The following is a 56,461-nucleotide window of genomic DNA, read 5'->3' on the forward strand; positions in this document are numbered from 1 at the left end:
GGCGTATCAGATGACGTTGATGGTCGATCGCGCCGGTCAGGTGCTGACTCCGGCTGTGCGTGCCGAGCTGCGCGCCAGTCAGTCAAGGTGATGTAGGTGAGCAATTCGTGGAACAGCGGCGGCTGGGAGCCCCCACCACCGCCCCCAAGATCCGAACCGCCATCGCCGGTGCGCCCCTACGCCGTCACGGGCGGGCGGACCGCGCCCAAGCTCAAGCTGGCGATGGAGGCCCTGGTGTCGTCGGCGACCGCCGAGCACCGGGAGTTCTCCCACATCACGCCGGAGTACAAGGCGATCAGCCAGCTCTGCCTGCAGGTCAGGTCGGTGGCCGAGGTGTCGGCGCTGCTGCGGATCCCGCTCGGCGTCGCGCGTGTTCTGATCGCGGACATGGCGGCGGAGGGCCTCGTACGAGTGCACCAGCCGCAGCTCGAGGCGGGTCGACCGGACGTCAACCTGCTGGAAAGGGTGCTCAGTGGACTTCGCAGGCTCTAGCCCCGGTCTGACCTCGACGAAGATCGTCGTGGCCGGTGGCTTCGGGGTGGGCAAGACGACGTTCGTCGGCGCGGTGTCGGAGATCATGCCGCTCACCACGGAGGCCGTCATGACCGACGCCTCCGCCGGGATCGACGACCTCGGCATGACGCCGCTGAAGTCGACCACGACCGTCGCCATGGACTTCGGCCGCGTGTCCCTCGACCGCGACCTGATCCTCTATCTGTTCGGCACGCCCGGACAGCACCGGTTCTGGTTCATGTGGGACGACCTCGTGCGCGGCGCCATCGGGGCCGTCGTGCTCGTGGACACGCGGCGGCTCGCCGACAGCTTCCCCGCCATCGACTACTTCGAGGAGGCGCAGCTTCCGTTCGTGGTCGGCATCAACGGCTGGGACGGCCAGTACCCGCACAGCGACGCCGAGGTGCGCGACGCCCTGACCCTGGCGCCGCACATCCCCATGGTGCGGCTCGACGCCCGCTCCAAGGAGTCGGTCAAGAACACGCTGATCCAGCTCGTCGAACACGCATTGACGGTCAGGATGGCCGTGCCAGGTTGGAGCGGCTAGCGGAGCGGCTAGGCTGGAGTCTTAGACGTACATTCGCTTCGAGGACTGGCCAACCACGTGTTCGAGACGCTATCCGACCGGCTGACATCGGTCTTCTCCTCCCTCCGATCCAAAGGGCGGCTGTCCGATGCCGACATCGACGCCACCACCCGCGAGATCCGCATCGCCCTGCTCGAGGCCGATGTCGCGCTGCCGGTGGTCAAGGCGTTCGTCGCCCAGGTCAAGGAGCGTGCCCGCGGTTCCGAGGTCTCCCAGGCGCTGAACCCGGCGCAGCAGGTCGTCAAGATCGTCAATGACGAGCTGATCGAGATCCTCGGTGGCGAGACCCGCAGGCTGCGCTTCGCCAAGACGCCTCCGACCGTCATCATGCTGGCGGGTCTGCAGGGTGCAGGTAAGACGACGCTGGCGGGCAAGCTGGCCAGGTGGCTGCGCGAGCAGGGCCACGCGCCCATGCTCGTCGCCGCCGACCTGCAGCGGCCCAACGCCGTCCAGCAGCTGCAGGTCGTGGGCGAGCGCGCGCAGGTCGCGGTCTACGCGCCGGAGCCCGGCAACGGCGTGGGCGACCCGATCGAGGTGGCCCGCAGGTCGGTCGACGAGGCCAGGCGGCTCAACCACGACATCGTCATCATCGACACCGCCGGCCGCCTGGGCATCGACCAGGAGATGATGAAGCAGGCCGCCGACATCCGCGACGCGGTTTCGCCCGACGAGGTCCTGTTCGTGGTCGACGCCATGATCGGCCAGGACGCCGTGGTCACGGCGCAGGCGTTCATGGAGGGCGTCGGCTTCGACGGCGTGGTGCTGACCAAGCTCGACGGCGACGCGCGCGGCGGCGCGGCCCTGTCGGTGCGCCACATCACCGGCAAGCCGATCATGTTCGCCTCGACGGGTGAGAAGCTCGAGGACTTCGACGCCTTCCACCCCGACCGGATGGCCTCGCGCATCCTCGACATGGGTGACATCCTCACCCTGATCGAGCAGGCCCAGAAGACGTTCGACGAGGAGCAGGCCGCCAAGATGGCGGGCAAGCTCACCTCGGGCGAGAACTTCACCCTCGACGACTTCCTCGAGCAGATGCAGATGGTCCAGAAGATGGGGCCCATCAAGAACCTGCTCGGGATGATGCCCGGCATGGGGCAGATGCGCGATCAGATCAACTCCATCGACGATCGCGACCTCGACCGCATCGCGGCGATCATCCGCTCCATGACGCCGGCCGAGCGCCAGGACCCGAAGATCATCAACGGGTCGCGCCGGGCTCGCATCGCCGCCGGTTCCGGCGTCAGCGTCAGCGCCGTGAGCAACCTCGTCACCCGCTTCTTCGAGGCACAGAAGATGATGAAGCGGATGGCGGGCGGCATGGGCATCCCCGGCATGCCGGGCGGCCGGAGCAAGGCGGCCAAGTCGCAGAAGAAGAACAAGAAGGGGCGGCGCGTCAGCGGCGACCCGCGCAAGGCGGCGCTCGGCAAGGCCGGGTCGTCGTCCGGCGACGGCGCCAAGAAGAGCGGCGGCGTGCTGGGCAACCTCGGCGGGAAGCTGCCGCCCGGGGTCGAGCTGCCGCCGGGCTTCGACCCCTCCAAGCTCCGCCTTCCCGGCCAGAAGTAGGCTGCTTCGGGTTCGCGCCGCCCCGAGGTTCGGGGCGGCGCCGCCGTGTCTTGGCGAGCTTCGCGACGACCGTCGGCTTTCCGGGTGAGCCTGCGACGACACGCCCGGCTGCTCGATGGGCTTCACGGCGACGCGCCCGGGGTTGCCTGGCGGCCGGCCGGTGTGCGGCGGGGGCTCTGGCCTGGTGGCGGGGTGGGAGCCGCCACGCCCGGCCGGAGCTCTCGCCAGGCCGTGCCCGGCGCTCCTCGCGGCGGGCACGGCGATTCCCCGGGGATTGTCGGATCTTTGCGCCGAGCTGTGGTGACAGGTCGTGAGCAGTGCCGGGGATCTGGCAGAATGACATGTTGGAACACCGTGACCAGGCGGGTGCCCTCTCATCTCCCGCCGGACGCGTTTGTCCCTGGAGCGTCGTCGCGTCGTGCCCCACTCGGCGAGGCGCCGTTCACCCACGTGCGAATGCAGGAGAGACCACACCCGTGGCAGTCAAGATCAAGCTCAAGCGGCTCGGCATGATCCGCAACGCTCAGTACCGCATCGTCGTCGCCGACAGCCGCACCAAGCGTGACGGCCGGGCGATCGAGGAGATCGGTCTGTACCACCCGAAGGAGAACCCTTCGCGCATCGAGGTCAACGCCGAGCGTGCGGCCTACTGGCTGGGTGTCGGCGCGCAGCCGACCGAGCCGGTGCTCAAGCTGCTCAAGCTCACCGGTGACTGGCAGAAGTTCAAGGGCGAGCCCGCTCCGCCGCCGCTGAAGGTCGCGGAGCCCGCGCCTGACCGTCACGCCATCTACGAGGCCGCGGCCAAGGAGGCGCTGTCCGGTGGCGACACCGGCACGGCCGCCACCACGCCGAAGAAGTCCAAGAAGAAGGACGAGGCCGAGGCCCCCGCCGAGACCAAGACCGAGGGCGAGGCCTGACGTGCTCGAGGAGGCTCTCGAGCACCTCGTGAAGGGCATCGTCGAACATCCAGACGATGTCCGGGTCCGCGCACGCCGCATTCGCAGCGGGCGCGTCCTGGAGGTCCGGGTGCATCCCGAGGACCTGGGCAAGGTCATCGGACGCGGCGGGCGCACCGCCAAGGCGCTGCGCACGGTCGTGAACGCCCTGGCCGACGGGAAGTACGTACGGGTCGATCTGCTCGATCTGCACGAAGCAGTCCGTTAGCGTCAGGTTTCTGCGCCCTCATCGGCTTCGTACCGATGGGGGCGCTTGCGTTGATAAGAGAAGGCAGGTTCACGTGCAGCTGGTCGTCGGCCGGATAGGCCGCCCGCACGGGGTGCGCGGTGAGGTGACCGTGGAGGTGCGCACCGACGATCCCGAGCTGCGCTTCGCCCCCGGCACCGCCATCGCCACCGACCCCGCCGACCGGGGGCCGCTCGTCGTCGCCGGCCGCCGGTGGCACAAGGGCGTGCTGCTGGTGGCGTTCGAGGAGGTCCCCGACCGCAACGCCGCCGAGGAGCTGCGGGGCACCATGCTGGTCATCGACTCGGCCGACGTGGAGCCCTCCGACGACCCCGACGAGTTCCACGACCACCAGCTCATCGGCCTGACCGTGGTGACCGTCGCGGGCGAGCACGTGGGCGAGGTGGAGGACGTGCTCCATCACGGCCAGGACCTCCTCGTCGTCAAGAGGAAGGGCCAGGACGAGGCTCTCATCCCGTTCGTCAAGGCGCTGGTGCCCGAGGTCGATCTGGAGGCGGGGCGGCTGGTCGTCGATCCCCCGGAGGGCCTGCTGTGATGCGCCTCGACATCATCTCCATCTTTCCCGAGTACTTCGCGCCGCTCGACGTCTCGCTGATCGGCAAGGCGCGCGAGCGCGGCATCCTCGACATCCGGGTCCACCAGCTCCGCGACTGGACCCACGACGTCCACAAGACCGTGGACGACACGCCGTACGGCGGCGGCCCCGGCATGGTGATGAAGCCCGAGGTGTGGGGCGAGGCCATCGACGACGTGATCGGCGACGGCTCGCCGCGCATGATCGTGCCGACGCCGAGCGGGCGGCCGTTCACCCAGGAGCTGGCGCAGGAGCTGGCGGGGGAGTCGTGGCTGCTGTTCGCCTGCGGGCGCTACGAGGGCATCGACGCGCGCGTCATGGAGGAGTACTCCACGCGGCTGCGCGTCGACGAGGTCAGCATCGGCGACTACGTGCTGGCCGGCGGCGAGGTGGCGGTGCTGGTCATGATCGAGGCCGTCGGCAGGCTGCTGCCCGGCGTGCTGGGCAACGCCCAGTCGGCCGTGGACGACTCGTTCGCGCCGGGGGCGATGCGCAACCTGGTCGAGGGGCCGGTCTACACCAAGCCGCCGGTGTGGCGGGGACACGAGGTGCCCCCGGTGCTGCTGTCCGGACACCACGGAAAAGTCGCCAGATGGCGGCGTGACGAGGCGATCCGGCGTACCGTACGGAACAGGCCGGAACTGGCGGCGGCGCTCGACCCGGCGACGCTCGACAAGCATGATCGCAAACTGCTCGAAGAGCTGTCGTTTCGCCTCCAGCCGGAAGATATGGCAAACTGAATCGCTGCCGACCAACAGCGGTCGGTGCTGCGTGCCCGGGAAGAGCGACCCCGGACCCCAAGAGACAGCAAGCGCGTCCACTTCGCCGCCGTGCTCATGCCGAGTTCGGACGGGTGGACCTCCGCGTGCCCGCGAACTTTGAGGAATAGACTCTCATGCACACGAAGATCCAGGAGCTCGAGAAGGCGACCCTGCGCGATGACGTGCCGGACTTCCGCCCCGGTGACACGCTCGAGGTTCACGTCCGAGTCGTCGAAGGCAACCGTTCCCGAATCCAGGTCTTCAAGGGCTTCGTCCTGCGCAGGCAGGGCAGCGGCGCCCGCGAGACCTTCACGGTCCGCAAGGTGAGCTACGGTGTCGGCGTCGAGCGCACCTTCCCGGTGCACAGCCCGGTCATCGAGAAGATCGTCCTCGTGACCCGTGGTGACGTCCGCCGCGCCAAGCTCTACTACATGCGCGACCTTCGCGGTAAGGCCGCCCGCATCCGCGAGAAGCGCGAGACGACGGCCGCCAAGTAAAGCCTCGTTTTCCGATGGCCCGCGTGTAAGCGCGGGCCTTTCGGCTTTACAGCGGCGTTTCCTTTATGTGGAGCGACTCGTGCGTGGGTGTAACGTCGGTCGAGGGTTGTCGGGCCTAGTCATCATCTAGGCTCGTCAGCGATGACTAGCGAAAGCCAGGAGCACGGCGCTGCGCGCCGCCCTGTCGAGGACGAGGTGGACGTGGTCGCCGAAGAGACTCACAAGCCGGCCAAGGGCGAGAAAAAGGAGAAGAAGGGGTCATTCTGGAAAGAGCTCCCCGTTCTCATCGTGGTCGCCCTGGTACTGGCCCTGATCATCAAGACGTTTGTGGTCCAGGCCTTCTACATTCCGTCGGAGTCGATGGAGAACACCCTGCTCAAGAACGACAGGGTCCTGGTCAACAAGCTCGTTTACCACGTCAGGGACATCGAGCGTGGTGACGTGGTGGTCTTCTCCGGTGTCGACTCCTGGGACGGCGAGTTCCAGATGGAGGAGCCGTCCAACGCGGTCGCGGCGTTCTTCCGGTGGGTGGGCACCGCCTTCGGCGTGGTGCCCGGCGAGAAGGACTACATCAAGCGCGTCATCGGCGTCGGCGGCGATCACGTGAAGTGCTGCGACTCCCAAGGCCGCATCACGGTCAACGGCACACCGATCAACGAGGAGAGCTACCTCTATCCGGGCAACGTGCCCTCCGACACCTTCTTCGACATCACCGTGCCGGAGGGGCGGCTGTGGGTGATGGGCGACCATCGCTCGGTCTCGCTCGACTCGCGCTCCCACACCGGTGATCCGGGCGGCGGCTCGATCCCCGTCAGCCAGGTCATCGGACGGGCCTTCGTGATCGTGTGGCCGTTCGACCGGTTCGGCTCCATCGACATACCCGAGACCTTCGCTCAACCCGCGCTGCAGGCGCTCGGCGGGTCGGTCCCGCTGGTGGCCGGGTTCGGGCTGGCCGTACCCTTGGTCCTGGTTCGTCGGCGTCTGAGGAGGCGCTGATGGCCTTCTTCAAGAAGGCGGAGGGTGTGGCAAAAGAGAAGAAGAAGGGCGGTTTCCGGGAGACCGTCCTGCTGATCGTCATAGGGGTCGGCATAGCGCTGCTGCTCCAGGCGTTCGTGGTCGGGTCGTTCTACATCCCGTCGGAGTCCATGGAGAACACCCTGCTGGTCAACGACCGGGTGTTCGTCAACAAGCTCGCGGGCAAGCCGGAGCGCGGCGACATCGTGGTGTTCAAGGGCTGGAACGGCGAGGACACGATCAAGCGGGTCATCGGCGTCGGCGGCGACCATGTGAAGTGCTGCGACAAGCAGCGGCGCATCACGGTCAACGGCACCCCGCTCGACGAGGAGTCGTACCTCTATCCCGACGACTACCCTTCCGGCGACGAGTTCGACGTCACGGTGCCGGAGGGGAAGCTGTGGCTGATGGGCGACCACCGCAGCGCCTCGGCCGACTCCCGGGCCCACATGGAGGAGCCCGGAGGCGGTTTCATCTCGGAAGAGGACGTCATCGGCAAGGCCGTGGTGCGCTACTGGCCGCTGTCGCGGGGCTACCTGTTCTCCCGTCCCGAGACCTTCGACAAGGTCAAGTAGGCGTCCGCTTCAGGTCGCGGTTTGCGGCGAATGGGGCGTACGCTGCCTGTGTCATGACAGTAGCGTTCCGCCCTCGACCGAGCGTCGTCCGGCGCGATTCCGGACTCTACGCCTATGAGCGGGCGCTCGCCCGCCGCGGCCTCGCCCCCATCGCGGGCGTCGACGAGGCCGGCCGCGGCGCGTGCGCGGGCCCGCTGGTGGTGGCGGCCGTCATCCTGCGCAAGCAGGTCCCCGGGCTCGGCGACTCCAAGCTGCTGAGCCCGGTGGTGCGCGAACGCCTCTACGAGCAGATCATGCGCGTCTCCCACGTCGGCATAGTGGTCATCCCGCCTGGGGAGATCGACGCAAAAGGTCTGCACAAATGCAACGTCGCAGGAATGCGGCGAGCCGTCGCACAGTTGCCATGTGACCCGGAGTACATCCTGACGGACGGTTTCCCGGTTCCGGGGCTGCCGGCACCGTCACTGGCCGTGTGGAAGGGGGACCAGGTGGCCGCGTGCGTGGCGGCCGCGTCGATCGTGGCCAAGGTGACCCGAGACCGCATCATGGTCGCGCTCGACGAGCGCTACCCGCACTACGGCTTCGCCGAGCACAAGGGGTACGTCACACCGGGACATCGGCTGGCGCTGGAGACGCACGGCCCGTGTCCCGATCACCGTTACTCCTTCGTCACGGTGGCGAGGGGGATGGGTGAGAATGAATTGGGGGCCGGGGTTGCCTGAGCAGGCACACCGGGGGACCGGTACGACAGGAGGACCGCGATGAGCGCAGAGGATCTCGAAAAGTACGAAACCGAGATGGAGCTGCAGCTTTACCGCGAATACCGGGATGTCGTCGGTTTGTTCACATACGTGGTGGAGACTGAGCGGCGGTTCTATCTGACCAACTCGGTCGATCTCGACGTCCGTACCGCGGAGAACGGCGACGTCTTCTTCGATGTGAAGATGCAGGACGCCTGGGTGTGGGACATGTACCGGCCTGCGCGGTTCGTCAAGAACGTGCGCGTGGTGACGTTCAAGGACGTCAACGTGGAAGAGCTCGCCAAGGCGGACCTCGAGATGCCCAAGGAGGGGTTCGCGGGATAGCGCTCGCTCGCCGGGAGGAGCGCCTCTGCCGCTACGTGAGCCCCGCGCCGTGTTCTACGTGAGGCCCACGTCCTGGTCTACGTGGAGCACGCGCCGTTCTGCGTGGGCCCCGCGTCTCCACGTGAGCCCCGCGTCGTGGGCCAGGAGCGCGATCTGGGTGCGGTTGTCCAGGTCGAGCTTGGCCAGGATGCTGGAGACGTGGGCCTTCACGGTCGTGACGCCCATCGAGAGGTCTTCGGCGATGTCGGCGTTCGTACGTCCCCGCGCGATGGCCAGCGCCACCTCGTGCTCGCGCGGCGTCAGCACCGCCAGCGCGGCCCTGGCCCGCTCGTAGGCGCCCGCCTGGGCGATCGTCGGCTCCATCAGGCGCCTGGTGACGCGTGGCGACAGGATGGGATCGCCCGCCGCCACCCTCGTGACCGCCTCCACGATCTGCGGACCTCGACCGGCTGGCCGGGGGCGTGTTTGCGGGCGTAGGTGAGGCCCTCCTGGATCACCCGGAGGCGGTCTTGTCCACCGGGGTGGTGGGGTGCCGGTCACCTCGTCGCGCAGCCGTACCGGCTGTCCTGCCTCCCGCGCCTCCCCGATCAGGCCGGGCAGGTCGGCCAGGCCGGGAGGCGGCTCGAACTCGTCCCGCTCGTCGTCCTGCTCGCGCAGCAGGCTGATCACCTGCCGCAGCTCCTCCAGCGCCTGCCGCACCCCCGTACGGACCACCCCCGCCGCTCGTGCGAGCTGCTCGGGGGAGGCCTCGGGACGGTACTCCAGCGCGCCCGCGTGCGTGGCCACCAGGGACAGGCGGTGGGCCAGAACGTCGTGCATCTCCCTGGCCAGCAGACGACGCTCGGCCGCACGGGCCTCCGCCACCCGGCGGCCCTGCTCGGCCTCGGCCCGGCGGGCGCGTTCGTGCAGCGAGGCGAGCAGGGCGCGGCGCGAGCGGGCCAGCGCGCCCCAGCCGAGGAGGGCACCGTACGCGGCGCAGATCAGCAGCAGCCACCACGGCAGCGAGATGCCGGAGCTGGGCCGCCACAGGCCCTGCACCAGGTGGGCCGCCATGCCCGCGGCCGCCACCCCCGCCGCCACCGGGAACCGCCTGCGCTGCGCCACCTGCAACGCGCCCAACGTCGCCGCCGGCGTCGCCACCGGGGACAGCGTGGCCAGGAGCGTCGCGGCCAGCGCGCCGCGTACCGGCCACCATAGCTGGGCCAGGGCCGCCGCCAGGCTCGCCACCGCGACCGCCACGTCCAGCGCCCAGCTCGCCTGGTCGGCCACGGCCCACAACGTGACGCCGGTGAGCGTGCCCGTCGCCAGGATGATGATGGCGATGGCGAGAGGGTACGAGGGGCGGAACGGGTACATCGGGCCAGGCTGGCCCGCGCGCCGGACAGGGCATCACCTACCAAAGTCGGAGACGTCCCCCACCGGGGGAGGGGGCGTCGCGACCTCGCGCCCGATGCGGTGGGTAGGGGCGCTCGGTCATGGTTGGCGGCATGAACGCTCCTACTCCAAGCTCACATGCCTCCGTCCGAACGTCCACACGAGGGCCGCTCGGCTCCGTCAGAAGACCCTCGCCGTGCTCGTCGCCGCCGCGATCGCCCTGGCCGTCTGGGCTCTGGCGGTGCCCCTCGCCGGGATCGTGCTGTCCGTGCGGATGGGGGCCTCTCGGCGGTGCCGTGGGCGGTGCGGCGATGTCGGTGCTGGTCGTGATGCATCTCGTCGTGGGTGCCGTCCTCGTGGGCGGGCTGGTACGGCGGTGAGCCCGGTCGCTTCCCGGTCGCGTACAGACAGGAGAACCCCATGACGGTCCTCGCCCGAGCGATCGACGTCACGCGCCGCTACGGCGAGGTGCGCGCGCTCGACGGCGTCTCGCTCGACATCCGGGCGGGCGAGCTGGTCGGGCTGCTCGGCCCGAACGGCGCCGGCAAATCCACCCTCATCAACCTCTTCACCGGTCTGCGCAGGCCGACGTCGGGCACGGTCGAGCTGCTCGGCGGTGCGCCGGGCGACCCCGTGCTGCGGCGCGGTATCGGCGTGACTCCGCAGGAGACCGGGCTGCCGGAATCGCAGCGGGTGGGCGAGATCGTCTCGTTCGTCGCCGCGCACTTCCCCGATCACGCTGACACGGCTGAGCTGCTCGCCCGCTTCGGCCTGGATGGCCTCGCCGGGCGGCAGGTCGGCGGGCTGTCCGGCGGGCAGCGGCGGCGGCTGGGGGTGGCGCCGGCGTTCGTGGGGAGACCGTGGAAGGTGTTCCTGGACGAGCCCACGACCGGGCTGGACGTCGAGGGCCGGCGGGCGCTCTGGGACGGCATCAGGGCGTTCCATGAGGAAGGCGGCACCGTCCTGCTCACCAGCCACTACCTGGAGGAGGTCGAGGCGCTGGCCCAGCGGGTCGTGGTCGTCGGGCATGGCCGTGTGCTGGCCGACGGCACCATGCGGGCCGTGCGGGGCATGGTCGGCACCCGGCGGGTCTCGTTCGCCTGTGATCGGCTGCCCGAGCTGCCCGGTGTCCTCGCTGCCGAACGCGTGGACGGTCGTGCCGACCTGGTCGTCAGCGATCCCGACCGGTTGGTGGTGGAGCTGGTGCGGAGTGGAGTGGCGTTCTCCGGGCTGGAGATCAGGCCGGCCACGCTCGAAGAAGCCTTCCTCGCGCTCACCGCCTCCAAGGAGACTGTTGATGCCTAGTCTCGTGCTCGCGCACACCCGTTTCCTGCTCATCGAGCAGATCAGGACCCCGATCGGGCTGCTGGCCGCCGCGTTCTTTCCGGCCGTGGCGATGGTGGCGTTCGTGGTGCCGTACGCGGGCCAGGACGCCGCGGCGGCGACCACGGCGACAAGCTCGCTGATGCTGTTCGGGGCCATGTCGTCCGCGCTGATCGGGCTCGGCACCGCCGTCGCGCAGGACCGGGAGCAGCCGTGGAGCCCGTACCTGCGCACCCTGCCGGCGGGGCCGCTGCCGCGCTTCGCCGGGCGCATCCTGTCCACGCTGGCCGTCATGCTGCTCTCGGTGATCCCTGTGCTGGTGATGGGGGCGCTGTTCACGGAGGCGGCGGTCACACCGGGCAGACTGCTGCTTGGGGTGGGGGCGCTGGTGGTGGCCGTGGTGCCGTTCATGCTGATGGGGCTGGTCGTCGGGTACGTGCTGGCGTTCAAGGCCGCCATGGCGGTGGCGCAGCTGCTGTTCTTCCCCATGGCGGTGCTCGGCGGGTTGCTGCTGCCGCCGCAGGTTCTGCCCGGGTTCGTGCAGGTCGTCTCGCCGTACGTGCCGGCCAGGGGTGCGGCCGAGCTGATCTGGTGGGCCGTGGCCGGGACCCTGCCTGAGGTCGTGCCGCTTGTCATGCTCGCGGTGTGGACGGTGGGGATGGCGGTCGCGGCGGTGTGGGCGTACCGGCGGGACGAGGGCAGACGCTTCTCCTGAACGCGCCCGCAACGACGTACACGAAGGGGTGCCCCACCGCTACGAGGGGCCCGCCGATACGAGGGGTCCCACCGCTACGAGGGGGCCCGCCGATACGAGGGGCCCCGCCGATACGGGGGCCTACCGCTACGAGGGGGCCCGCCGATACGAGAGGGCCCGCCGATACGAGGGGGTGCCTCCACCGACAGCGCCGGCCACCGTCACTACCCGCCCCGATATTCCGCTACTGTCACCGCCCGACACGGGCAACCCAGTGCTTCCCAGGGCCTGTCCGCGGGAGGGCATGCCACCGTCGCCACCCAACAGCACCCCGACACCGCAACCGGCACCGCCCTGCCACCATCGCAGTGATCGTCACCGCTCCACCACAGTGACCGTCACCGTCACGGGCGGAGCGTTCATGCACCGCCGTCACCACTCCCAGGGCGCTCGTCCACCGCCGTCACCACTCCCAGGTTCCTCATCCACAGCCGTCACCACTCCCGGGGACACACGGACACACATCCACAGGCGTCGCCACTCTTGGACCCCTCGTCCACAGAATCCCGTTCGGCCCCTTCTCGCTGGGCCCGCATCCGCGATGGTCGTGCCACACCCCGCACCCACCGACAGGACGGAGTTCGGCAATGGCCACGGAGAGCAAACAAGAGCTGGGCAAACGCGGCGAGCACCTGGCGGCCGCCTACCTCAAGTCGCAGGGCATGCGCGTGCTCGAACGCAACTGGCGCTGCCGCCACGGCGAGATCGACATCATCGCCGAAGAGGGCCGCACCCTGGTCGTGGCCGAGGTCAAGACCAGATCGAGCAGGTCACACGGCTCGGCGCTGGAGTCGGTGAGCCGGGTCAAGCTGGCCAGGCTGCGGATGCTGGCCGCCATGTGGCTGGCCGGCCAGTCACGTTCGTACGAGTCGGTGCGGGTGGACGTGATCGCCGTCGAGCGCTTCGCGGGCGACTTCTCGCTGCGTCACGTACGCGGGGCGATCTAGATGGCCGTCGCCCGTACGCGAAGTGTGGCGCTGGTGGGGGTCGCGGGCCGCACGGTCGAGGTGGAGGCCGACGTGGGCAACGGCCTGGCCGGCATCCACCTCATCGGCCTGCCCGACACGGCGTTGAGCGAGGCCCGCGACCGAGTCAGGTCGGCCATGGTCAACAGCCACTACCCGTGGCCCGACGCGCGCATCATCGTCAGCCTCTTCCCGGCCAGCCTGCCCAAGCGCGGTTCGCAATTCGATCTTGCCATCGCCGTGGCGATACTCGGGGCGGCGGGCGTGGTCCCCGCCGAGCGCATCGCGGAGCCGTTCTTCCTCGGTGAGCTCGGGCTAGACGGCCGCATCAGAGGCGTGCGCGGCGTGCTCCCCTCCGTCTTGGGGGCGGCCGGCCACGGCGACGTCACGGTCGTGGTCCCGGCGGCGAACACGGCGGAGGCCGTGCTCGTGCCCGACGTAAAGGTGGTCCCCGTCAGCGATCTGCGCCAGCTCGTGGAGTGGCTGCGCAAGGGCGACGACGCGCCGAGCCCCGTCATCGAGGAGCGCGAAGAGCCCGCCACAGAACACGTCGAGCCGCTGCAGACCACCGCCGCACCCGACGTGGACCTGGCCGACGTCGTGGGCCAGCCGGTCGCCCGCAGAGCCCTTGAGGTGTGCGCGGCGGGCGGCCACAACCTGTGGATGCTCGGCCCGCCCGGCACCGGCAAGACCATGCTCGCCGAGCGCCTTCCCACGCTCCTGCCCGACCTGAAGCTCGACCACGCCCTCGAGGTCACGGCCATCCACTCCGTAGCCGGCACCCTGCCGTCCGACTCTCCGATGATGTCGCGCCCGCCCTTCGTCAGCCCGCATCACACGGCCACGGCGGCGGCGATCATCGGTGGCGGCAGCACGACCGTACGCCCTGGGGCCGTCTCGCTGGCGCACCGGGGCGTGCTGTTCCTGGACGAGGCGCCCGAGTTTCAGCGCAGCGTGCTCGACGCCCTGCGGCAGCCCCTGGAGTCCGGGCAGGTGACGGTGTCGCGATCGGTAGGGTCGGTGACGTTCCCCGCCAGGTTCATGCTCGTCCTGGCCGCGAACCCGTGCCCCTGCGCCCAGGCGGACGACCAGAAGGACACCTGCCGGTGTACGCCGACGGTCAAGCGCCGCTACATCGGCAGGCTCTCCGGGCCGCTGCTCGACCGGATCGACATGAAGGTCATGGTCGCCCGGTCGTCACGGCGGGAACTGCTGGCCGATCGCCAGTTCGTGGAGAGCAGCAAGGTCGTGGCGGAGCGCGTACTCGCCGCCCGCGAACGCGCCGCCGCCCGCCTGGCCGGCACCCCGTGGCGCTCCAACGCCGAGATCCCGTCCTCTGTCCTGCACGCGAAGTTCCGCCCTTCCGCCGACGCCATGCGTCCCATGACGGCCTGCCTTGACGCCGGCACCCTCACCGCGCGCGGCCTCGACCGCGTGGTCCGCGTGGCCTGGACCCTCGCCGACCTGGCCGACAAGGACGCCCCCGGTCAAGACGAGACCAACACCGCCCTGGGCTTCTGGCTCGGCACCCACTCCTGACCCGACAGATTCGCTGCCTCAAGGAGCACCCATGCCCATCACCCCCACCCCACCCGCGCCCCGCCAACCCCTACGCGGCACCTCACGCACGGCACGGACCCTGCTGCCCACGCCGCCCGCGCCGTACCCGCAGGTGACCGAGACGCCAAGCCTCGAACGCCTCGGCACCCCTTTCCCGACGCCATACCCGAACGGCCTGCCGCCTTTCCCATCAGGCGCGGGCGTTGCGGCGAACATCCCACCCGGCATGGGCGTTCCAAGCGTCCCACCCGAGAGCAACGTTCCGGCGAACACCGCTACAGACGGCAGGGCAACGTTCACGCCTGGGGATGCCGGTCCGGGGCGCGTACCCGAAGCAGGCGGTGCAGCCTTCGCACAAGAGACCGACGTCTCGACGCTTACGTCGCCCGTCGGCGAGGCTACCTACTGCCCACCCCAGCACTCCACGACCCCCTTCGAGACGTCGCACCGAACTTGCCGAGACAGCTTCTCCGCTGCCGGGGATGCCGACTCCCTAGCCCCGCCACTCCACGTGACACCCCTTGCCGCTCGCCACGAGGCACCGCTGACGCCCACGCCAACCGGGTCGACCTCCGGATACCCAGGCGATCACTGGACCACCGACCACTTGAGGAACACGGAGACACCGGCCGCCCAAGCCGGCACGACCGAGTCGCGGACCGGAGCCCGTACATACGAGAAGTCGAGCGCCACACCACTTCCGAGCGTCGAGGCTCGTGCGACCGGCCACCCGAGCGCCGTAAAACCACAAAGCGCCGAGGCGCGCACCGAAGTCGCGACCAGCACACACGCCAGCGCAGAACCCCACCCCGTGGCCGAGACCGATGGTTTCACCGCCGCCAAGACCAACACGTCCACCGCAACAGCCCCGAGGAGCGGCATCACCCCCGGCACCCGAACCCCAGCCATGGGCGGGGCCGAGGGCGGGCCGGGAACCGAAGTCGGACCCTGGTCCGAAGCTGCGCCGGACACGTCCCCCGGGATGAGCGCTGGCACCCAGCCTGGTTTGGAAGCCGGCGTATGCACGGACGGCGGGACGGCCACCGGCTTCAAGCCGGAGCCCGTCACCGAGGCGCAGACCGATATCGGACCGGAGACCGAAGCTGCGCCGGGGAAAGTCGAACCGCGGACCGAAGTCGGACCGCGGACCGATGGTGGGCCGCGGACCGATGGTGGGCCGCTAACCGAAGTCGCGCCAGCGAACATGCGAACGCGGACGGAAGCCAGACCGGAGACCGAGCCTGGATCGGGCACCGAAGCCGCGCCGGACACCAACCCCGGCACCACCAGCACTGGTAGCGGGCCGGAGACCGCAGCAGGTGCTGGGCACCAAACCGGCACAAAAACTGGCATGGAGGCGGCGAGGACCGAAACCCCAGCAGAAGCCCGAGTCCGAACCAGAGCCAGAGCCAGAACCAGAACCTGGACAGGGCGCGAAACTTCCGGACCCGGCAGTCAGGGGATGAGCAGCGAGGCGGAGGCCAGGGCTGCGCTCATGCGCGCCTGCGACGTAGGCGACGTCATCATGGGCCGCCTCGTCGCCCGGTACGGTGCCCGCCAAGCCGTCGAGGCGATCCGTTCCCGAGCCTTGCCGCCGGAGTTCGTGGCGGAGGAAGCCCAGCAGGAGCGCCCGCCGGACCTGACGGCTCGCCTGCACACCTGGTACGTCCGTCTCGCCGCCGCCAACCCGGCGGCCGACCTCGAGGCAGGCACGAAGTCCGGAGCCCGCCTGATCTTGCCCGGCGACCCGGAGTGGCCCACCCAACTGGACCAGCTCGGCCCAAGCCGGCCCCTGGCCCTCTGGGCGCACGGCGACGCGGACCTTCGCTTCTCCTGCCTGAAGTCCGTGGCCGTGGTCGGAGCGAGAGCCGCCACCCCATACGGTTCGCAGGCGGCGGCCGAGTTCGGGGTGGGCCTCGGTGAGTCGGGGTGGACGGTGGTGTCGGGCGGAGCGTACGGCGTGGACGCGGCCGCGCATAAGGGCGCCCTGGCGTCCGGCTCACCGACGGTCGCGGTCCTGGCCTGCGGCGTGGACGTCTGCTACCCCAGCAGCCACGAGACGTTGTTCGCCGCCATCAGGGAACAGGGAGTCGTGATCAGCGAGTGCCCGCCCTGCGTCCACCCGACCCGCGCGCGCTTCCTCATCAGAAACCGTCTCATAGCGGCCCTGTCGCGAGGAACGGTGGTGGTGGAGGCCGCCATTCGCAGCGGCGCCCTCAACACCGCCGCCCACGCCCTGTCCCTCAACCGGCACCTGGGAGCGGTCCCAGGCCCGATCACCTCGTCCATGTCCGCCGGGTGTCACAGGCTCTTGCGCGAACGCAAGGCCGTCTGCATCACTTCGCCCGAGGACATGATCGACCTGGTCGGCCTGATGGGCGACGACGCGGCCCCGCAGGTGCGTGCACCCGTCGTCCCCAGAGACCGGCTCAACGAACCCACGAAGAAGGTGCTCGACGCCGTCCCCACGCGCGGCGGCGCCGGCCCGGCCTCGATAGCTGTGGCGGCAGGCGTGACGCTGGACGTGGCCCTGAGCGCCCTGGGCGGCCTGGCCGCCGCCGGGTACATCGAACGCACCCCTCGCGGCTGGCGCCTCCGCAAGCAGACCACCTCCTACCGCAAAGCCCCCGACTCCGCCGCCCTCCAACCCCCGCTGTCCCCGGAGCCCGACCCAGCCGACATCCCACCCCCACCAGACGACCACTTCGATTGACGAAGTGTGCGGCGGCGCGCCGGCTCAGGCCGGTCGCGCAGCGTACGAGGAGCACGAAGGGCGACACATCGCCGCCATCGATGGTCGAGATCAGTGGCCAGAGGCGTGCGGCTCATGCTCGCGTCCCTGCCATGGCCGCCACGTCGCGCGCCGAGACCGGCGAGGGTGGATCACGCTCGACGTGGGCGGGGCCAGCCCCCGCTGACCTTCGACGTGGCCGACGCGGTCGCTTTGTGCGTCACCCGTCCTGCCATGGTGGGCGTTGGTGAACGCACCGGTGAGGGTGGAGGCATGCTCCTGGCCGGGCGCGATAGCTGCACGTTGATGGCGCCTGGGCGGCCGCCATGCTGCTGGAAGGGCGAGGCGCTGCGGGGAGAGGGGACCGTGGCGGCGGGTGCGCGAGGCGATGCTGGAAGAGGACCTTGTCGGCGGGGCGAGGATGTCGGCGGAGGGGACTGTGGTGGCGGGTGGGTGTGGCGATGCTGGAAGAGGACCTGGTTGTGGGGGCGAGGCGATGCTGGCGGAGAGGATTGGTGGCGGGAAAGCCCGTTGCACGCCGCAGGGGCTGGTGCACACTCCCGAGTGTTCACTGGGTTCAGTGAGCGATGAACCGAGGTCGGGGATGCCGACTCACCAGCTCCGCCAGTGCACGTGATGCTCCTTGCCATTCGCCACGAGGTGCCACTGGCTCGGCGGATGAGCGAGGGGAGCTGAGCGAGGCGTATGGCTCTGACGGCTCCCAGACTGATGTGTGCACGATTCCCGGACGGGCCCTGTGCGTAGTCCCCGGATAGTCCTGTGCGCGATCTCCGGACGAGCTTGTGCGTGGCTCCTGGGTTCGTCCACAGGGGTGGTGTACGAGTGGCCTGGTCACAGGCGTGGCGTCGTGAAATGAAGACGGCCATCACGTGATCCCCGGCGACTCGGGCCCGCCGGGGATGACTGACTGGGGGGCCTCGCACACCCACCCAGAACCCGCTCCCACAGACACTTACCGCTTAACCCGCAGAAACAGGATCACGCCAAGATCGAGTCATACACCACGTCCGTGGACGTGAACCTCCTGGATGGACTGTCCGTGGTTCCCCCGGATGTGTGGCGTGCGAGGCCGTCTTCGGCCCTCGCTCCAGTTCCTCCCTAGCGCGTTCAGGTGGCCTTCGCCCGGGTGTCTGTGTGTTGGGGTTGGTGCGGGCTAGGGCTTGGGGCAGATTTGGGGGATGTGGAGGGAGATGGGTGTGGATCGGGATGAGGTTGTGGCGGAGTTCGGGCGGTATTTGCGGCTGGAGCGGGATCTTTCGCCTCATACCGTTCGGGCGTACCTGGGGGATGTGAACTCGCTGCTCGATCACCTGGGTGGGCGGCTGGAGGCGCTTGATATCGGGACTCTGAGAGAGTGGCTGGCTGAGCAGCATGCGGCGGGGAAGGCTCGGGCCACGCTGGCTCGGCGCACGGCCTGCGCCCGTACGTTCACCGCCTACTGCCATCGGCGGGGGTGGCTGGAGAACGATCCGGGGTTGTTGCTGGGGAGTGCCAAGGCAGGGCGTGAGCTGCCTGCGGTGCTTGATCAGCGGCAGGCGGAGGCCGTGTTGAATGTGGCCTCCACCGCTGACCCGAAGGAGCTGCGGGACCAGGCGATGCTCGAGTTGCTGTACGCGACCGGGGTGCGGGTGAGCGAGCTGTGTGCGCTCGATGTCGATGACGTGGATCGGGAGCGGAACGTCATCAAGGTACTGGGCAAGGGGCGTAAAGAGCGGGTGGTGCCGTTCGGGGCGCCGGCGTTGCGGGCGTTGGATCGGTGGTGCATCCACGGGCGGCCTAGGTGGGTACGGGCCGGGTCGGGGCCGGCGCTGTTCTTGGGCGTACGTGGTGGTCGTATCGACGCGGGGACCGTGCGGCGGGTCGTGCATGCGAGGTTGGCGCAGGTGGAGGGGGCGCCCGACATGGGGCCGCATGGGTTGCGGCACAGTGCGGCCACGCACCTGCTCGAAGGGGGTGCGGATCTGCGTAGCGTTCAGGAACTGCTGGGGCATGCGTCGCTGAACTCCACGCAGATCTATACGCATGTGTCGATTGAGCGGTTGCGGGCGGCCTATCGGCAGGCGCATCCAAGGGCTTGATCCTCCATCCTTCGAGTGCTCAGCACTTAGCGATTAGCGTTCAGCGCTCAGGGCTCAGGGCGCGGGTTTCAGGGTCAGGGCTGGGCTGATCAGGGCGGTTCTGTGATTGAGGGCTGCTCGGTGGTCAAGGCGGCTTGAGTTAGTGGGCGGTCCCGAGGGTTTAGTTCGGAGGCTCGAGCGGGCTCGGGTGTTGGGGCCAGTGATCGGGCGGGTGGGCTCGGGTGTTTGGGGTTGGTGATCGGGCGGGTGGGCTCGGGTGTTTGAGGTTGATGATCGGGGGGTGGGTTTGAGTGTTTGGGATCAGTGATCGAGCAGGTCGGCTCGGGTATTTAGGGTCGGTGATCAGGCGGGCGGGCTTGATGCTTGGGGTCATTGATTTGGGCGGGCTAATTGCTGGGTTGGGTGCTGATTGAGTGGCTTGGGCGACTTGTGCTTGCTGGGTGAGGGCGGGGGCCGGCGGGGGGCTAGAGTCTCGGGTCTTGCGGCAGCGGCCAGTGTTTGCGGTGGGTGGTCTGGTTTGGGGGCAACCGTGCTCCCGGCTAGCGGGCGCGATTAGGGCCGTTGGGGTGTGGCTTCTGTCCCGTCCCCGCCCCGTCGTGGTTGCGTCGTGTCGTCATCGTGGGGGGTCGGCGGGGGTTAGGGCTGGTGTGGGTACGGGGAAGGCAGGCGGGGCGCGGGTGGGGCGTGGGTCAAGAATGATGGTGGTTTCTCGGTCTTGATCTTTGGCGGCGGGGGCGGTGAGGGCGGCGCTTGCGGTGTTGGCCTTTGGTAGCAGTTCGGCGGCGGGGTGTGGTTCGGTGGCCTCGGTGTTTGTGGCATCGGAGCGCTATGAGGAGCAGTGATGCCAAGAGGGCTGTTACGGCCAGGGCCGTAGTGAGTGGGTAGGACGCGGCTCGTATGAGGGTGGGGATCGGGTCCGGGCTGTCCGTGGTGGTTCGTGGGTGGCGGCGCGTGCTTTTCGAGGCTTTCGTTGTGAGTTCCTGAGGCTCGGTGGCGGCCCGCGTCTCTGCCGTGCCATTGGTGGGTGCGTCAAGTGCTGTTTCGGTCCCCTGGATGTCTCCGGCGGTGGTCTGTGTGTTGGGACTGCTTCTGACGCTCCTGACGTCTGCCAAGGGGGCGGATGCCGTGTCGCCTGCGCTGTCGGCCAATCTGATGACCTCAGCTTCCGGCCATCTTTCTCCCGTGGTGGCCAGGGTGTTGGCTGGGGGTTGGGTTGTGGCTGTCGCTGATGCGTTGGGTGCGGTGGCGGGTGGTGTGATCGCGATCATTTGCTTGGTGGTGCTTGTGGACGGGGTTGGGAGTGCACGGGGATCCAGGGCTGGGAGTGCGCCGGCGACCGGTGAGTGGTGTGCGAGTGCGGTGAACGAGGGGTGGCTGTCGGCGGGCTTGGTGGCTCGGTGCAGGTCTGCGTCGGAGGGTTCGGTGATCTGGCGCGGGACTGCGTCGAAGGGTTCGGTGATCTGGCGTGGGATTGCGTCGAAGGGCCGAGTGTTGCCGATCGGTGCGTGTTGAGGCACAGCGGAAGGCATTGCGGTGGGGTGTGGGGTGACGGTGGTGCTGCGGTCGTGCGTGAAGCGGTTGCCAGCCTGGGGCCAGAAGGGGAGGAGGCGGGTGGGGGCGTGGCCGAGCAGGTGGAGGGGGTTGAGGTAGTGGGCGTCTCGGATGAGGCCCCAGTGCAGGCAGGACTCCGGGCAGTGCGGTTTTGAGCCGTCGATGACACCTATCTCGGTGCCTGGGGTCACCTGGTGGCCTCGGGACACGGAGGGCTTCACGGGGAGGTACGTGGTGCGCAGGCCGTTCGGGTGATCGATGGTCACCACGCCCTTCCCCGCTACCGGGCCTGCGAAGCGGATGGTGCCGGGGCCTGCTGCCAGGACCGGGGTGGCTACCGGGGCGGCCAGGTCGATGCCGCGGTGGCCGGCCAGCCAGGGCTTGGGCGGCGGAGCGAAGCGGCGCAGGATCCTGGGCTGTCCGTGCAGGGGCCAGCGCCAGGTGAGGGCTTCGGTCGGGGGCGAGGCCCTTGCTGGGATCGCTGGGAGGGGGAGGAGCGTGAATGCGGTTATGAGGGTTGTGAAGAGGGCGATCTTGATGCGGGCAGGCTGGGTGCAGGGTCTGGTCAGTGTGTACTGGGCAGGTTGAGTGCGGGCTCTCTTCGGTGAGTACTGGGCAGGTTGGGTGCGGGCTCTCTTCGGTGTGTATCGGGCTGGTTGGGTGCGGGCCTGGCTCAGTGGATAACGGGTGCGGGCCTCGCTCAGTGGATGGAGGGTGCGGGCTCTGGTCGGACAGCAAGACTGGCCTTGAGTGGCGCTGGGGTGGCCTGGAGGCAGGGGTGTGGGGTGTCTGCTGGCAGGTGTCGCTTCGAGGGGTTCGAGGGCGTTGAGGGTCGGTGGTTGGTGAGGGGGTGCGACGTTCATGCGCGGGAGTCTGGCCGGTGCGGTGGGTTCGGCGGGGCGGTGAACGTCGTTCTGTGGGTGGGAGGAGATCAGCGGGGTTGGGCTGTGGAGGAGTTGCTGAGGCGGGGCGGCAATGGCAACTGATCGTGACGGTGGTTCAGGGCGACGCTGTGGTGGTGGGGCGCGATGGTGGTCTGGCGACCGGGGTGTGGCGAGTCGGCTATCGCACAGGGCCGAGCCGAAGCCGGGTGATGGCGGGGCCGGCAGGGGCCGAGGGCAGCGGGCGCGGGTGGGGCGGTGGTCAGGGGGCGGAGTGGCGTTTCGTGGTGATGAAGGGTTCCGTGCTGGGAGGCGGTGACGGGGTGATCGGGCGGGTGGGGCGGCGGTGGCCGGGGCGGATGGGGGAGAACCAGATCCAGAACGTGGCCAGGGCTATGCCGCCGGCGCAGACGATGATCACGGGGCGTAGGCCGATGATCTCCGCCAGGAAGCCGCCCACCAGGCCGCCGAGCGACAGCACGCCCTGAATGGCGAACGTCATCGTGGCGTTCACCCGGCCCCGCAGCTGCGGGTCGGTCTCCTGCAGGACGATGGCGTTCATGCAGGTGGCGAAGGAGACCACGATGACGCCGACGGCCGTACCAGTCAGTGCCAGAACACCGAACTTCCACCACAGCGGGCCGGAGATCAGGCCGACGGTGAGGATCTCCAGGGGGAAGAAGAGCACGACCACGAGGAGTATCCGGTTCTCGCCGTACCTCTTGGAGAGGCGGGCGGTCAGCCACGCGCCCAGGAGGCCGCCGGCACCGCTGAAAGCGATCAGTACGCCGATCAGGCCCTTGGGGATGTTCAGCGTGTTGACCATGTAGAGCATGTAGACCGCCGTGTACGCCATGGCGAAGAAGTTGATCGTCACGCCGGCGAACAGCAGCGCGCGGAGCACCGGGTGCGTGATGTTCACCTTCAGGCCCTCCAGGATGTCGCGCCACATGCCTTTGGAGACGGCGGGCGTGTTCCGCTCAGGCGTACGTATGGCGCGCAGCAACAGGGCCGAGGCGAGGAAGGACAGCGCCTCCGCCAGTACGGCCAGCGGCGCCGTCAGAAGCTGCACCAGCAGACCGCCGAGGCTGGGACCGGCGACCGAGGCCACCGAGTACGTCGTCTGAAGCCCCGCCATCGCCTCCGTCCGCTGCTCGGGCCCTGTGATGGAGGCGACGTGGGGGAAGTTGGCCGCCCTGAACAGCACTCCCGCCGTCCCGATGACGAGCGCCACGATGATCAGCCAGGTCACGTTCAGCACGCCGAGCAGCCACGCCAGAGGCACCGTGACCGCGGCGGCGCAGGAGACCAGCTCGCACGCGATCATCAGCGGCCGATGGCGGGTGAGGCGGTCGGCGATGGCTCCCGATTGAAGGCCGAACAGCAGCGCCGGTACGGACGCCGCCGCCGTCAACATCCCCATCTGCGCCGGGGACGCGGCCAGCAGTGCCACGGCGGTCAACGGGATGGCCAGCTTGGAGACCTCAGAACCGGTGACCGAGATCGTACGGGCTGTCCACAGCAGCCGGTAGTCGCGCTGCTTGCGCAGGGGCACCGGGGCGGCCTCCGCGGGCTCCGGTGAATCGTGAAGGGAATACTTCATAGATGTGAAGATAACCCTTCATAAATTGTGAAAGCAACCTTTCATAGTCTGAGGATGGGTACCGTTGCCTCATGACCGGCGACATTTCGACGCTCAGCGACCCCAAGGCGATGAGGGCGCTGGCGCACCCCGCGAGACTGGCGATCCTGAATCGGCTGGGCGTGGAGGGGAGCGCCACCGCCACCGAGGTCGCGGAGATCGCGGGCATCACCCCCAGCGCCGCCAGCTATCACCTGCGCATGCTCGCCAAGTACGGCTTCGTCGAGGACGCGCCCCCGCGCGGCGACGGCAGGGAACGGGTGTGGCGGGCCGTAGACCGCAGGCTCGCCGTCGGCATCCAGCCCGAGGACCAGCCCGAGGTGCGGACCGCCAAGCGGCATCTGATCGCCGCGTTGCGGCGTTCTGCGCATGAGGAGGCCGAACGCGCGCTGCAGGAGGTCGAGAAGGAGACCCAGGAGTGGCGCGACGCGGTCAGATTCGCCCGGCATCGCATCAGGGTGAACGCGCGTGAGCTGGCGTGGCTGAACCAGGAGATCGAGAAGCTGATCGAGCCGTACTTGGTGCGGAATCGGGATGCTGAGACGGCGCCTGAGGGGGCCAGGGTCTCCGAGGTGCAGCTCAACCTGTTCCCGGTCCCGCGCAGGCCGCGGCCCGGCCTGCCGACGGAGGATCACGGGTTCCCGCGGGGAGGGGGGAACGGGCGTCTGGGGGACGTGCCGGTCGGCTCGGAAGGTGCGGCGGCCTCTTCTGAAGGCGCGTCGGCCTCCTCTGGGGATGTGCCGTCCCCTTCGGAGGGTGTGCCGTCCCCTTCGGAGGGTGTGCCGTCCCCTTCGGAGGGTGCGTCGGCCCCCTCTGCGGGAGACGAGTGAGAGGTTCCGGTGGTCGGGCTGCATGGGCGTCGCGGCCCATGTGCCGTCCACGGGCGTGGACTGTCGCAGGTTGGCGCACGACGGCTCGCGTCGGCGGAGGGTGACACGCGCGCATCGAGCCGGCGGAGGTGACGTGGGGGCGAGCAAGCCGGCGGCTTGGGTGGTACCCGGGCGGGTCGGGGTGCTTGCGCTGTACGTGGCTGAGGTCGGGGCGGCTTGGATGGTGTCCTGGCGGGTCGCGGGTGTTGGCGCTGTGCGCCGCGGCTGCGGTTGGGGCGTCTTGTGCGCGTGGGTTCGTGGTGCGGTGTAGTGCGAGTGGAGTTGCGGAGTGTGGACGGTGATGGCGCGGGGGTGGGTGAAGCAGGCCGTTGAGTACGGCGGGTCGTTGAGGGTGCTTCGTCACGGACGGTAGCGCCACCGGTGTGGGTGTCCGGTCACGGGGAAATGTGGACGGGGGCAGGTGAGGTCAGGAGATGTCCGTTTGACCGGGGACGGTCAGCCGGGGGCGGTGTGGGAGGTAGACTTTCCGGTGGCCTGTCACCGCAGGCCGACTTCGCATGCCCCATTGCGGACCGCACCGTCGGTCCGGGCCAGGTGCCCGGCTGGTGCGGGTTCGGGGCATCAGGGCGGCAGACAGCGCGCTGCCGCGGCACAACCGAGAACAGCGCCCATCCGCAGGGCGCCCAGACCTGGAGGACCAGCACATGGCCCCCGTCGTCACCATGCGACAGCTGCTCGAGAGCGGCGTTCACTTCGGCCACCAGACGCGGCGCTGGAACCCGAAGATGAAGCGGTTCATCTTCACCGAGCGTAACGGCATCTACATCATCGACCTTCAGAAGTCGCTGTCGTACATCGACCGCGCCTACGACTTCGTGAAGGAGACCGTCGCCCACGGCGGCACGATCCTGTTCATCGGCACCAAGAAGCAGGCTCAGGAGGCCATCGCCGAGCAGGCTTCCCGGGTCGGCATGCCGTACGTCAACCAGCGCTGGCTGGGTGGCATGCTCACCAACTTCTCGACCGTGCACAAGCGGCTGCAGCGTCTGAAGGAGCTCGAGGAGCTCGACTTCGACAACGTCGCCGCCTCGGGGCTCACCAAGAAGGAGCTCCTGATGCGCCGTCGCGAGAAGGACAAGCTCGAGCGCACGCTCGGCGGCATCCGTGACATGGGTCGTGTGCCCAGCGCCGTGTGGGTCGTCGACACCAAGAAGGAGCACATCGCGATCAGCGAGGCCAAGAAGCTCGGCATCCCTGTCGTCGCGATCCTCGACACCAACTGCGACCCCGACGAGGTCGACTACCCGATCCCGGGCAACGACGACGCCATCCGCGCCGTCGGCCTGCTGACCAGGGTCGTCGCCGACGCTGTCGCGGCCGGTCTGATGGCTCGCTCCGGCGCCGCTCGCGGTGACGAGAAGCCGGCCGCCGCCGAGCCGCTGGCCGAGTGGGAGCGCGAGCTCATCGAGCAGGGCGCGGGCGAGAACGCCGCCGAGGCGCCTGCTCCCGAGGCCGCTGCCGAGGGCGAGGCGAAGGCCGAGGCTCCGGCCGAGTCCGCCGCTCCTGCCGAGGGCGAGAACGGCCAGCAGGCCTGACGCCTTCACCCTGGGGTGACCACTGAGGGTCTGCCCCGGGCGGGTCCGGCCGTGTTCTGATGGAAGGACACGGTTCTGACCGGCTCGGTGACGGGTTCTCGGTGGTCGTCCCGCCGGGGGCGGTCGCTGCCGCCGGTCGCTCAGGTGCCCGGGGGCGGTTCCGCCGGACGGTACGGCGCTTGTGTGCCGGTGCGGATCCGGCCGGCTCGTGACGGCTCTGACAGGACCCGCTGGGCGTTGGTCCTGGGCTCACACGGGCCGATCCGGGCGCGCGATGCGAGCCTGGATGTCCGGCCAGGCGAGGAGCCGGGCCGGTGTCGGGGGCCGATACCGGCATGGGGCGTCGATGCTCCGGCGGCCTGCCGGTCGGGCCTGGGAAGCCAGGGCCGTCAGCAAGGCGCACGTGACAGCTGAATACAGGCGGACCACCGCACACGGCCGCCGGGGCTCCGGCAGCCGGCCGGGCAGGGTGCCGGGCAAGGTGTACGTCGCGGTCAGGCAAACGACCGGCCTGCGACGGCACGCCGGAGCGGCTCACCCCCGCCGGGTGGGCTACTCCAGGGGCCAGGCGGCTCAGGTTGCAGCCCAAGCGGTTCGGGGCCGGCGGGCGCAGGGCTCGGTCAGGGCCTGGGGCCTGCGCCAGGCCCGGGGACCGGAAACGCGGCCACGGCTCAGGCCGGGCGCCGACCTAGGGCGAGGTCGGGCGCCAGGCCAAGGCCTGGAGCGCTTCGAACCGGGGCTCAGGGTTCGGGCCGGGGCTTGGGGCCTGTGCCAGGTACCGGGGCTCAGGGTTCGGTTCAGGGCTTGGGGCCTGTGCCAGGTATCGGGGCTCAGGTTCGGGCCAGGGCCTAGAGCCTGTGCCAGGGCTGAAACCCGGGCTGAGGGCTCAGGTGGCGGTGCTGTGGTGGTAGGCCGAGGCGAGGCTGGGCAGTATGCCGGGCGAGGCAGCGGCGAACGCTCGAACGCCGGCCCGAACCCGGTGAACGACCGGGCCAGGACCGGCGAGGACCGGTGAAAGGCACGACAAGGCTCACGTACGGCAGGCGCCCGGCCGTACGAACCAGGGTGGAGGGCTTCCCGCCCCCGCCCGAACCATGATCGACGACGATATCCCACAAGGAAAAAGAGCAATGGCTTCCGTGAACATGGCCGACGTCAAGCGGCTTCGCGAGATCACCGCTGCCGGCATGATGGACTGCAAGAAGGCGCTCGAGGAGGCCGAGGGCGACTTCGACCGCGCCATCGAGCTGCTTCGCCTCAAGGGCGCCAAGGACGTGGGCAAGCGCGAGGCCCGCACCGCGTCCAACGGCCTGGTGGCGCTCAAGCAGGACGGCGACTCCGCCGCCGCGCTGCTCGAGCTCAACTGCGAGACCGACTTCGTGGCCAAGGGCGAGCGCTTCCAGGAGCTGGCCGCCCAGGTCGTGGCGCACGTGCTGGAGACCCGGCCGGCCGACGTCCCGGCGCTGCTCGAGTCCTCCTTCGGCGGCAAGACCGTCAAGGAGCACCTCGACGAGGCCAACGCCGCGCTGGGTGAGAAGATCGAGGTCCGTCGCTTCGCGGTGCTGGAGGGCGGCTACATCGGCGCCTACATGCACAAGACCGACCCGGCCCTGCCGCCGGCCGTGGGCGTGCTGGTCCAGCTCGACAAGCCGAACGCCGAGGTCGCCAAGGACATCGCGCAGCACGCCGCCGCCATGGCGCCGCAGTACCTCAAGCCGGAGTCCGTCCCCGCCGAGATCGTCGAGAAGGAGCGCAAGCTCTTCGAGGAGATGACCCGCGAGGAGGGCAAGCCGGAGGCCGCGATCGGCAAGATCGTCGAGGGCCGCGTGAACGGCTGGTACCGCGACTTCACCCTGCTCCAGCAGGCCTTTGTCAAGGACAACAAGAAGAGCGTGGGCAAGTACGCCGAGGAGAACGGTGTCGAGGTCCTCGGCTTTGTCCGCTTCAAGGTCGGTCAGGCTTAGGCTTAGGCAAGCTGCGAGCTCAACGATCCACCGAATGAAGGAGGCCGCCGCCGTGCAGGACCACCGGGAGTCAGCCCACGAATCCACACGGACGGCGGCTTCCTCATCTCAAAACCCGCAAAGCCCGCTCAGGTGGAAGCGGGTGATGTTGAAACTGTCAGGAGAGGCGTTCGCCGGTAACGAGCCGCTCGGCATCGACCCGCGAGTGGTCGATCACCTGGCCGACTCGATCGCGGAGGCCGTCCGTGAGGGCGTGCAGGTCTCGGTCGTGGTCGGCGGCGGCAACATGTTCCGCGGCGCCACCTTGTCGCAGGGCGGCATCGACCGCGCCAGGGCCGACTACATGGGCATGCTCGGCACCGTCATCAACTGCCTGGCCCTGCAGGACTTCCTGGAACGGCGGGGTGTGGAGACGCGCGTGCAGACCGCCATCACCATGCAGCAGGTGGCCGAGCCGTTCCTGCCGCGCCGCGCGATCAGGCACCTCGAGAAGGGGCGCGTGGTCATCTTCGGCGCCGGGCTGGGTTCGCCGTTCTTCTCGACCGACACCGCGGCCTCCCAGCGCGCCCTGGAGATCGGCGCTGAGGCGCTGCTCAAGGGCACGCAGGTCGACGGGATCTATGACTCCGATCCGCGCAAGAACCCCGACGCGGTGCGGTTCGACCACCTCGACTACGGCGAGGTGCTGCTGCGCGACCTCGCGGTCATGGACGCCACCGCGATCAGCCTGTGCAAGGACAACGATCTGCCGATCGTCGTCTTCGACCTCATGGGCGAGGGCAACATCCTGCGAGCGGTACGCGGTGAGAAAATCGGCACGCTGGTGAGTCCCGCAGGCAAATGACGGAGCGAGCCCGATACCGCCAGCTAGAAGACAGGGAGCCGCTGTGATCGACGAAACCCTCCTCGAAGCCGAGGAAAAGATGGACAAGGCCGTTTCGGTGGCGAAGGAGGACTTCGCGAGCATCCGTACGGGCCGTGTCACCCCCTCGATGTTCAACAAGATCACTGCCGAGTACTACGGCACGCCGACGCCGATTCAGCAGTTGGCGTCCTTCCACGTGCCCGAGGCGCGCATGGTCCTCATCCAGCCCTATGACAAGAGCTCGATGGGCGCGATCGAGAAGGCCATCCGCGACTCCGACCTCGGCGTCAACCCCACCGACGACGGCCAGGTGATCCGCGTGACGTTCCCCGAGCTGTCGGAGGAGCGCCGCAAGGAGTACATCAAGGTCGCCAGGAACAAGGGCGAGCAGGCCAAGGTGTCGGTGCGCAACATCCGCCGCTCCGCCAAGGAGATCCTCGACAAGATGGTCAAGGACGGCGAGGCGGGCGAGGACGAGGTCCGGCGGGCCGAGAAGGAGCTCGACGACCTCACCCAGAAGCACGTCGCCAAGATCGACGAGCTGCTCAAGCACAAGGAAGCCGAGCTGCTCGAGGTCTGAGCGGCGCGCCGCACGGCGGGCCGCGTCCTGCGGGCCGTCTCGACAGGGAGGCGGGTCCCCGAACGCGGGGGCGCTGTCTCCAGCGGGTCTGCACTGCGGCCCTCGCCGCGATGGCGGGGGCCGTGGCTTATGGAGAAGTCTGTGGAGAAAAGTACGGCTGGCACCAGCTCGAGCGGCGGCAGCCGTACCGGAAGGAACCTGCCTGCCGCGATCGCGGTCGGGCTGGTGCTGGGCGCGCTGGTCCTCGGGACCATCTACACGGTCAAGGAGCTGTTCCTCCTCGTGGCCGTGGTGTGCGTGGGCGTCGGCGTGGTCGAGCTGACCAGGGCGTTCGCCACCCGTGACATCGTGGTGCCCGTTCCCCCGGTGCTGTTGGGACTGGTGGCCATGCAGGCCGGCGCCTATTGGGGCGGGCCGGTCTGGATGCTGGCGGCCTTCGCGGTGTTCGCGTTCGTGCTGCTGATCTGGCGGATGTTCAGCGCGGGCACGGACGGTTTCGTCCGCGATGCGTCGGCGTCGGTGTTCACGCTGTTCTATCCGGCGATGCTGAGCGGGTTCGTGGCGCTGCTGCTGAAGCCCGACGACGGCAGCCACCGGGTGCTGATCTTCATCGCGGTGACGGTGGCCAGCGACATCGGCGGTTACGTCGCCGGGGTGCTGTTCGGCAGGCATCAGCTCACGGCGATCAGCCCGAAGAAGACCTGGGAGGGCCTGGCGGGCTCGCTGATCGCCTGTACGGTGATCGGCGCCTGGCTGGTGACCTGGCTGCTGGGCGGCGAGCTGTGGCAGGGCGCGCTGATGGGCGCGCTGGGCGCCCTGCTCGCGACCGTGGGCGACCTGATCGAGTCGATGATCAAGCGGGATCTCGGCATCAAGGACCTGGGTACGATCCTGCCGGGGCACGGCGGGCTGATGGACCGGCTGGACTCGCTGGTGACGACGCTGGTGCCGGTCTGGCTGCTCATGACGCTCTTCTTCTGAGCACGCTCATGAGTGTGCCTGCATGGCCTGCGTGGTGATGGGGGAGAGCCAGAGCCACCGCACCGCCTCGCCCCCGAACGCAAAGCCCGACATGTCGGGCATGTGGGGTGGGTTGGCCTGCATGAGCACCCCCGAGTACTGCGGCCCCAGCGGGAACGTCGCCGGTTCGTGATACCACTTCGCCGTGTGGCCGTGGCCCAGCCAGGTCACCGAGTGCCACGGATATTGCGACAGCCAGACCAGCAGCAGCGCCGCGTCGCGCGGGTCCTCGCGGGTGGCCACGGCCAGCTCGACCCTGGCGTACGCGCCGGGCCGGTCGATCCACTGCTCGACCGTCGGCATGCGCTGGCAGCTCATCCCCACCGTCGACAGCACGGTGAACCCACGCTCGCCGTGCGGCGGACGCTCGGTGATGCCCACGGTCGGCAGCCGGTCGCCGCTGGCGTCCCAGTAGCGCCCCGCCGGGCCCAGCACCCGGTCGAGGTGGCCCATCACGAACTGCTGGAACGACGGCCACGACCCCTCGCTGTGCCGCCAGCGCCAGTAGGATCTGGCGTTCGCGATGCGGGGCCGCAGCCCTTCGAGCGCTTCCGACAGCGCCCAGGCGAACGGCGACTCGCCCACCGCGTCCCGCGCGTACCCCGGCATGCCGCGGCTCATGTCGGCCCAGCCGGGGATGACCGCGAGCAGCTCGTCGTCCTCGTAGAGCGCCACGCCGTCGCCCTCCTCGAACCACAGCGGGGTGAGCTCGCCGAGCGGGCGGCGGCCGTCGGGGTGGAGCGTGTTGGCCCTCGGCATGAGCGGCGGCAGACCGGCGTTGATGCGGGCCAGGTCGACGACCTGCGGCGCGGGACGGTGGTTGGCCAGCCAGACCGCGCCGTGCACGGTGCCGTCGGGCGAGCACAGGTAAGCCACCGAGGCGTCCTCGTCCCGCTCGACGACGAGCGTCCGGCTGCCGTACGGGTTGCCGGCGGCGAGCACGACCTCGGCGCCACCCTCGCCAGATGCCGACCGAGAAATCGCCATACGTCTCGACTGTAGATCGACCGGAGACCAGGACGCGAGCCCGACAGTGACCAGGAATTCCACCTCCGATCCGAACGTTCACTACCCTGGTCCCAAACCCCTCAAGCAAAGGCAGCACAGTGTCCCAGCCTCCTGGTCAGCTCACCTTCGTCGCCCCGCGCCGGGCCAAGCCCGCCCGGCACCTGGCCGACCTGTCGATGGCCGAGCGGCGGGCGGCGGTCACCGAGCTGGGTGAGAAGGCGTTCCGCGCCGACCAGCTCTCCCGCCACTACTTCGAGCGCCTCACCACCGATGTGCAGGCGATGACCGACCTGCCCGCGGCGTCCAGGGACAAGCTGGCCACACTGCTGCCCAACCTGCTGACCCCGGTCAGAGAGCTGACCACCGACGGCGGCACGACGCGTAAGACGCTGTGGCGGCTGTTCGACGGCGCCCTGGTGGAGTCGGTGCTCATGCGTTACCCCGACCGGGTCACCATGTGCGTGTCGTCGCAGGCCGGCTGCGGCATGAACTGCCCATTCTGCGCCACCGGCCAGGCCGGTCTGACCAGGAACATGTCCACCGCCGAGATCGTCGAGCAGGTCGTGGCGGGCGCGCGGGCGCTGGCGGCCGGCGAGGTGCCCGGCGGGCCGGGACGCGTCAGCAACGTCGTGTTCATGGGCATGGGCGAGCCACTGGCCAACTACAAGCAGGTGATCGGCGCGGTGCGGCGGCTGGTCGAGCCCGCGCCCCACGGTCTCGGCATCTCCGCGCGCAGCGTCACGGTCTCCACGGTCGGGCTGGTGCCGGCGATCGGCAAGCTCGCCGATGAGGGGCTGCCGGTCACGCTCGCGCTGTCGCTGCACGCGCCCGACGACGAGCTGCGCGACACGCTGGTGCCGATCAACACGCGGTGGAAGGTGGCCGAGGTGCTCGACGCCGCGTGGGCGTACGCGGCGCGCACCAAGCGGCGCGTCTCCATCGAGTACGCGCTGATCAAGGACGTCAACGACCAGGAGTGGCGGGCCGATCTGCTCGGCAAGCTGATCAAGAACAAGCTGGTGCACGTCAACCTGATCCCGCTCAACCCGACCCCGGGCTCCAAGTGGACGGCCTCCCGGCCGGAGGACGAGCGGGCGTTCGTGCGGCGGCTGCAGTTCCACGGCGTGCCGGTGACCGTGCGTGACACGCGCGGCCGCGAGATCGACGGCGCCTGCGGCCAGCTCGCCGCCGCCGAATAAGCCCGCGCGAAAGCGGGTGCGGCGGCCAAGTGCGGCGTCGCGCGGGGGCCCGACGGCGTGCGAGGTCGGGTCCGTCGACGTGTGAGGTCGGGCCGCCGGCGGTGTGCGGGGGCGGGCCAGCCGGCGTGTGAGGTCGGGCCGCCGGCGGTGTGCGGGGGCGGGCCAGCCGGCGTGTGGGGTCGGGCCCGGCGGTGTGCGCTGTCAGGCGCGGCGGTGGCGGAGCCAGGCGTACGCGGCCAGGCCGATCACGCACCACGCCACCGAGATCGGCCCCAGCTCCGGCAGCCGCTCCACGAGCTCACACCGGCTCGCCGCCCGCATCCACCCGATCAGCGGCACGGTGAGCCACGCCGGCGCCATGGCGCTGAGCAGCAGCATGGCCAGGTAGCCGAGCACCAAGGTCATGATCGAGACGGCCGGTGACGGCAGCACGGCCCTGCTGGTGAGCGCGCCGAGCGCGGTGCCGGTCAGCGCCGACATTACGTACAGGGCCGCCGCCGCGCTCAGTAGGCCGTGCGAGGGCCACTGGGTGACGCCCAGCAGGAGCGCCCATCCCATCCCGAGCGCCGCGAAGGCGGCACAGACCGCGAACGCCGCGAGCAGCCCCGCGGCCACCTCCCTGCCGCGCCCGCCCACCAGGACGGCCGACATCTCCCGCTGCCGGTCCGGCTCGGTGTCGAGCAGGCTCCGCGCCGCCCAGGCGAGCACGGGCACGAGCAGCACGGCGCCGTCGGCCAGCGCGGAGCCCTCCTGGCCGGCCGGGACCCGGCTGCCGTGCAGGATCGCGAGCAGCGCGAGGGCGAGCAGCAGCGCCTGGTAGACGCGGTGCGAGCGGACGTACGCGGCCAGGCGGTAGAGGGCCAGCGCGATCATGAGCTCTCCTCCAAGCGGCGGGCCTCATAGCCCTCCTCGCGCATCCTGGCCAGGAAACCCGGCAGCTCGTCGGCGGGCAGGGTGACGGCCACGGTGGCGCGGGCGGGCGGTGAGGGGGACGCCGCGCCCTCCTTGAGCCGGCCGTCCACGATGGCCCACTGCCGCAGCCCGGGTAACTCGCGCAGACCGCCCTGGTGGTCGGACGCCACGACGATGCCGCCCCGCCCCGCCACCTCGGTGGCGATCCCGGGCAGCGCGGCGCGGGTGTCGGCGTCGAGCCCGGCGAACGGCTCGTCCAGGATCAACAGCCCCGGCTCGGCCATCAGCGCCTGCGCCAGGCCCACCTTGTGGGCGCTGCCCTTGGACAGGTCGGCGAGCGCGGTGCCGAGGAGATGGCCCATGCCGAGCCGCTCGGCCCAGGGCTCCCAGCGGGCGCCACCGCGTACGAGGGACATGTGCCGCAGATAGTCGGCGACGGTGAACGGCTGGTCGGTGGGGAAGCGGTCGGGCGCGAAGCCGACCACCGCGGGACGGTCGGTGATCGTGCCCGAGGTGGGCCGGGCGAGCCCGGCGAGCAGGCGGAGCAGGGTGGACTTGCCCGCCCCGTTCGCGCCGGTCAGCTCGATGACGTCGCCGGGCGACAGGCTCGCGTCGGCTTCCTCGATGACGAGAGGATGACGCCTGCGGTAGCGGTAGGCGACTTTGGACAAGCGCATGATCCCGTAACGATATAGGCCGGGTCGCAGGGCCGGGATAAAGGTCCGACAATGGAAGCACCCCTGGCACCCCCCATCTCAGGAGGATTGAGGCTTGAACCGCTTTCCACGCGTCATGGGTTTGCGTTCAGGCTATGACCCCGTCGAGGTCGACGCCCTGATCGGGCGGATCGAGTCGACCTTGGGGCGGGGCTCCCACCTCCTGGAGCCCGTCACCGCCGACGAGGTGCGCAGCGCGACGTTCCGCGCCGTGCGTGGCGGCTATCAGGAGACAGCGGTGGACTTCGCGCTGGAGGCGTTCGTGGTGGCGCTGGAGGCGCAGGCCAAGCGGCCCGTACGGCTCGCGATGGCGGAGCCGACCGGCGACATGCTGCGCGAGGAGTGGTTCGAGACGCAGGCCGCCCGCGTCGAACGGGTCGGCTTCCGCACCGGCCGCATGGGCACCGGCTACAACGAGGACGAGGTCGATGCCTTCCTCGACCGCATCGTGGCCACGCTGCGCGGCACCACCCAGTACCCGGTGACGGGCGAGGACGTGCGGAATGCGAAGTTCTCGACCGTGCTACTGCGTCCCGGCTACCTGATCGCCGACGTCGACTCCTTCCTCGCGGGCATCGCCGACGTCCTCGACCAGCGCCTGAGCCGTTCGTGAGGGTCACGCCAGGGCGGCCTCGACGGCGGCGAGCAGGCAGAGCGCCGTGACAGTCGAAAGTCACGTCACATAATGAGCGCCATGGCGATATCCGTACGGCCCATCGGCCCCGAGGACGGGCGTGTCGTGGCCCGCGTGCTCACCGGAAGCTGGGCGGGCACCACCGTGATCGCGCTGGGGCGGGGCGAGCTGATCGACGCCGCCACCCTGCCCGGCTTCGTGGCCGAGCTGGACGGCGAGGTGGCGGGCGTGGTGACGTACGCCGACCGCGGCGACGCACTGGAGATCATCACGATCGACGCCGTCGTGCCCGGCAAGGGCGTCGGGCGGGCGCTGCTCGACGCGGTGCGTGCGGTGGCGGCCGAGCGGGGGCTGGCCAGGCTCACGCTGATCACCACCAACGACAACACCCACGCGCTGCGCTTCTACCAGCGTTACGGCTTCGACCTCGTCGCCCTGCACCGCGAGGCCGTGGAACGGGCGCGCGAGCTGAAGCCGAGCATCCCGAAGGAGTCGGACGGCATCCCGATCAGGCACGAGCTGGAGCTCGAACTCCGCCTCTGAACGCGGCCGCCACGACCGAGCGGCGGGTGGCCGTCGAAAGGCGGGCGGCCGTCAAAAAGCGGCTGGCCGTCAGAAGGCGGGTGGCCGTCCGGGAGGCGGGTGGCCGTCGGAAGGCGGGCGGGTGCTAGGTGGCCGTTCGCAGGCCGGACGGCCCGGGTTTCGGCCCGCCGGATCCCCGCTGAGGACCCGCCCCTCCGGATTTCGGTCCGCCCGGCTGCGGCCCCGGCGGCTCCGGCCTCGATGGCTGCTGGCCCGGCGGCCCGGAAGCGGCCGGTCCCGCGTCGGCGGGTCCCGCGCCGGGCGGTCCCGAGTCAGGTGGTCCCGCAGGGCCCGTATCGGGTCCGGGAGACTCCTCGTCGGCTCTGGTGCGGTGCAGCAGGGCGACGATCACCGATGTCACCGGCGCCGCCAGGAACGCCCCCGCGATCCCGGCCACCACGCTGCCCACCGCGATCGCCACCAGGATCACCGCGCCCGGCAGGTCGAGCGCCTTGCCGTAGATCTGCGGCGCCAGCACGTGCCCTTCGAGCTGCTGCACCGCCACGGTCACCGCGACCACGATCAGCGCGACCAGCCACCCCTTGGCGACCAGCGCGACGACGGCGGCGAGCAGCCCGGCGAACAGCGCGCCCACCACCGGCAGGAACGCCCCCGCGAACGTCAGCACCGCGAGCGGCAGCGCCAGCGGCACGCCGAGAATCCACAGCGCGACGCCGATGAAGAACCCGTCCACCAGCCCCACGATCGCGACACCGCGGATGTAGCGGCCGATGACGTCGAAGATGAGCGCTCCGGTCTCGGCCATCCGGGGCCGCGCGGGCGCGGACGCAAGCGAGATCAGCCAGCGGAAGAGCCGGTCGCCCGAGTGCACGAAGTAGACCGACAGGATGACGGCGAGCACCGCGCCGACCACGATCTCGCCCGCCGTCCGCACCCCGGCCAGGGCCCCGGTGGTGATCTGCCGGTTGCGCGATGACAGGTAGTCGCGGGCCTGCGCGAGGAGCTGCCGGTCGTCGAACCCGAGCCGGGTGACGAGCCCGTGCAGGTCGTCGAGCACCTTGCCGACGCTCGCGCCCAGCTCCGACAGGCTGGCCACGGTGGGCGGCACGAGCAGCGCGAACAGCGCCCCCGCGAGCAGCAGCCCGCCGGAGAAGACCACCGCGGTGGCGAGCGCGCGCCCGGCACCGCGCGACATCAGCCGGCGGGCCGGGGGCAGCAGCAGCGCCGTGAGGAAGACGCCGACGACGATGGACAGCGCCACCGTACGCAGGTGATGCAGGCAGAACAGGGCGACCGCGACGACCGCGATCCACCCCAGCAGCCGCCACGGCCCCATCGCCTTGCCCCCAATCGTGCCTGGTCAGAGGAGTTCCCCAGGCTGATCGGGGGCAATCATGCTAGGCGGGCGGCGCCAGGTGCGCGTGCTGGGCGCGCTTGTTCGCCTCGTACTCCTCCTTGGCGGACCGGGTGGCGTCGGTCGTGGCCACCTGCGCCACGGGCACGTCCCACCACGCCTCGGACGAGGGCACGTCGTCGGCGAGCCGGTCGGTGGGCACGTAGATGACCGTGGTCTCGCTCGCCGACCTGGCCGCCTCGAGGGCCTTGCGCAGATCGGCGACCGACTCGGGGCGCAGCACGGCCGCGCCGAGGCTGGCCGCGTTGGCGGCGAGGTCGACGGGCAGCGGGCCGCCGTCGCTCGCCTGGTAGGCGGTGCCGAGGCGTTCGGCGCCGACGCTCTCCGACAGCCGCCCGATGGAGGCGAAGCCGGAGTTGTCGACCAGCACCACGATCAGCTTGACGCCGTCGGCGACGGCGGTGACGAGCTCCTGGGCCATCATCAGGTACGAGCCGTCGCCCACCAGCACGAACACCTCGCGCTCAGGGGCGGCCCGCTTGATGCCGAGCCCACCGGCGATCTCGTAGCCCATGCAGGAGTAGCCGTACTCGACGTGGTAGCTGCCCGGGCCGCTGGGCCGCCAGAGCTTGTGCAGGTCGCCGGGCATCGACCCGGCCGCGCACACCACCACGCCGTCGTCGCCGGCCGCCGCGTTGACCGCGCCGATCACCGCCGCCTGCGAGATGGGGGTGCTCTCCACCGCGTACGCGGCGTCCACCTTCGCGTCCCAGGCCCGGATCAGCTCGGCGGCCCGCGCCCGGTAGGCGTCGGGGGTGCTCCAGCCCGCACACGCCTCGTCCAGGTCGGCGAGCCCCTCGCGGGCGTCGGCGACGAGCTGCAGGCCGGAGAGCTTGGCCGCGTCGAAGCCGGTGACGTTGAGGTTCACGAAGCGGGCGTCGGGCGCGAAGATCGTCCGGGAGGCGGTGGTGAAGTCGCTGTAGCGGGTGCCGATGCCGATGACCACGTCGGCCTCGCGGGCGAAGGCGTTGGCGGCCGTGGTGCCGGTCGCGCCGACCGCGCCGAGGGCGAGCGGGTGCCCGTGCGGCAGCGCGCCCTTGCCCGCCTGCGTCTCGGCCACCGGCACGCCGTGCGCCTCGGCGAAGGCCCGCAGCGCCTCGGTGGCCTCGCTGTAGATGACGCCACCGCCGGCCACGATGAGCGGGCGCTCGGCGGAGGTGATCAGCTCGGCGGCGCGGGCCAGCGCCGCGCGCTCGGGCCGGGGCCGCGCGATGTGCCAGACCCGGCGGGCGAACAGCTCGTCCGGCCAGTCGTAGGCCTCGGCCTGCACGTCCTGCGGCAGCGCCAGCGTCACCGCGCCGGTCTCGGCCGGGTCGGTGAGCACCCGCATGGCCGCGAGCAGCGCCGAAGGGAGCTGCTCGGGGCGGTTGACGCGGTCCCAGTAGCGGGAGACCGGCTTGAAGCAGTCGTTGACCGAGACGTCGTAGGAGCGCTGGTCCTCCAGCTCCTGCAGCACCGGGCTGGCGACGCGGGTGGAGAAGATGTCGCCGGGTAGCAGCAGCACGGGCAGCCGATTGATGGTGGCGCCCGCCGCACCCGTGATCATGTTGGTGGCTCCGGGGCCGATCGAGGTGGTGCACGCCAGCGTGGCCAGGCGGTTGCTCGCGCGGGCGTAGGCGGCGGCCGTGTGCACCATCGCCTGCTCGTTGCGGCTCAGGTAGTACGGCAGGTCGGTGCCGGAGGTGGCGAGCGCCTGGCCCATGCCGGCCACGTTGCCGTGGCCGAAGATGCCGACGCAGCCGCCGAAGAACCGGCGCTCGACGCCGTCGCGCTCGCTCCACTGCGCGGCCAGGAAGCGGACGACGGCCTGCGCGACGGTCAACCGGGTCATGACGTCCTCCCGAACGGCACTCTGGGGTCGATGGGCTGGCCGTCCCACGAGGAGCGGATCCAGGCGTGGCGGGGGTCGTCGCAGAAGGCCATCGACCGCTGCTCCGCCGGGCCGGCCAGGACGTTGAGGTAGTACAGGTCGTAGCCGGGCGCGGCCATGGAGGGGCCGTGGTAGCCGTACGGGATGAGCACGACGTCGCCCGACGACACCTCGGCGAGCGTGTCGATGTGGCCCCGCTCGGAGGTGTAGACGCGCTGGTAGCCGACGCCCTCACCGGCGACCTCGAAGTAGTAGATCTCCTCCAGCACCGCCTCGCCGGGGTTGGGGGTGTCGTGCTTGTGCGGCGGGTACGACGACCAGTTACCGCCGGGCGTGAGCACCTCGACCGCCATCAGCTTGTCGCACTCGAAGGCGTCGGGCGCGCAGAAGTTGTTGACCTGGCGGGTGGCCTGCCCCGCGCCCCTGATCTCGACGGACACCTCGGATGCGGGCACGTAGCGGGGGTCGAGCCCGCGCGTGGCGCGCGCCGACGGCAGCGCGATGCGGCCGGTGCCGGTCAGCGTCACCTCGGTGCCGATCGGCACGTACGCGAAGTCGGACGGCCCGTCGAAGACCGACGCCCGCCCGGTCAGCTCGAACGTCTCGCCCGGGATCGCGACCGTGCACGAGCCGGCCAACGGCAGGACGAGGAACTCCTCCTCGCCGGTGTCGAAGGTGACCGGGGTCTCGCCCAGGTCCGTCACCCGCAGCCCCGAGTACGTCCACCCGGCCACGGACGGGGTGATCTCCACCGTCCAGGGGTCGCGGGCGGCTTTGCCGTAGGGAAGGTAGGTCATGCACGAACCTCTCGCACCAGGGCCGCGGCACCGTCGACCGCGGCCGCGACGTCGTCGTCCGGGGGATAGAGCAGGGCGCGCCCGACGACCAGGCCGCGCACCCCGGGCAGGCCGAGCGCGCGGTGCCAGTCGGCGTAGGCGGCGTCGATGTCGGGCGGGTCGCCGCCGAGCAGCAGTGCGGGCAGCGTGGTCGCGGCCATGACGCGCTCCATCTCGGCCACGGCGGGGATCTTCAGCCAGGTGTAGGCGGAGGTCACGCCGAGCGCCTGGGCGACGCTGATGGCCCTGATCACCGCGTCGGGCGACAGGTCGTTGCGTACGGCGCCCGACTCCGACCTGCGCGACCAGAACGGCTCCACCATCGCCACGAGCCGACGCCTGGCCAGGTCGCTGACCGCCCGCGCGCACGACTCCAGCGTGGAGACGGTGGCGGGGTCGGACGGGTCGATGCGGCAGAGCATCTTGCCGCCGTCGAGCCGCATGGCGTCGATGGCGTCGGCGTCGAAGCCGGTGAAGCGGTCGTCCATCTCGAAGACCGAGCCCTGCAGGCCGCCCCGGTTCATCGAGCCGAAGGCGAGCTTGCCCTCGAGGGCGCCGAGCAGCAGCAGGTCTTCGAGCACGTCGGGGGAGGCGAGGATGCCGTCCACACCCGGCCTGGCCAGCGCCACGCGCAGCCGGTCGAGCAGGTCCACCCGGCTGGCCATGGCGAGCGGCCGGTCGCGCACGCCGAGGGCGCCGCGCGCCGGATGGTCGGCGGCGATGATGAGCAGCCGTTCGCCCTCGGCGGGCAGGCCGCGCCGCTCGCGCCGGGCCGCGGCCTCGGCGATCTCCTCCGGCCTGGTGGCGCGGATGTGCGTGAGCCGCCCGTAGTCGGCCGCCCTGGGCGGCAGCGTGATGTCGCTCACGAGCGGGCCCCGTTCAGCAGTTCGTCCACCTCGGACGTGGTCGGCATGGCGTCGGCGCAGGCCAGGCGGGCGGCCACGAAGGCGCCGGCGGCGTTGGCGAAGCGCAGTGTGCGTTCGAGCGGCCAGCCGCGCAGCAGGCCGAGGCAGACGGCCCCGCCGAAGGCGTCTCCGGCGCCGATGCCGTTGACGACCTCGACCTTCATGGGCTCGACCAGCGCGCTCTCCTCGGCGGTGCGGGCGAAGACGCCCTCGGGGCCCATCTTCACGATCGCGACGCGTACGCCGGCGTCGAGCAGCGCCTGCGCGGCGGCCTCGGGCTCGCGCACGCCGACCGCCACCTCCACCTCATCGAGGTTGCCCACGGCCACGTTGGCGTGGGGCAGCGCCTTGCGCGCGGCCTCGTGGGCGGCCTCGCGCGACTCCCACAGGGTGGCGCGGTAGTCGAGGTCGAACACCGTCCAGCCGGAGGTGCGCACCGACAGCGCGGCCTCGTGGGCGGAGGCGCTCGGCTCCTTGCTGAGCCCGGTCAGCGAGAACCAGAACAGCGGGGTGCGGGCGATCGCGTCGAGGTCGAGCATGGACGGTTCGATGCGCAGGTCCGGCGGATGCTCGCCGCGGTAGAAGTAGATGGGAAAGTGGTCGGGCGGGAAGATCTCACAGAACGTCACGGGGGTGGGAGCGCCCTCGATGGTGCTGACGAAGGCGTCGTCCACGCCGAAACCGCGGATCGCCCGGCGCACGTAGTCGCCGAACGGGTCGGCGCCCACCCCGGTGATCACGGCGGGGCGCAGACCGTGCCGAGCGGCGGCGACGGCGACGTTGGTGGGGCTGCCGCCGAGGAACTTGCCGAAGCTCTCGACGTCGGCCAGGCCGACCCCGGTCTGCAGCGGGTAGACGTCGACGCCGCAGCGGCCGATCGTGATCAGGTCGTACAACAGCACCTCCAGGGACGGAGCTTACCCTCGACACTATGGCATATTGTCATGACATTCGGATGTCCGCTATGTTGCGCAATGTGCCCCGTCCGAAACCCCGGTGCTCACGTCTCAGGTGACCGAAATGTGAACATTCGGTCCTCCCTGGACAAAGCCGCAGTATGAGGGCACTTCCTTGATCATGGCCAGGTCTTTACGTCATCTGAATGTCATGACATATTGGCCCATGGCTGCCTCCCTTTAAGGACACGTCGGAGGGTTTGCATGGCATTGCGGAAACGGTCGTTGGGTGTGGTCGCGGTCATCACCGCGGCCGGTCTAGGGCTCGCCGCCTGCGGCCAGTCCTCCGGCGGCGGCGGAGGCGGTGACACCATCGAGCTGACGATCACCCAGAACGCCATCGCCGGTGGTAAGAACGCCGCCGCCGCGCAGCACATCACCGACTGGGTGATCCCGAAGTTCGAAGAGGCCCAGAAGGCGAAGGGCAAGAACGTCACGGTCAAGTTCGTACCCAGCGGCGTCGATGACGAGCAGTACAAGACCAAGCTCTCGCTCGACCTCAAGTCGGGCAAGGGCGCGGATGTGATCGACCTCGACGGCATCTGGGCCGGTGAGTTCGCCGAGGCCGGCTACATCAAGCCGCTGTCGGAGCTGGTCGGCCCCGAGGCCGACAACTGGGACGGCTGGGCGCAGATCCCCGAGGCCGTCCAGGGCATGACCGAGTTCAACGGCAAGAGGTACGCGCTGCCCATCGGCACCGACGGCCGCGTCCTGTACTTCAACAAGAACCTCTTCGCCAAGGCGGGCCTGCCGGCCGACTGGCAGCCCAAGAGCTGGCAGGAGATCATCGACGCCGGCACCAAGCTCAAGAACGCCGGCGTGCCCGTCCCGATCCAGATCAACGCCGGCACCGCCATGGGCGAGGCCACCTCCATGCAGGGCGTGCTGCCGCTGCTCGCGGGCGCGGGCGGCGAGGTGCAGAAGGACGGCAAGTGGACCGGCGCGTCCCAGCCGCTGAAGGACGCGCTCGGCTTCTACCAGAAGATCTACGGCGGCGGCCTCGGCGACCCCAAGCTCCAGCAGGAGGCCAAGGGCCGCGACAAGTCGTTCCAGCAGTTCGCCGAGGGCAAGATCGGCATCCTGATGGAGGGCGACTACTTCTGGCGCGGCGTGGTCAACCCCAAGACCGGCATCGCCAAGATGGCCGACCGCGACCAGGTCGTCGGCTACGCCATGATCCCCGCCATCGAGCCGGGCAAGGGCATCCGCGGCCAGGACTTCGTCAGCATGTCCGGCGGCGCGCTGCGCACGGTCAACCCCAACAGCAAGCACCCCAAGGAGGCGTTCGAGCTGGCCGCCTTCACGCTCTCGCCCGAGGCGCTGAAGGAGGAGACCAAGGACGGCAACGTGCGCATCACCCCGCGCGCGGACGTCAACAAGGAGATCCTGGCCGGCGAGCCGCTGCTCACCTACATCTCGGAGAAGGTGCTGCCACTGACGGCCTACCGCCCGCCGGTCGCGGTCTACCCGCAGGTGTCGGTGGCGCTGCAGGAGGCCACCGCCGCGGTCGTCGGCGGCACGTCGCCCGACCAGGCGGCGGCCGACTACCAGAAGAAGCTTGAGGGAATCGTCGGTGGCGCAGGCAATATCGCCTCCTGAAGTAGCGGCCGAGAGCGGCAAAGAGCGTTACAGCTCGGACGCGGCGGGCCTGGGCAAGGCAAGGGCCGGGGTCTTCATGGCCCCAGCCCTCCTGCTCATCGCGGCCTTCCTCGTCTTCCCCGCGCTGTGGGTGCTCTATCTCGGCCTGACCAACTACCGCCTGACCGGTGTCGCCGCCGCCGAGCCGCAGTTCGTCGGCCTGGACAACCTCCTCGACGCGGCCTCCAACCCGACGTTCTGGAGCTCGACCTGGCTGACCGTGGAGTTCGTGCTCGGCTCGGCGGTCATCGGTCAGGTCGTGCTCGGCTTCACCATCGCCTGGCTGCTGCGCGACAAGCGCGGCCCGATCAAGCGCGTCGTCGAGGGCCTGGTCATCCTGGCCTGGATCCTGCCCAGCGCCATCGTGTCGTTCCTGTGGGTGGCGCTGCTCGACCGCGACGCCGGCACGCTCAACGCGCTGCTCGGCATGCCCGGCATGGCCTGGCTGCTCGACCACCCGATGCTGTCCATCATCGTGTTCAACACCTGGCGCGGCACCGCGTTCTCGATGATGTTGTACGGCGCCGCGCTCGGCAACGTGCCGCCCTCCCACCTGGAGAGCGCCCGCCTGGCCGGAGCCTCCGGCTGGCAGCAGCTCAGGGACGTCGTCTTCCCCCACATCAGGGGGCACATCCTGACGAACCTGCTGCTCATCAGCCTGTGGACGTTCAACGACTTCAGCCCGTTCCTGCTCACCGCCGGCGGACCCGACGGCAAGTCCGAAGTGCTCGCCGTGCACGTCTACAAGGTGGCGCTGCAGGGCGGCGAGCTCGGCTACGGAGCCGCGGTCTCCACGATCATCCTGCTCATCAACCTGGTCGTGGCGGTGTTCTACCTGCGGCTGCTCAGGAGCAAGAAATGACGCGATTCGTCCTGGGCCGCATCGGGTTCTACACGATGATCGCCGTGCTGCTGGCGTTCTTCACGATCCCGCTGCTGTGGCTGGTGACCGCGCCCTTCACCTCCGACCCCACCTACGAGGTGCGGGTGCCCGACTTCACCTGGGACAACTTCAAGGCCGTCGTCGAGCACCCGTACGCGCTGCCGTCGCTGTGGAACTCGGTGGTGCTGTCGGTCGGCACCGCGCTGCTGGTCGTGATCTTCTCGGCCCTGGCCGCGTACGCGCTCAGCCGCGTGCGGGTGCCCGGCCGCGACGCCCTGCTCTACGCACTGCTCCTGCTGTCGTCGATCATCACCGGCACGGCCGCGATGGTGCCGCTGTTCCAGCTCGCGGTCGAGCTGAACCTCATCGACTCCCAGATGGGGCTCATCCTCATCCTGACCGGCGGCCTGCTGCCCGCGGCGATCTTCATGCTCAAGGACTTCATGGACTCCACGCCGAAGTCCTACGAGGAGTCCGCCCGGGTCTTCGGCGCCTCGCCGCTGCAGATCGTCCGGCACGTGGTCGTCCCCGTCGTCCGGCCCGGCCTGGCCACCATCGCCGTGTGGTCCGTGGCCAACGTGTGGGGGAACTTCCTCATGCCGTACCTGCTGCTCAGCGACGTGGAGAAGCAGCCGGCGGCGGTGATCACGTACACGCTGTACACCGAGGGCGGGCAGGCGAACCTGAGCATGCTGTCCACGTTCGGGCTGCTGTACTCGATCCCGGTGGTGCTCATGTACCTGTTCGTCAGCAAGAAGTACGGCTTCCGCTTCCACGGAGGGATCAAGCGTTAATGGCCGCCATCGAACTACGCGGGCTGACCAAGGTCTACCCCGGCGGGGTCAAAGCGCTCGACGCGCTCGACCTGGTCATCCCCGACGGCGAGTTCTTCGCCCTGCTCGGGCCCTCCGGCTGCGGCAAGACCACGCTGCTGCGGACGATCGCCGGCCTGGAGACCGCGACCGGCGGTGCCGTCGTCATCGGCGGCAGGGACGTCACCGGCGTGCAGCCGGGCGGCCGCGACGTGGCCATGGTGTTCCAGGACTACGCGCTGTTCCCGCACATGGACGTCACCGACAACATCGCCTACCCGCTGCGCATCAAGAAGGTCCCCAAGGGGACCCGCCGCGAGAAGGCCGCCGAGGTCGGCGCGCGGCTCGGCCTCGAGCACCTGATGGACCGGCGGCCCGGCCAGCTCTCCGGCGGGCAGCAGCAGCGCGTCGCGCTCGCCAGGGTCATGGCCACGCAGGCGCAGGCGTACCTGTTCGACGAGCCGCTGTCCAACCTGGACGCCAGGCTCCGCCTTGAGGCCAGGACGTTCCTCAAGAAGCTGCAGCGCGAGCTGGGCGTCACCACCGTCTTCGTGACCCACGACCAGGCCGAGGCGCTGGCCATGGCCGACAGGATGGCCGTCATGGAGGCCGGGCACATCCGGCAGATCGGCACGCCGTCCGAGGTGTTCCAGCGGCCCGCCAACACGTTCGTCGCCGCCTTCATCGGCTCCACGCCGATGAACCTGCTCGACGGCATCGTACGAGGTGACACCCTGGAAGTGGCAGGCTGCAAGGTCGCGGTCCCCGACTCGGCCGCGGGACTGCTGTCCGACGGGGAGCAGATCGTGTACGGCGTACGGCCGGAATACCTGGCCTACTCCGCCGAGCCCGCGGACGGCGCGTTCGGCGGGAAGGTGGCCATCGTGGAGAACCTCGGCGCCGCCCACCTGGTGACCCTCGACGTGGGCGGCGTCAGCGTGCAGGCCGTGGTGCCCGAGGGCAGCGAGCCCGCCGTCGGCGACGACGGCTTCGCCCTGCCCCGCCGCGACCGCGCACTCATCTACCGGAACGGAGAGCTCGTATGACCACCGGCCACTGGACGCTGGACGACCGCCTGGAGCGGATCCTGCGCGAAGTGCCGTTCGAGGTGCCGCCCGGCACCGCAGCCGTGCACGTCAAGCTCTCCTACGACAGGTCGCAGGGCGTGCTCGACCTCGGCTGCGGCGCCCCCGGCGGGTTCCGCGGCTGGTCGGGCGGCGCGCGCGACGAGTACACGATCACCCGCGACTGGGCCACCCCCGGCTACCTGCCCGGCGAGCCCGAGCCCGGCACCTGGCACGTGTGGCTGCGGCTGCACCGCATCCCGCCGCAGGGCCTCGACTACACGCTCGAGATCACCTGCGAGCGCACCGCACCGCCCGAGCCGGCCGCCGAGGAGCCACCGTACGGCGAGCGCCCGCCCCGCAGGGACATCCCCGACGTCGGCGGCCTGCGCTGGTTCGCCGGCGACTTCCACGCCCACACCGTGCACAGCGACGGCAGCCTCACCATCGCCGAGCTGGCCGAGCTGGCCCACGGGCGCGGGCTCGACTTCCTCGCCGTCACCGACCACAACACGGTCAGCCACCACCCCTGGCTCGGCAAGATCGACCGCGGCATCCGCCTGCTGCCCGGCCAGGAGGTCACCACCGACCGCGGCCACGCCAACGTCTTCGGCGACGTCGGCTGGGTCGACTTCCGCAAGGCGCCCGACTCCTGGTACGAGCACGCCGAGCGCAACGGCGGGATCATGTCCATCAACCATCCGCTCGGCGGCGACTGCGCCTGGCTGCAGCCCATCGAGCGCCGCCCCCAGGTCGCCGAGGTGTGGCACTCCGGCTGGTGGGACCGCCGCTGGGGCGCGCCACTCGCCTGGGCCGACGCCTGGCGCGACGACGTCATCGCGATTGGCGGCAGCGACTTCCACCGGCACGGCAACGACGGCCTGCCCGGCGCGCCCACGACCTGGGTGCTCGTGGCGGGTGACGAACCCGAGACGGAGGCGGTGCTCGACGGCGTACGGGCCGGGCGCACCGCGGTCTCCGCAGGCCCCGACGCGCCGCTTCTGCTCCGGCTGGGCGACGAGCTGCTCGCGCTGGACGCCGACGGCCTGGTGCTGGTCCGCCCCGACGGCACCCGCCAGGTCGTGCGCGGCGAGCACGTGCTGCTGCCTGCCATCGACGGGCCGCACCGGCTCGAAACCCACGAGAACGAGGTGATCGCCCTATGCGCGTGAGGAAAGTCGCCAACGCTCCCGTCAGCTTCGGCGTGTTCGAGCTGAGCGACGCCCCGCCACCGCTGACCGCCGACGAGATGGTCCGCGCCCTGGCCGACGCCGGCTACGAGGGCATCGACTCCGGCCCGATCGGCTACCTCGGCACCGGCAGCGAGCTGGCCGAGCGGCTGTCCGGCGCCGGGCTGCTGCTCGCCGGCGGCTGGGTGGACCTGCGCTACCACGACGCCGAGGCGTTCGAGCAGGACCTCGCCGGGCTGGACGCCGCGCTCGACTTCTTCGCCGCCGCGCCCGAAGGCGACCTGCCGCCCAGACCCACGCTGGCCGCGCCCGGCACGCCCGAGCGGTTCGCCAGGCCGGGAGGCAACGCGCCCGGACTGCCCGCATCCGAGTGGCCCGCCTACGCCGCTCGCATCCAGCAGGCCGTGAACCGCTGCCGCGAGCGCGGCTTCGAGCCCGCCTACCACCACCACCTCGGCACGTACGTCGAGACGCCCGACGACGTCGAGCGGCTGCTGGAGCTGACCGACGTCGAGCTGTGCCTGGACACCGGCCACCTGTTGCTGGCCGGGGGAGACCCCGTCGAGTGCCTGCGCAGGTGGGCGAGCCGGGTCACCCACGTGCACATCAAGGACGGCGACAACAAGATCCTCGCCCAGGCGCTCGCCGACGGCGTGGACCTGCGCGAGCTGATGGGCCGCGGCGGCTTCGCCCGGCTCGGGGAGGGCGAGCTCGACCTGCCCGCCGTCATCCGCACGCTCGACGAGATCGACTACTCCGGCTGGGTCATCGTCGAGCAGGACACCCTTCCGGGGCGGCGCACCGTCGCCCAGAACATCGCCGACCAGGCGGCCAACCGCCAGAAACTGAAGGACTTGGGACTGTGAGAATCGCGCTGGTGGGTTGCGGCGCCGTCACCCAGGCGGTCTACGTGCCGCTGCTGTCGCGCCGCCGCGACCTGTTCGAGGTGGTCGCCGTCTGCGACCTGTCGCAGACGCTCGCCGACGCCGTCGGCGACCGGCTGGGCGCGGGCAAGCGCTACACCGACGTCGCCGGCATGCTCGCCGACGGCGGGTTCGAGGCCGTCGTCGTGCTCGCCTCCGGCTCGCACGGCGAGACCGTGCGCCGGGCGCTCGAGGCCGGCTACGCCGTGCTCTGCGAGAAGCCGCTCGCCCTGACCAGGGCCGAGGTCGAGGCGCTGCCCGAAGGGCGGCTGATGGTCGGCTACATGAAGCAGTACGACCCCGCCGTGCGCCGCGCCGAGAAGCTGCTCGCCGAGCTGGGCGGGCCCGCCGCCATCAGGGCCATCGAGGTGACCGTGCTGCACCCGAGCGGGCAGTCGCAGCTCGCCTTCGCCAACCTCACCCAGGCCCGCGACGTGGACCCCGGGCTGCTCGCCTCCCTGCGGGCCGCCGAGGACGAGCTGGTCTCCCGGGCGCTGGGCGCCGACGCGCCGAAGCCCGTACGCGACCTGTACGGCGTCGCGCTCGGCTCCATCTGCCACGACCTGTCGCTGCTGCGCCGCTTCACCGGCTCGCCCGCCGAGATCTCGTACGTCGAGACGTGGGGCGAGACGCCCGGCTCCATCGAGATCTCCGGCCCCCTGCCCGAGACCGGCAGGTTCTCCATCCGCTGGCACTACCTGGAGGACTACCCGGCCTACCGCGAGACCGTGGCCATCCACCACGACAGCGGCTCGCTCGAACTCGTCTTCCCCTCTCCCTACCTGATGAACGCCCCCACCACGCTCACCGTGGTCACCCCGGGCGAGAGCCGTGCGGTATGGCGCGAGGTGACTGAGGCGTTCGAAGTACAACTCGCGGCCTTCCATGCTTACGTGAACGATGGCACGCCGCCGCTCACCGACGCGGCCGGCGGGCTTGAGGACATCGTCACGGCACAGCGGATCGCGGCTCGCTACGCCGTACAGCACGATCTGCCCATTGGAGGGGAAGCAGCGTGAGCACCGAGATCGTCGTCGTACCGCACACCCACTGGGACCGTGAGTGGTACGAACCCTTCCAGCGCTTCAGGCTGCGCCTGGTGGCGCTGCTCGACGAGGTGCTCGACACCATGGAGCGCGAGCCCGACTACCACTTCACGCTCGACGGCCAGCTCGCGTGCGTGGACGACTACCTGGAGGTGCGTCCGGAGAACCGCGACCGCGTCGCCGCCCTGGTGAAGTCGGGCCGGCTCGCGGTGGGACCGTGGCAGATCCTGCTCGACGAGTTCCTGTGCTCCGGCGAGAACATCATCCGCAACCTCGAACTCGGCATGTCCAGGGCCGACAAGCTGGGCGGCGCCATGCCGGTCGGCTACCTGCCCGACATGTTCGGCCACACCGCGCAGATGCCGCAGATCCTGCGCAAGGCGGGGCTGCTGCACGCCTGCGTCTACCGTGGCGTGCCGTCGTCGGTCACCACCGACGCCTTCGCCTGGACCGCTCCCGACGGCACGGCGCTGCGCACGCAGTACCTCCCGGCCGGCGGCTACGGCAACGGAGCCCACCTCTTCCACGACACCGAAGGGCTCAAGGAGCGGGCGGCCTCGTTCGTCAGGACCATGCGCGAGTGGCACGGGCCCGCGGGGTCGCTGCTCGCCATGTACGGCACCGACCACTCCGCGCCCGTACGCGGCCTGCCCGAGATGGTCGCCGCCATCGGCGCCCGCATGGACACCCTGTCCGGCTACATCAGCGCGTACTCCGGCGACGTGGAGGGCCTGCCCCAGGTCCACGGCGAGCTGCGCTCGCACGCCCGCGCCAACATCCTGCCCGGCGTCATCTCCATCCGTCCCCACGTCAAGCAGGCCATGGGCCGCGCCGAGCGGATGGTCGAGCGTTACGCCGAGCCGCTCGCCGCGCTCTGGGGCGACGAATGGCCGGGACGCTTCCTCGACATGGCCTGGTGGCGGCTCGTCGACGCCAGCGGCCACGACTCCGTGACCGGCTGCGGCGTCGACGACACCGCCCAGCAGGTCGCCGCCCGCATCGCCGAGGCCGAGCACCTCGGGCAGGCGGTGCGCGACATGGTGACCGCCAGGCTCGCCGAGGCCGCGCCGTCCGGCTCCATCGTCATCGTCAACCCCACGCCGAAGACCCGCTCGGGCATCGTCACCCTCGACGTCGCCGGCTCCGACCCCCTCGTCGACGCCACCGGCGCGCCCGTGCCCACCCAGCCGCTCGAATACGCCGCCACGCTGCTGCTCGACGCCGAGATGGACCCGGCCGTCGCGCTCACCTTCGTGCACGGCACCGAGCTGTACGGCCAGCACATCACCGACTGGTCCGTCGAGGGCGACACGCTCACCTTCACCGTGGCGCGCGAGACGTCCGTCGTCTTCGACATGGACGACCTGCGGGCCGCCATCGACGGCGTCACCCGGGTGCGCATCATCGCCGAGCCGCGCCGTACCGTCGCCGCCCTCGTCCAGGCGCCGCCGCTCGGCCACACCACGGTCAGGACCGCGCCCCGCTCCGAGGTGTACGGCCCCACCGACGCCACCGCCGAGCCCACCGCGCTGCCCGGCGAGCACCACCCGGCGTGCTGGCTGCGCTCCGACTCGGCCACCCTGCCCGTACGCGGCGACGAACGCGTGCTCGACAACGGGCTGCTGCGCGTCGTCATCGCCGACGACGGCCTGCTCGACCTGCACGCCGAGGACGGCACCGTGGTCACCGGCGCGGGCCGCATCGTCGACGGCGGCGACGTCGGCGACACCTACAACTACGCGCCGCCGCAGGCCGACCTGGTCGTCTCCCAGCCGGTCTCCGTCGAGACCGACCTGATCTACAGCGGCCCGCTGGTCGCCGCCGTGGACGTCCGCCGCACCTACCGCTGGCCCGTCGCCGGCGAAGGGCTCGACGGCGCCCCCGAGGTGCCCGCCGCCAACCGGCGCGCCGAGATGGAGGAGATCGTCGTCACCATGCGGGTCGAGCTGCGCGCGGGCGAGCCGTTCGTCCGGCTGCGCGTCGAGTTCGACAACCGGTGCGACGACCACCGCGTACGCCTGCACGTGCCGCTGCCGAAGCCCGCCACCGAGTCGTACGCGGAGGGGCAGTTCGCCGTCGTCACCCGCGCCCTGACCTCCGAGGGCGGCTGCGGCGAGACCCCGCTGCCCACCTTCCCCGCCTCCTCCTGGGTCGCCGCGGGCGGCGTGGCCGCGCTGCTGGAGCACGTCACCGAGTACGAGGTGAACGACGACGAGCTCGCGCTCACCCTGCTGCGCTCGGTCGGCTACCTGTCCCGCAACCGCAACGCCCTGCGGCCCGAGCCCGCCGGGCCCCAGCTGCCCACCCCGGCCGCCCAGTCGCGCGGGCTGCGCACGGTGAACCTGGCGCTCATGCCGTTCCAGGGGTCGTGGGAGAAGGTCGTGCCGCAGGCGGAGACGTTCCGCCACGACCTGCTCGCGGTGCCCGGCCTCGGCGACCGCTCGCTGCCCATGCCGCAGCCCGCCGCCGGCCTGTCGGTGACCGGGGACGGGGTCGTCATGACCTCGCTGCGCGACCGCGACGGCTGGCTCGAACTCCGCGTCGTCGCCATGACCCCCGATCCGACCGAGGCCGTCATCGCCGGCGGCCTCCAGGAGGCCCGCCACGCCGACCTCCGCGGCCGTCCCGGCGACCCGCTCGAGGTCACCGACGGCACCCTCCGCCTTCCTCTCGGCCCCTGGGAGATCGCCACCGTCCAGTTTCGTAAACACTGAGTAATGGCTCGAACGCGTTAGTAATGTCCGGGCCATGGTCACGGCCCAGCATGAGGGTCTGAACAAGATCGCGACCCGCAATCTCGAATACACCCGGGACATGCTGCGGGCGCTGTTCGACCTTCCGGTCCCGAAGTCGGGTGCGGCACGACTCGCCTCACCCGACCTCTCGGAAGCGGATCCCGGCGTCTGCCGGGCGGACAGCGCCATCCTGTACGGCTCGGGCGAGGAGAATCTCATCGCCGAGGGAGAGGTCCGCGGCGAGCTCAAGGGCAGCGTCAGGCGAGGGGCGGAGGCTGTGCTCGAGGTGCTTGAGGCCCGGGGGCTGCCAGTGCCGGAGCACGTGCGTCAGCGGATCACCGGGTGCGAGGATCCCGGCCTGCTGCGGGAGTGGCACATCAGGGCGGTCACCGTCGTGTCGGCGGAGGACGTTTTCGGCTGAGGTCCCTGCCTGGTCGGGGGCCTGGAAAGGCTAGTCGGCGGGCGGCGCGCCGATGGCGTGCAGAGCAGCTCCACGTTCGCCACACTGAGGTGTCATGACGATCGTCGATCTGTCGGTGCCGATCGAGACCGGGATGCCCGTCTACCCGGGCGATCCCGAGGTCTCGGTCCGCCCGGCACTCACCGTGGAGCGCGACGGCGTCAACGTGCTCGGCCTGCATCTCGGCTCGCACTCCGGCACCCACGTGGACGCGCCGAAGCACATCGACGACGCGCTGCCCGCCCTGGACGAGGTGCCGCTCGACCGGTTCTGCGGTCCCGCGACGGTGGTGGACGTGCGCGGCCTGCCGCCGCGCGCCCCGATCGGCCCTGAGCCGTTCCGCGGGGTCGCGGCGGGAACGATCGTGCTGGTCGCCACCGGCTGGTCGCGGTGGTGGGGCGGCGACCGCTACATCGGGCATCCGTACCTGACGGAGGAGGCGGCGGCGCTGCTGATCGAGCGCGGGGTGCGGACGGTGGGCATCGACGCGCTGAGCGTGGACCCGACGCCCGCCGACCCCGCCGACGACTTCCCCGCACACCGGGTGCTGCTCGGCGCGCACGCGGTCATCGCCGAGAACCTGACCAACCTCGACCGGCTGCTCGCCGCGCCGGAGGGCCGGATCGAGGTGTCCCTGCTGCCGCTGCGGCTGCCGGGCGCGGACGGGGCTCCGGTGCGAGCGGTCGCGCGGATCGCCTGACGGCCCAGGTCAGCGGGTGCCCCACGAGTACGTCTGCTTGCGCAGCTTGAGGTAGACGAACGACTCGGTGGCGCGTACGGACGGGATGGCCCGGATCTTGCTGAGGATCTCCAGCAGGTGGCCGTCGCCCTCGCAGACCACCTCCACGATCACGTCGAAGGAACCCGCCGTGAGCACGACGTAGTCGATCTCGTCGATGGCCGCCAGCTCGTCGGCCACCGTCTCCAGGTCGCCCTCGCAGTTGACGCCGATCATGGCCTGCCGGGGGAAGCCCAGCGTGAGCGGGTCGGTGACCGCGACGATCTGCATGACCCCGGCGTCCTGCAGCCGCTGCACGCGCTGCCTGACCGCCGCCTCGGACAGCCCGACCGCCTTGCCGATCGCCGCGTACGGTTTGCGCCCGTCCATCTGGAGCTGCTCGATGATCTGCTTGGACAGATCGTCGAGCACCACGGGTCCTGACTTACCGTTGTTGCGGCGTACGCGCGGCGGCGTCGTCATCGAGCGGATCCTCCTAGCGGGCCGGCGTTACGGGGGCGTTCCCGCTGGGTTGCCGTCCTGGTGCGACATGTTGTCAGTTCTTGGCGGTCTGTCAAGCGAATTCGTAGCAATTTGATATCTTCACCACGAAATCCCTTGTCCAGATGCACCTGCTCTGTCAGAGTCGCGGCATCTCAGCCACCTCACCAGGAGGGCGAATGACAACCCGTCTGCAGAACTTCATCAACGGTGAGTTCGTGGACGCCAAGAGCGGCCGGTTCTCCGACATCATCGATCCCTGCACGGGTGAGGCGTACGTCCAGGCGCCGGTCTCCGGCAAGGAGGACGTCGACGCCGCCTACGCCGTCGCGGCCGCCGCTTTCGAGTCGTGGGGCCGGACCACTCCTGGCGAGCGTGCCGGGCTGCTGCTGAAGATCGCCGACGCGATCGAGGCGCGGGCCGACGAGATCAACGAGGCGGAGTGCCGCAACACCGGCAAGCCCCTGGCCAGGATGGCCGAGGACGAGACGCCGGTCGCCGCCGACCACTTCCGGTTCTTCGCCGGCGCCGCCCGCACGCTGGAGGGCCCGACGGCCGGTGAGTTCCTGGCCGAGCACACCAGCGTCATCAGGCACGAGCCGATCGGCGTCGTGGGCCAGGTGACGCCGTGGAACTACCCGATGATGATGGCGGTCTGGAAGATCGCCCCGGCGCTCGCGGCCGGCAACACGATCGTGCTGAAGCCGTCCGACACGACCCCGGTCTCCACGCTCAAGCTGGCCGAGATCGCCGGCTCCGTGCTGCCGCCCGGCGTCTTCAACGTCGTCACCGGCGACCGGGAGACCGGCGCGCTGGTCGTCGGTCACCCGACCGCGTCGATGGTGGCCATCACCGGCTCGGTCGGCGCGGGCATGTCCGTCGCCAAGAACGCCGCGGACGACCTCAAGCGGGTCCACCTGGAGCTGGGCGGCAAGGCCCCCGTCGTGGTGTTCGACGACGTCAAGGACCTGCGCAAGGCCGCCGCCGACATCGCCGCCGCGGGCCTGTACAACGCCGGCCAGGACTGCACCGCGGCCTGCCGGGTGCTGGTGCAGGAGAGCGTGCACGACGAGTTCGTGGCCGCGCTCACCGAGGCCGCGGCCGCCACCGTCACCGGCGGCCCCGAGGTCGAGGACGCCTTCTACGGCCCGCTCAACAACGAGAACCAGCTCGCCAGGGTGCAGGGCTTCATCGACCGCGTCCCCTCGCACGCCAAGATCCTCACCGGCGGTCACCGCGTGGGCGAGCGCGGCTACTTCTTCGCGCCGACCGTCGTGGACGGACTCAAGCAGGACGACGAGATGGTGCAGAACGAGGTCTTCGGCCCCGTGATCACCGTGCAGACGTTCACCGACGAGGCCGACGCGCTGGCCAAGGCCAACGACGTGCGCTACGGCCTGAGCGGCTCGGTGTGGACCTCCGACCACGGCCGCGCCATGCGCATGTCGAACCGGCTCGACTTCGGTGTGGTCTGGGTCAACACGCACATCCCGTTCGTGTCGGAGATGCCGCACGGCGGCTTCAAGCACTCGGGGTACGGCAAGGACCTCTCGGTGTTCGGCCTGCACGACTACACCCGGGTCAAGCACGTCATGCACTACATCGGCGAATAACTAAGGAAAAATCCTGGATATGACCGGGCTGAGTGCGATTGAGCTTGAAGACGTCGTCAAGGAGTATCACTCGCATGGCGAGGTCGTCCAGGCGGTCAAAGGCGTGACACTGGACATCGCCGAGGGGGAGTTCTTCTCCCTCCTCGGCCCGTCCGGTTGCGGCAAGACCACGACCATGAGGATGATCGCGGGCTTCGAGGCGCCCACGAAGGGCCTGGTGAAGCTGCACGGCCAGGACGTCACCAACGTCCCGCCGAACAAGCGCGACGTCAACATGGTCTTCCAGTCCTATGCGCTCTTCCCGCACATGAGCGTCTGGGACAACGTGGCGTTCGGGCTCAAGCAGCGCAAGACGCCGCAGGCCGAGATCAAGCGGCGGGTCGGCGAGATGCTGGAGATCGTCGACCTGACCGGCCGGGAGAAGCGCATGCCGCGCGAGATGTCCGGCGGCCAGCAGCAGCGGGTGGCGCTGGCCAGGGCGCTGGTCAACCGGCCCAGGGCGCTGCTGCTCGACGAGCCGCTCGGCGCGCTCGACCTGAAGCTGCGCCAGGCCATGCAGATCGAGCTCAAGCGCATCCAGCGCGAGGTCGGCATCACGTTCGTGTACGTGACCCATGACCAGAACGAGGCGCTCACCATGAGCGACCGCATCGCGGTCATGAAGGACGGCCTGGTCGAGCAGCTCGGCGGGCCGCGCGAGATCTACGAGCGGCCCGCGACGGCGTTCGTGGCCGGCTTCATCGGCACCTCCAACCTGCTCACCGGCACCGCGACGGGCGGTGAGCTGAAGGTCGGCGACGGCCGGGTGCTGGTGCCGGGGCACGACGGCGAGGTGACCGTGACCGTCCGGCCGGAGAAGATCACCATCGGCACCGAGGAGCCGGCGCGCGACCGCAGCGCCGTCCGCGGCACCGTCTCCGAGGTGGTCTATCTCGGCACCTACAACAGTTACGCGGTGCGACTCGCCGAGGGGGCCGACGGTGGCGCCGCGGAGACCGTCATCACCGTGTTCCAGCAGAACAGCCATGACGCGACGGCGACGGCGGAGCGTGGCGACTCCGTGTGGCTGTCCTGGCAGGCACAGCACTCGTACGTGATTGGAAGTCGATAGCACCCCATGGACCCCCTCCTCATGCGTGGATGGACGCAGCCCCGCTCCCGCCGCGACCTCTTCAGGCTCGCGGGCGCATCCGCCGCAGGACTCGCCCTTGCCGCCTGTGGCGTGCAGGGGCAGAAGCAGGCGCCGCCGAAGCCCGACGCCGTGGCCGATTTCTGGGCCAAGCAGACCAAGCACGGCAAGGTCGTCTTCGCGAACTGGCCGGAGTACATGCCGGAGGACAAGGGACCGCTGGAGCGGTTCAAGAAGGACACCGGCATCGCGTACGAGTACAAAGAGGTCATCCAGGAGAACGCCGAGTTCTTCGGCGCGGCCGACCCGGTGCTGCGGGCCGGTCAGTCGCTGGGCTACGACATCGTCGTCATGACCAACGGCATCCAGCTCCAGCACTTCCTGGAGCTGGGCTACGCGATCCCGCTCGACCACTCCAAGCTGCCGAACTTCCAGGCCAACGCCGGGCAGAAGTACAAGGAGCGGCCGTACGACCCGGGCAACAAGTACACGGTGCCGTACACGTCCGGGGTGACCGGCATCGCGTACAACACCAAGTACGTCAAAGAGGACATCACCAGCATCGAGGCGTTGTTCGACCCCAAGTACAAGGGGCGGGTCGGCATGATGAACGACGCCCAGGAGATCGGCAACTTCGGGATGTTCGCG

General features: G+C 70.2%; 51 protein-coding genes and 3 pseudogenes (1 of these 54 cut by a window edge). 41 read left to right on the top strand and 13 right to left on the bottom strand.

Going from position 1 to position 56,461, the window contains the following annotated elements; all coding sequences use genetic code 11:
• The 13 genes and pseudogenes from AB0K67_RS38615 to AB0K67_RS38675 form a co-directional block, all read left to right on the top strand.
• Positions 1-91: pseudogene (locus tag AB0K67_RS38615) on the top strand (roadblock/LC7 domain-containing protein); the annotation flags it as partial.
• 77 nt (positions 92-168) lie between these two features.
• Positions 169-492, top strand: coding sequence for a DUF742 domain-containing protein (locus AB0K67_RS38620; RefSeq protein WP_364070260.1), 324 nt, complete (start codon positions 169-171; stop codon positions 490-492).
• Positions 493-499: 7 nt separating this feature from the next.
• On the top strand, positions 500-1,060 hold the full coding sequence (locus tag AB0K67_RS38625) for an ATP/GTP-binding protein (protein ID WP_364070263.1): 561 nt from the start codon (positions 500-502) through the stop codon (positions 1,058-1,060).
• Positions 1,061-1,117: 57 nt separating this feature from the next.
• Positions 1,118-2,665 (top strand): signal recognition particle protein, encoded by a 1,548-nt coding sequence (gene ffh, locus AB0K67_RS38630; RefSeq protein ID WP_364070076.1) that lies wholly within the window; start codon positions 1,118-1,120, stop codon positions 2,663-2,665.
• Between the two features lie 476 nt (positions 2,666-3,141).
• On the top strand, positions 3,142-3,582 hold the full coding sequence (gene rpsP / locus AB0K67_RS38635) for a 30S ribosomal protein S16 (protein ID WP_364070078.1): 441 nt from the start codon (positions 3,142-3,144) through the stop codon (positions 3,580-3,582).
• Between the two features lies 1 nt (position 3,583).
• The gene (locus AB0K67_RS38640; protein ID WP_043634919.1) at positions 3,584-3,829 is read left to right on the top strand and encodes an RNA-binding protein; all 246 of its coding nucleotides are present in this window, start codon (positions 3,584-3,586) and stop codon (positions 3,827-3,829) included.
• 73 nt (positions 3,830-3,902) lie between these two features.
• Positions 3,903-4,403 carry a ribosome maturation factor RimM gene (gene rimM / locus AB0K67_RS38645; protein WP_364070080.1) on the top strand — a complete coding sequence of 167 codons (501 nt, stop codon included), beginning with the start codon at positions 3,903-3,905 and terminating at the stop codon, positions 4,401-4,403.
• Positions 4,403-5,182 carry a tRNA (guanosine(37)-N1)-methyltransferase TrmD gene (gene trmD, locus AB0K67_RS38650; protein WP_364070082.1) on the top strand — a complete coding sequence of 260 codons (780 nt, stop codon included), beginning with the start codon at positions 4,403-4,405 and terminating at the stop codon, positions 5,180-5,182. Before rimM ends, trmD begins: the two co-directional genes overlap by 1 nt.
• A 155-nt stretch (positions 5,183-5,337) precedes the next feature.
• Positions 5,338-5,700 carry a 50S ribosomal protein L19 gene (gene rplS, locus AB0K67_RS38655; protein WP_364070084.1) on the top strand — a complete coding sequence of 121 codons (363 nt, stop codon included), beginning with the start codon at positions 5,338-5,340 and terminating at the stop codon, positions 5,698-5,700.
• A 141-nt stretch (positions 5,701-5,841) separates the two neighbouring features.
• Entirely contained in the window at positions 5,842-6,696 is an 855-nt protein-coding gene (lepB, locus tag AB0K67_RS38660; RefSeq protein WP_364070086.1) for a signal peptidase I, read from the top strand.
• Positions 6,696-7,289, top strand: a complete 594-nt coding sequence (gene lepB, locus AB0K67_RS38665; RefSeq protein ID WP_364070088.1) for a signal peptidase I — start codon at positions 6,696-6,698, stop codon at positions 7,287-7,289. Before lepB (AB0K67_RS38660) ends, lepB (AB0K67_RS38665) begins: the two co-directional genes overlap by 1 nt.
• 53 nt (positions 7,290-7,342) lie before the next feature.
• Positions 7,343-8,011 (top strand): ribonuclease HII, encoded by a 669-nt coding sequence (locus tag AB0K67_RS38670; protein ID WP_364070090.1) that lies wholly within the window; start codon positions 7,343-7,345, stop codon positions 8,009-8,011.
• A 39-nt stretch (positions 8,012-8,050) separates the two neighbouring features.
• Positions 8,051-8,374 carry a DUF2469 domain-containing protein gene (locus AB0K67_RS38675; RefSeq protein WP_364070092.1) on the top strand — a complete coding sequence of 108 codons (324 nt, stop codon included), beginning with the start codon at positions 8,051-8,053 and terminating at the stop codon, positions 8,372-8,374.
• A 54-nt stretch (positions 8,375-8,428) separates the two neighbouring features.
• Here the strand turns inward: AB0K67_RS38675 and AB0K67_RS38680 are convergent.
• Positions 8,429-8,809, bottom strand: a pseudogene (locus tag AB0K67_RS38680) (response regulator transcription factor); the annotation flags it as partial.
• 267 nt (positions 8,810-9,076) lie between these two features.
• A pseudogene (locus tag AB0K67_RS38685) lies at positions 9,077-9,730 on the bottom strand (histidine kinase dimerization/phosphoacceptor domain-containing protein); the annotation flags it as partial.
• A 438-nt stretch (positions 9,731-10,168) separates the two neighbouring features.
• Here AB0K67_RS38685 and AB0K67_RS38690 point away from each other — a divergent pair.
• From AB0K67_RS38690 to AB0K67_RS38715, 6 genes are all read left to right on the top strand, one after another.
• The gene (locus AB0K67_RS38690; protein WP_364070095.1) at positions 10,169-11,053 is read left to right on the top strand and encodes an ABC transporter ATP-binding protein; all 885 of its coding nucleotides are present in this window, start codon (positions 10,169-10,171) and stop codon (positions 11,051-11,053) included.
• Entirely contained in the window at positions 11,046-11,786 is a 741-nt protein-coding gene (locus AB0K67_RS38695; RefSeq protein ID WP_364070097.1) for an ABC transporter permease, read from the top strand. The genes AB0K67_RS38690 and AB0K67_RS38695 overlap by 8 nt, the downstream gene beginning before the upstream one ends.
• Positions 11,787-12,412: 626 nt before the next feature.
• On the top strand, positions 12,413-12,772 hold the full coding sequence (locus AB0K67_RS38700; RefSeq protein ID WP_364070099.1) for a YraN family protein: 360 nt from the start codon (positions 12,413-12,415) through the stop codon (positions 12,770-12,772).
• Positions 12,773-14,329 carry a YifB family Mg chelatase-like AAA ATPase gene (locus AB0K67_RS38705; RefSeq protein ID WP_364070102.1) on the top strand — a complete coding sequence of 519 codons (1,557 nt, stop codon included), beginning with the start codon at positions 12,773-12,775 and terminating at the stop codon, positions 14,327-14,329. It abuts the gene before it with no gap.
• A gap of 1,483 nt (positions 14,330-15,812) precedes the next feature.
• Positions 15,813-17,063, top strand: a complete 1,251-nt coding sequence (gene dprA / locus AB0K67_RS38710) for a DNA-processing protein DprA (RefSeq protein WP_364070104.1) — start codon at positions 15,813-15,815, stop codon at positions 17,061-17,063.
• 1,229 nt (positions 17,064-18,292) lie between these two features.
• Complete coding sequence (locus AB0K67_RS38715; protein ID WP_364070106.1) at positions 18,293-19,180, top strand: tyrosine recombinase XerC; 888 nt, start codon at positions 18,293-18,295, stop codon at positions 19,178-19,180.
• Positions 19,181-19,869: 689 nt separating this feature from the next.
• On the opposite strand, the gene AB0K67_RS38720 is transcribed toward AB0K67_RS38715, so the two are convergent.
• Together AB0K67_RS38720 and AB0K67_RS38725 are read right to left on the bottom strand one after the other, a co-directional pair.
• A complete protein-coding gene (locus AB0K67_RS38720; RefSeq protein WP_364070108.1) occupies positions 19,870-21,594 on the bottom strand; it encodes a peptidoglycan DD-metalloendopeptidase family protein in 1,725 nt (574 codons plus the stop codon).
• Positions 21,595-21,874: 280 nt separating this feature from the next.
• Positions 21,875-23,215, bottom strand: a complete 1,341-nt coding sequence (locus tag AB0K67_RS38725) for an MFS transporter (protein ID WP_364070111.1) — start codon at positions 23,213-23,215, stop codon at positions 21,875-21,877.
• A gap of 71 nt (positions 23,216-23,286) precedes the next feature.
• Between AB0K67_RS38725 and AB0K67_RS38730 the strand changes: the two genes are divergently transcribed.
• The 6 genes from AB0K67_RS38730 to AB0K67_RS38755 all read left to right on the top strand — a co-directional run bounded on the left by AB0K67_RS38730 (position 23,287) and on the right by AB0K67_RS38755 (position 30,069).
• A complete protein-coding gene (locus AB0K67_RS38730) occupies positions 23,287-24,084 on the top strand; it encodes a metalloregulator ArsR/SmtB family transcription factor (RefSeq protein ID WP_364070113.1) in 798 nt (265 codons plus the stop codon).
• A 704-nt stretch (positions 24,085-24,788) separates the two neighbouring features.
• The gene (rpsB, locus tag AB0K67_RS38735) at positions 24,789-25,679 is read left to right on the top strand and encodes a 30S ribosomal protein S2 (protein WP_364070116.1); all 891 of its coding nucleotides are present in this window, start codon (positions 24,789-24,791) and stop codon (positions 25,677-25,679) included.
• 1,130 nt (positions 25,680-26,809) lie between these two features.
• On the top strand, positions 26,810-27,643 hold the full coding sequence (gene tsf, locus AB0K67_RS38740) for a translation elongation factor Ts (protein WP_364070119.1): 834 nt from the start codon (positions 26,810-26,812) through the stop codon (positions 27,641-27,643).
• Between the two features lie 145 nt (positions 27,644-27,788).
• Positions 27,789-28,487 (top strand): UMP kinase, encoded by a 699-nt coding sequence (gene pyrH, locus AB0K67_RS38745; protein ID WP_364070266.1) that lies wholly within the window; start codon positions 27,789-27,791, stop codon positions 28,485-28,487.
• Positions 28,488-28,530: 43 nt separating this feature from the next.
• The gene (frr, locus tag AB0K67_RS38750) at positions 28,531-29,088 is read left to right on the top strand and encodes a ribosome recycling factor (RefSeq protein WP_364070122.1); all 558 of its coding nucleotides are present in this window, start codon (positions 28,531-28,533) and stop codon (positions 29,086-29,088) included.
• A 141-nt stretch (positions 29,089-29,229) separates the two neighbouring features.
• Positions 29,230-30,069, top strand: coding sequence for a phosphatidate cytidylyltransferase (locus AB0K67_RS38755; RefSeq protein WP_364070125.1), 840 nt, complete (start codon positions 29,230-29,232; stop codon positions 30,067-30,069).
• 6 nt (positions 30,070-30,075) lie between these two features.
• On the opposite strand, the gene AB0K67_RS38760 is transcribed toward AB0K67_RS38755, so the two are convergent.
• Positions 30,076-31,095 (bottom strand): suppressor of fused domain protein, encoded by a 1,020-nt coding sequence (locus tag AB0K67_RS38760; protein ID WP_364070128.1) that lies wholly within the window; start codon positions 31,093-31,095, stop codon positions 30,076-30,078.
• A 119-nt stretch (positions 31,096-31,214) separates the two neighbouring features.
• Here AB0K67_RS38760 and rlmN point away from each other — a divergent pair, with 119 nt between their 5' ends.
• Positions 31,215-32,315: a 23S rRNA (adenine(2503)-C(2))-methyltransferase RlmN gene (rlmN, locus tag AB0K67_RS38765; protein WP_364070131.1), complete on the top strand. Its 1,101-nt coding sequence runs from the start codon at positions 31,215-31,217 to the stop codon at positions 32,313-32,315.
• Between the two features lie 201 nt (positions 32,316-32,516).
• Here the strand turns inward: rlmN and AB0K67_RS38770 are convergent, their stop codons facing one another.
• Together AB0K67_RS38770 and AB0K67_RS38775 are read right to left on the bottom strand one after the other, a co-directional pair.
• Positions 32,517-33,188, bottom strand: coding sequence for a hypothetical protein (locus AB0K67_RS38770; protein WP_364070134.1), 672 nt, complete (start codon positions 33,186-33,188; stop codon positions 32,517-32,519).
• Positions 33,185-33,904, bottom strand: coding sequence for an ATP-binding cassette domain-containing protein (locus AB0K67_RS38775; RefSeq protein WP_364070137.1), 720 nt, complete (start codon positions 33,902-33,904; stop codon positions 33,185-33,187). Before AB0K67_RS38775 ends, AB0K67_RS38770 begins: the two co-directional genes overlap by 4 nt.
• Before the next feature lie 115 nt (positions 33,905-34,019).
• Here AB0K67_RS38775 and AB0K67_RS38780 point away from each other — a divergent pair, with 115 nt between their 5' ends.
• The gene (locus AB0K67_RS38780; protein ID WP_364070140.1) at positions 34,020-34,556 is read left to right on the top strand and encodes a DivIVA domain-containing protein; all 537 of its coding nucleotides are present in this window, start codon (positions 34,020-34,022) and stop codon (positions 34,554-34,556) included.
• A gap of 81 nt (positions 34,557-34,637) precedes the next feature.
• Complete coding sequence (locus AB0K67_RS38785; protein ID WP_364070143.1) at positions 34,638-35,120, top strand: GNAT family N-acetyltransferase; 483 nt, start codon at positions 34,638-34,640, stop codon at positions 35,118-35,120.
• A gap of 124 nt (positions 35,121-35,244) precedes the next feature.
• Here the strand turns inward: AB0K67_RS38785 and AB0K67_RS38790 are convergent, their stop codons facing one another.
• The 5 genes from AB0K67_RS38790 to iolC form a co-directional block, all read right to left on the bottom strand.
• On the bottom strand, positions 35,245-36,456 hold the full coding sequence (locus tag AB0K67_RS38790; protein ID WP_364070145.1) for an AI-2E family transporter: 1,212 nt from the start codon (positions 36,454-36,456) through the stop codon (positions 35,245-35,247).
• 61 nt (positions 36,457-36,517) lie between these two features.
• Positions 36,518-38,365 carry a 3D-(3,5/4)-trihydroxycyclohexane-1,2-dione acylhydrolase (decyclizing) gene (gene iolD / locus AB0K67_RS38795; RefSeq protein ID WP_364070148.1) on the bottom strand — a complete coding sequence of 616 codons (1,848 nt, stop codon included), beginning with the start codon at positions 38,363-38,365 and terminating at the stop codon, positions 36,518-36,520.
• Positions 38,362-39,201 carry a 5-deoxy-glucuronate isomerase gene (gene iolB / locus AB0K67_RS38800; RefSeq protein WP_364070151.1) on the bottom strand — a complete coding sequence of 280 codons (840 nt, stop codon included), beginning with the start codon at positions 39,199-39,201 and terminating at the stop codon, positions 38,362-38,364. The genes iolD and iolB overlap by 4 nt, the downstream gene beginning before the upstream one ends.
• Positions 39,198-40,097 carry a deoxyribose-phosphate aldolase gene (locus AB0K67_RS38805; protein ID WP_364070269.1) on the bottom strand — a complete coding sequence of 300 codons (900 nt, stop codon included), beginning with the start codon at positions 40,095-40,097 and terminating at the stop codon, positions 39,198-39,200. Before AB0K67_RS38805 ends, iolB begins: the two co-directional genes overlap by 4 nt.
• 5 nt (positions 40,098-40,102) lie before the next feature.
• On the bottom strand, positions 40,103-41,041 hold the full coding sequence (iolC, locus tag AB0K67_RS38810) for a 5-dehydro-2-deoxygluconokinase (protein WP_364070154.1): 939 nt from the start codon (positions 41,039-41,041) through the stop codon (positions 40,103-40,105).
• Between the two features lie 264 nt (positions 41,042-41,305).
• Here iolC and AB0K67_RS38815 point away from each other — a divergent pair, with 264 nt between their 5' ends.
• From AB0K67_RS38815 to AB0K67_RS38860, 10 genes are all read left to right on the top strand, one after another.
• Positions 41,306-42,700 (top strand): extracellular solute-binding protein, encoded by a 1,395-nt coding sequence (locus AB0K67_RS38815; RefSeq protein WP_364070157.1) that lies wholly within the window; start codon positions 41,306-41,308, stop codon positions 42,698-42,700.
• A gap of 76 nt (positions 42,701-42,776) precedes the next feature.
• Entirely contained in the window at positions 42,777-43,601 is an 825-nt protein-coding gene (locus AB0K67_RS38820; protein ID WP_364070160.1) for a sugar ABC transporter permease, read from the top strand.
• Positions 43,598-44,416, top strand: coding sequence for a carbohydrate ABC transporter permease (locus AB0K67_RS38825; RefSeq protein ID WP_364070163.1), 819 nt, complete (start codon positions 43,598-43,600; stop codon positions 44,414-44,416). The genes AB0K67_RS38820 and AB0K67_RS38825 overlap by 4 nt, the downstream gene beginning before the upstream one ends.
• On the top strand, positions 44,416-45,480 hold the full coding sequence (locus AB0K67_RS38830; protein ID WP_364070166.1) for an ABC transporter ATP-binding protein: 1,065 nt from the start codon (positions 44,416-44,418) through the stop codon (positions 45,478-45,480). Before AB0K67_RS38825 ends, AB0K67_RS38830 begins: the two co-directional genes overlap by 1 nt.
• Entirely contained in the window at positions 45,477-46,670 is a 1,194-nt protein-coding gene (locus tag AB0K67_RS38835; RefSeq protein WP_364070168.1) for a CehA/McbA family metallohydrolase, read from the top strand. The genes AB0K67_RS38830 and AB0K67_RS38835 overlap by 4 nt, the downstream gene beginning before the upstream one ends.
• Positions 46,661-47,554: a TIM barrel protein gene (locus tag AB0K67_RS38840; protein ID WP_364070171.1), complete on the top strand. Its 894-nt coding sequence runs from the start codon at positions 46,661-46,663 to the stop codon at positions 47,552-47,554. The genes AB0K67_RS38835 and AB0K67_RS38840 overlap by 10 nt, the downstream gene beginning before the upstream one ends.
• On the top strand, positions 47,551-48,630 hold the full coding sequence (locus tag AB0K67_RS38845) for a Gfo/Idh/MocA family oxidoreductase (RefSeq protein ID WP_364070173.1): 1,080 nt from the start codon (positions 47,551-47,553) through the stop codon (positions 48,628-48,630). The genes AB0K67_RS38840 and AB0K67_RS38845 overlap by 4 nt, the downstream gene beginning before the upstream one ends.
• Positions 48,627-51,371 (top strand): glycoside hydrolase family 38 C-terminal domain-containing protein, encoded by a 2,745-nt coding sequence (locus AB0K67_RS38850; RefSeq protein WP_364070176.1) that lies wholly within the window; start codon positions 48,627-48,629, stop codon positions 51,369-51,371. The genes AB0K67_RS38845 and AB0K67_RS38850 overlap by 4 nt, the downstream gene beginning before the upstream one ends.
• A gap of 34 nt (positions 51,372-51,405) precedes the next feature.
• Positions 51,406-51,813 carry a hypothetical protein gene (locus tag AB0K67_RS38855; protein WP_364070178.1) on the top strand — a complete coding sequence of 136 codons (408 nt, stop codon included), beginning with the start codon at positions 51,406-51,408 and terminating at the stop codon, positions 51,811-51,813.
• A 94-nt stretch (positions 51,814-51,907) separates the two neighbouring features.
• A complete protein-coding gene (locus AB0K67_RS38860) occupies positions 51,908-52,552 on the top strand; it encodes a cyclase family protein (protein ID WP_364070181.1) in 645 nt (214 codons plus the stop codon).
• 9 nt (positions 52,553-52,561) lie between these two features.
• Here the strand turns inward: AB0K67_RS38860 and AB0K67_RS38865 are convergent, their stop codons facing one another.
• Positions 52,562-53,053: an Lrp/AsnC family transcriptional regulator gene (locus AB0K67_RS38865; protein WP_364070183.1), complete on the bottom strand. Its 492-nt coding sequence runs from the start codon at positions 53,051-53,053 to the stop codon at positions 52,562-52,564.
• A gap of 197 nt (positions 53,054-53,250) precedes the next feature.
• Between AB0K67_RS38865 and AB0K67_RS38870 the strand changes: the two genes are divergently transcribed.
• The 3 genes in view from AB0K67_RS38870 to AB0K67_RS38880 are tightly spaced (at most 21 nt apart) and all read left to right on the top strand, a layout consistent with a single transcriptional unit that may run on beyond the window.
• The gene (locus AB0K67_RS38870; RefSeq protein WP_364070186.1) at positions 53,251-54,684 is read left to right on the top strand and encodes a gamma-aminobutyraldehyde dehydrogenase; all 1,434 of its coding nucleotides are present in this window, start codon (positions 53,251-53,253) and stop codon (positions 54,682-54,684) included.
• Positions 54,685-54,703: 19 nt separating this feature from the next.
• Positions 54,704-55,795, top strand: a complete 1,092-nt coding sequence (locus AB0K67_RS38875) for an ABC transporter ATP-binding protein (protein WP_364070188.1) — start codon at positions 54,704-54,706, stop codon at positions 55,793-55,795.
• A 21-nt stretch (positions 55,796-55,816) separates the two neighbouring features.
• Positions 55,817-56,461 carry the 5' portion of a spermidine/putrescine ABC transporter substrate-binding protein gene (locus tag AB0K67_RS38880; protein WP_364070190.1) on the top strand. The gene runs 558 nt beyond the window's last position, so the window shows 645 of its 1,203 coding nt (coding positions 1-645); it begins with the start codon at positions 55,817-55,819; the stop codon falls past the right edge of the window.

Source organism: Nonomuraea sp. NPDC052634, assembly GCF_040678535.1.
GTDB lineage: Bacteria > Actinomycetota > Actinomycetes > Streptosporangiales > Streptosporangiaceae > Nonomuraea > Nonomuraea fastidiosa.

Excerpts from the sequence above, each read along its gene's own strand:
- trmD (WP_364070082.1), top strand. The coding sequence starts at position 4,403 with ATGCGCCTCGACATCATCTCCATCTTTCCCGAGTACTTCGCGCCGCTC.
- rplS (WP_364070084.1), top strand. The coding sequence starts at position 5,338 with ATGCACACGAAGATCCAGGAGCTCGAGAAGGCGACCCTGCGCGATGAC.
- lepB (WP_364070086.1), top strand. The coding sequence starts at position 5,842 with ATGACTAGCGAAAGCCAGGAGCACGGCGCTGCGCGCCGCCCTGTCGAG.
- lepB (WP_364070088.1), top strand. The coding sequence starts at position 6,696 with ATGGCCTTCTTCAAGAAGGCGGAGGGTGTGGCAAAAGAGAAGAAGAAG.
- AB0K67_RS38670 (WP_364070090.1), top strand. The coding sequence starts at position 7,343 with ATGACAGTAGCGTTCCGCCCTCGACCGAGCGTCGTCCGGCGCGATTCC.
- AB0K67_RS38675 (WP_364070092.1), top strand. The coding sequence starts at position 8,051 with ATGAGCGCAGAGGATCTCGAAAAGTACGAAACCGAGATGGAGCTGCAG.
- AB0K67_RS38690 (WP_364070095.1), top strand. The coding sequence starts at position 10,169 with ATGACGGTCCTCGCCCGAGCGATCGACGTCACGCGCCGCTACGGCGAG.
- AB0K67_RS38695 (WP_364070097.1), top strand. The coding sequence starts at position 11,046 with ATGCCTAGTCTCGTGCTCGCGCACACCCGTTTCCTGCTCATCGAGCAG.
- AB0K67_RS38700 (WP_364070099.1), top strand. The coding sequence starts at position 12,413 with ATGGCCACGGAGAGCAAACAAGAGCTGGGCAAACGCGGCGAGCACCTG.
- AB0K67_RS38705 (WP_364070102.1), top strand. The coding sequence starts at position 12,773 with ATGGCCGTCGCCCGTACGCGAAGTGTGGCGCTGGTGGGGGTCGCGGGC.
- dprA (WP_364070104.1), top strand. The coding sequence starts at position 15,813 with ATGAGCAGCGAGGCGGAGGCCAGGGCTGCGCTCATGCGCGCCTGCGAC.
- AB0K67_RS38715 (WP_364070106.1), top strand. The coding sequence starts at position 18,293 with ATGGGTGTGGATCGGGATGAGGTTGTGGCGGAGTTCGGGCGGTATTTG.
- AB0K67_RS38720 (WP_364070108.1), bottom strand. The coding sequence starts at position 21,594 with ATGAACGTCGCACCCCCTCACCAACCACCGACCCTCAACGCCCTCGAA.
- AB0K67_RS38725 (WP_364070111.1), bottom strand. The coding sequence starts at position 23,215 with ATGAAGTATTCCCTTCACGATTCACCGGAGCCCGCGGAGGCCGCCCCG.
- AB0K67_RS38730 (WP_364070113.1), top strand. The coding sequence starts at position 23,287 with ATGACCGGCGACATTTCGACGCTCAGCGACCCCAAGGCGATGAGGGCG.
- rpsB (WP_364070116.1), top strand. The coding sequence starts at position 24,789 with ATGGCCCCCGTCGTCACCATGCGACAGCTGCTCGAGAGCGGCGTTCAC.
- tsf (WP_364070119.1), top strand. The coding sequence starts at position 26,810 with ATGGCTTCCGTGAACATGGCCGACGTCAAGCGGCTTCGCGAGATCACC.
- pyrH (WP_364070266.1), top strand. The coding sequence starts at position 27,789 with ATGTTGAAACTGTCAGGAGAGGCGTTCGCCGGTAACGAGCCGCTCGGC.
- AB0K67_RS38760 (WP_364070128.1), bottom strand. The coding sequence starts at position 31,095 with ATGGCGATTTCTCGGTCGGCATCTGGCGAGGGTGGCGCCGAGGTCGTG.
- AB0K67_RS38770 (WP_364070134.1), bottom strand. The coding sequence starts at position 33,188 with ATGATCGCGCTGGCCCTCTACCGCCTGGCCGCGTACGTCCGCTCGCAC.
- AB0K67_RS38775 (WP_364070137.1), bottom strand. The coding sequence starts at position 33,904 with ATGCGCTTGTCCAAAGTCGCCTACCGCTACCGCAGGCGTCATCCTCTC.
- AB0K67_RS38780 (WP_364070140.1), top strand. The coding sequence starts at position 34,020 with ATGGGTTTGCGTTCAGGCTATGACCCCGTCGAGGTCGACGCCCTGATC.
- AB0K67_RS38785 (WP_364070143.1), top strand. The coding sequence starts at position 34,638 with ATGGCGATATCCGTACGGCCCATCGGCCCCGAGGACGGGCGTGTCGTG.
- AB0K67_RS38790 (WP_364070145.1), bottom strand. The coding sequence starts at position 36,456 with ATGGGGCCGTGGCGGCTGCTGGGGTGGATCGCGGTCGTCGCGGTCGCC.
- iolD (WP_364070148.1), bottom strand. The coding sequence starts at position 38,365 with ATGACCCGGTTGACCGTCGCGCAGGCCGTCGTCCGCTTCCTGGCCGCG.
- iolB (WP_364070151.1), bottom strand. The coding sequence starts at position 39,201 with ATGACCTACCTTCCCTACGGCAAAGCCGCCCGCGACCCCTGGACGGTG.
- AB0K67_RS38815 (WP_364070157.1), top strand. The coding sequence starts at position 41,306 with ATGGCATTGCGGAAACGGTCGTTGGGTGTGGTCGCGGTCATCACCGCG.
- AB0K67_RS38820 (WP_364070160.1), top strand. The coding sequence starts at position 42,777 with ATGGCCCCAGCCCTCCTGCTCATCGCGGCCTTCCTCGTCTTCCCCGCG.
- AB0K67_RS38825 (WP_364070163.1), top strand. The coding sequence starts at position 43,598 with ATGACGCGATTCGTCCTGGGCCGCATCGGGTTCTACACGATGATCGCC.
- AB0K67_RS38830 (WP_364070166.1), top strand. The coding sequence starts at position 44,416 with ATGGCCGCCATCGAACTACGCGGGCTGACCAAGGTCTACCCCGGCGGG.
- AB0K67_RS38835 (WP_364070168.1), top strand. The coding sequence starts at position 45,477 with ATGACCACCGGCCACTGGACGCTGGACGACCGCCTGGAGCGGATCCTG.
- AB0K67_RS38840 (WP_364070171.1), top strand. The coding sequence starts at position 46,661 with ATGCGCGTGAGGAAAGTCGCCAACGCTCCCGTCAGCTTCGGCGTGTTC.
- AB0K67_RS38855 (WP_364070178.1), top strand. The coding sequence starts at position 51,406 with ATGGTCACGGCCCAGCATGAGGGTCTGAACAAGATCGCGACCCGCAAT.
- AB0K67_RS38860 (WP_364070181.1), top strand. The coding sequence starts at position 51,908 with ATGACGATCGTCGATCTGTCGGTGCCGATCGAGACCGGGATGCCCGTC.
- AB0K67_RS38865 (WP_364070183.1), bottom strand. The coding sequence starts at position 53,053 with ATGACGACGCCGCCGCGCGTACGCCGCAACAACGGTAAGTCAGGACCC.
- AB0K67_RS38870 (WP_364070186.1), top strand. The coding sequence starts at position 53,251 with ATGACAACCCGTCTGCAGAACTTCATCAACGGTGAGTTCGTGGACGCC.
- AB0K67_RS38875 (WP_364070188.1), top strand. The coding sequence starts at position 54,704 with ATGACCGGGCTGAGTGCGATTGAGCTTGAAGACGTCGTCAAGGAGTAT.